64 protein-coding genes and 6 tRNA genes (1 of these 70 cut by a window edge) are annotated in these 51,409 nt (G+C 67.6%); 21 read left to right on the top strand and 49 right to left on the bottom strand.

Translation table 11 applies throughout. The features are described 5' to 3' along the window. Window positions 1-138 precede the first annotated feature (138 nt). The 4 genes from LXN00_RS11790 to LXN00_RS11805 all read right to left on the bottom strand — a co-directional run bounded on the left by LXN00_RS11790 (window position 139) and on the right by LXN00_RS11805 (window position 492). A tRNA-Thr gene (locus LXN00_RS11790) sits at window positions 139-214 on the bottom strand. Window positions 215-217: 3 nt separating this feature from the next. After that, window positions 218-293, bottom strand: a tRNA-Gly gene (locus tag LXN00_RS11795). A 26-nt stretch (window positions 294-319) separates the two neighbouring features. Next, a tRNA-Tyr gene (locus LXN00_RS11800) sits at window positions 320-405 on the bottom strand. Window positions 406-416: 11 nt separating this feature from the next. Next, window positions 417-492: transfer RNA gene (locus tag LXN00_RS11805), tRNA-Thr, on the bottom strand. Between the two features lie 70 nt (window positions 493-562). On the opposite strand from LXN00_RS11805, the gene LXN00_RS11810 reads away from it, so the two are divergent. Beyond that, window positions 563-1,858, top strand: coding sequence for an MBL fold metallo-hydrolase (locus LXN00_RS11810; RefSeq protein ID WP_234508467.1), 1,296 nt, complete (start codon window positions 563-565; stop codon window positions 1,856-1,858). Here LXN00_RS11810 and metF read toward each other — a convergent pair. Then, a complete protein-coding gene (metF, locus tag LXN00_RS11815) occupies window positions 1,855-2,736 on the bottom strand; it encodes a methylenetetrahydrofolate reductase [NAD(P)H] (RefSeq protein WP_234508469.1) in 882 nt (293 codons plus the stop codon). The two genes, LXN00_RS11810 and metF, sit on opposite strands and share 4 nt — an antisense overlap. A 55-nt stretch (window positions 2,737-2,791) precedes the next feature. Here metF and LXN00_RS11820 point away from each other — a divergent pair, with 55 nt between their 5' ends. The 4 genes from LXN00_RS11820 to LXN00_RS11835 are packed head-to-tail and all read left to right on the top strand — an operon-like array spanning window position 2,792 to window position 5,297. Continuing rightward, entirely contained in the window at window positions 2,792-3,382 is a 591-nt protein-coding gene (locus LXN00_RS11820; protein WP_234508471.1) for a nicotinamidase, read from the top strand. Further along, window positions 3,375-3,926, top strand: a complete 552-nt coding sequence (locus tag LXN00_RS11825) for a DNA-3-methyladenine glycosylase family protein (RefSeq protein WP_234508473.1) — start codon at window positions 3,375-3,377, stop codon at window positions 3,924-3,926. Before LXN00_RS11820 ends, LXN00_RS11825 begins: the two co-directional genes overlap by 8 nt. Further along, window positions 3,908-4,504 (top strand): hypothetical protein, encoded by a 597-nt coding sequence (locus tag LXN00_RS11830; RefSeq protein ID WP_234508585.1) that lies wholly within the window; start codon window positions 3,908-3,910, stop codon window positions 4,502-4,504. The genes LXN00_RS11825 and LXN00_RS11830 overlap by 19 nt, the downstream gene beginning before the upstream one ends. Then, window positions 4,494-5,297, top strand: a complete 804-nt coding sequence (locus LXN00_RS11835; protein WP_234508475.1) for a histidinol-phosphatase HisJ family protein — start codon at window positions 4,494-4,496, stop codon at window positions 5,295-5,297. The genes LXN00_RS11830 and LXN00_RS11835 overlap by 11 nt, the downstream gene beginning before the upstream one ends. Here the strand turns inward: LXN00_RS11835 and LXN00_RS11840 are convergent. From LXN00_RS11840 to LXN00_RS11880, 9 genes are all read right to left on the bottom strand, one after another. After that, window positions 5,273-5,539, bottom strand: a complete 267-nt coding sequence (locus LXN00_RS11840; RefSeq protein ID WP_234508477.1) for a hypothetical protein — start codon at window positions 5,537-5,539, stop codon at window positions 5,273-5,275. The two genes, LXN00_RS11835 and LXN00_RS11840, sit on opposite strands and share 25 nt — an antisense overlap. 26 nt (window positions 5,540-5,565) lie before the next feature. After that, window positions 5,566-6,168, bottom strand: coding sequence for a sulfite oxidase-like oxidoreductase (locus LXN00_RS11845; RefSeq protein ID WP_234508478.1), 603 nt, complete (start codon window positions 6,166-6,168; stop codon window positions 5,566-5,568). Between the two features lie 44 nt (window positions 6,169-6,212). Then, window positions 6,213-6,560, bottom strand: coding sequence for a DUF190 domain-containing protein (locus LXN00_RS11850; RefSeq protein WP_234508480.1), 348 nt, complete (start codon window positions 6,558-6,560; stop codon window positions 6,213-6,215). 157 nt (window positions 6,561-6,717) lie between these two features. Further along, window positions 6,718-7,719 (bottom strand): hypothetical protein, encoded by a 1,002-nt coding sequence (locus LXN00_RS11855; protein WP_234508482.1) that lies wholly within the window; start codon window positions 7,717-7,719, stop codon window positions 6,718-6,720. After that, window positions 7,703-8,215, bottom strand: coding sequence for a c-type cytochrome (locus tag LXN00_RS11860; protein ID WP_234508483.1), 513 nt, complete (start codon window positions 8,213-8,215; stop codon window positions 7,703-7,705). Before LXN00_RS11860 ends, LXN00_RS11855 begins: the two co-directional genes overlap by 17 nt. Next, on the bottom strand, window positions 8,208-8,726 hold the full coding sequence (locus tag LXN00_RS11865; protein WP_234508485.1) for a DUF3341 domain-containing protein: 519 nt from the start codon (window positions 8,724-8,726) through the stop codon (window positions 8,208-8,210). Before LXN00_RS11865 ends, LXN00_RS11860 begins: the two co-directional genes overlap by 8 nt. 9 nt (window positions 8,727-8,735) lie before the next feature. Then, window positions 8,736-10,085: an NrfD/PsrC family molybdoenzyme membrane anchor subunit gene (gene nrfD, locus LXN00_RS11870; RefSeq protein ID WP_234508488.1), complete on the bottom strand. Its 1,350-nt coding sequence runs from the start codon at window positions 10,083-10,085 to the stop codon at window positions 8,736-8,738. Then, on the bottom strand, window positions 10,078-12,711 hold the full coding sequence (locus LXN00_RS11875) for a 4Fe-4S dicluster domain-containing protein (RefSeq protein WP_234508490.1): 2,634 nt from the start codon (window positions 12,709-12,711) through the stop codon (window positions 10,078-10,080). The genes nrfD and LXN00_RS11875 overlap by 8 nt, the downstream gene beginning before the upstream one ends. Window positions 12,712-12,718: 7 nt before the next feature. Further along, window positions 12,719-13,354, bottom strand: coding sequence for a cytochrome c3 family protein (locus tag LXN00_RS11880; protein ID WP_234508491.1), 636 nt, complete (start codon window positions 13,352-13,354; stop codon window positions 12,719-12,721). A gap of 227 nt (window positions 13,355-13,581) precedes the next feature. Here LXN00_RS11880 and LXN00_RS11885 point away from each other — a divergent pair. Together LXN00_RS11885 and tsaE are read left to right on the top strand one after the other, a co-directional pair. Further along, a tRNA-Leu gene (locus LXN00_RS11885) sits at window positions 13,582-13,668 on the top strand. A gap of 29 nt (window positions 13,669-13,697) precedes the next feature. Next, window positions 13,698-14,141, top strand: coding sequence for a tRNA (adenosine(37)-N6)-threonylcarbamoyltransferase complex ATPase subunit type 1 TsaE (gene tsaE / locus LXN00_RS11890; RefSeq protein ID WP_234508493.1), 444 nt, complete (start codon window positions 13,698-13,700; stop codon window positions 14,139-14,141). Here tsaE and LXN00_RS11895 read toward each other — a convergent pair. From LXN00_RS11895 to LXN00_RS11905, 3 genes are read right to left on the bottom strand one after another with little or no spacing between them, the layout of a single operon-like run. Next, complete coding sequence (locus tag LXN00_RS11895; protein ID WP_234508495.1) at window positions 14,103-14,588, bottom strand: TlpA family protein disulfide reductase; 486 nt, start codon at window positions 14,586-14,588, stop codon at window positions 14,103-14,105. The genes tsaE and LXN00_RS11895 overlap by 39 nt on opposite strands. 43 nt (window positions 14,589-14,631) lie before the next feature. Continuing rightward, entirely contained in the window at window positions 14,632-15,132 is a 501-nt protein-coding gene (locus tag LXN00_RS11900; RefSeq protein WP_234508497.1) for a metal-binding protein, read from the bottom strand. A gap of 15 nt (window positions 15,133-15,147) precedes the next feature. Next, the gene (locus LXN00_RS11905; protein ID WP_234508498.1) at window positions 15,148-15,861 is read right to left on the bottom strand and encodes a cyanophycinase; all 714 of its coding nucleotides are present in this window, start codon (window positions 15,859-15,861) and stop codon (window positions 15,148-15,150) included. An 82-nt stretch (window positions 15,862-15,943) separates the two neighbouring features. Between LXN00_RS11905 and LXN00_RS11910 the strand changes: the two genes are divergently transcribed. Continuing rightward, window positions 15,944-16,504, top strand: coding sequence for a TetR/AcrR family transcriptional regulator (locus LXN00_RS11910; RefSeq protein ID WP_039457764.1), 561 nt, complete (start codon window positions 15,944-15,946; stop codon window positions 16,502-16,504). Continuing rightward, on the top strand, window positions 16,501-16,995 hold the full coding sequence (locus tag LXN00_RS11915) for a CarD family transcriptional regulator (RefSeq protein WP_234508502.1): 495 nt from the start codon (window positions 16,501-16,503) through the stop codon (window positions 16,993-16,995). Before LXN00_RS11910 ends, LXN00_RS11915 begins: the two co-directional genes overlap by 4 nt. On the opposite strand, the gene LXN00_RS11920 is transcribed toward LXN00_RS11915, so the two are convergent. The 3 genes from LXN00_RS11920 to ispD are packed head-to-tail and all read right to left on the bottom strand — an operon-like array spanning window position 16,992 to window position 18,995. After that, a complete protein-coding gene (locus tag LXN00_RS11920) occupies window positions 16,992-17,561 on the bottom strand; it encodes a hypothetical protein (protein WP_234508504.1) in 570 nt (189 codons plus the stop codon). The genes LXN00_RS11915 and LXN00_RS11920 overlap by 4 nt on opposite strands. Beyond that, window positions 17,527-18,366 carry a 4-(cytidine 5'-diphospho)-2-C-methyl-D-erythritol kinase gene (gene ispE, locus LXN00_RS11925; RefSeq protein WP_234508506.1) on the bottom strand — a complete coding sequence of 280 codons (840 nt, stop codon included), beginning with the start codon at window positions 18,364-18,366 and terminating at the stop codon, window positions 17,527-17,529. Before ispE ends, LXN00_RS11920 begins: the two co-directional genes overlap by 35 nt. Continuing rightward, window positions 18,354-18,995, bottom strand: coding sequence for a 2-C-methyl-D-erythritol 4-phosphate cytidylyltransferase (gene ispD / locus LXN00_RS11930; protein WP_234508507.1), 642 nt, complete (start codon window positions 18,993-18,995; stop codon window positions 18,354-18,356). The genes ispE and ispD overlap by 13 nt, the downstream gene beginning before the upstream one ends. A gap of 14 nt (window positions 18,996-19,009) precedes the next feature. Here ispD and LXN00_RS11935 point away from each other — a divergent pair, with 14 nt between their 5' ends. Beyond that, window positions 19,010-19,795: an undecaprenyl-diphosphate phosphatase gene (locus LXN00_RS11935; protein WP_234508509.1), complete on the top strand. Its 786-nt coding sequence runs from the start codon at window positions 19,010-19,012 to the stop codon at window positions 19,793-19,795. Here LXN00_RS11935 and LXN00_RS11940 read toward each other — a convergent pair. Further along, the gene (locus LXN00_RS11940; RefSeq protein ID WP_234508511.1) at window positions 19,787-20,848 is read right to left on the bottom strand and encodes an alanine--glyoxylate aminotransferase family protein; all 1,062 of its coding nucleotides are present in this window, start codon (window positions 20,846-20,848) and stop codon (window positions 19,787-19,789) included. The genes LXN00_RS11935 and LXN00_RS11940 overlap by 9 nt on opposite strands. 147 nt (window positions 20,849-20,995) lie before the next feature. Here LXN00_RS11940 and LXN00_RS11945 point away from each other — a divergent pair, with 147 nt between their 5' ends. The 3 genes from LXN00_RS11945 to LXN00_RS11955 all read left to right on the top strand — a co-directional run bounded on the left by LXN00_RS11945 (window position 20,996) and on the right by LXN00_RS11955 (window position 22,942). After that, window positions 20,996-22,045 carry a DnaJ C-terminal domain-containing protein gene (locus tag LXN00_RS11945; RefSeq protein WP_234508513.1) on the top strand — a complete coding sequence of 350 codons (1,050 nt, stop codon included), beginning with the start codon at window positions 20,996-20,998 and terminating at the stop codon, window positions 22,043-22,045. A gap of 116 nt (window positions 22,046-22,161) precedes the next feature. Beyond that, window positions 22,162-22,383 (top strand): cold-shock protein, encoded by a 222-nt coding sequence (locus LXN00_RS11950; protein WP_014516375.1) that lies wholly within the window; start codon window positions 22,162-22,164, stop codon window positions 22,381-22,383. A 73-nt stretch (window positions 22,384-22,456) separates the two neighbouring features. Further along, on the top strand, window positions 22,457-22,942 hold the full coding sequence (locus LXN00_RS11955) for a GNAT family N-acetyltransferase (protein WP_234508515.1): 486 nt from the start codon (window positions 22,457-22,459) through the stop codon (window positions 22,940-22,942). Window positions 22,943-22,949: 7 nt separating this feature from the next. Here LXN00_RS11955 and LXN00_RS11960 read toward each other — a convergent pair whose 3' ends face one another. The 3 genes from LXN00_RS11960 to LXN00_RS11970 are packed head-to-tail and all read right to left on the bottom strand — an operon-like array spanning window position 22,950 to window position 24,485. Then, a complete protein-coding gene (locus LXN00_RS11960) occupies window positions 22,950-23,189 on the bottom strand; it encodes a ferredoxin (RefSeq protein ID WP_003043460.1) in 240 nt (79 codons plus the stop codon). Window positions 23,190-23,242: 53 nt separating this feature from the next. Next, window positions 23,243-23,788 (bottom strand): hypothetical protein, encoded by a 546-nt coding sequence (locus LXN00_RS11965; RefSeq protein ID WP_234508517.1) that lies wholly within the window; start codon window positions 23,786-23,788, stop codon window positions 23,243-23,245. A 4-nt stretch (window positions 23,789-23,792) separates the two neighbouring features. Continuing rightward, window positions 23,793-24,485 (bottom strand): NTP transferase domain-containing protein, encoded by a 693-nt coding sequence (locus LXN00_RS11970; RefSeq protein WP_234508519.1) that lies wholly within the window; start codon window positions 24,483-24,485, stop codon window positions 23,793-23,795. Window positions 24,486-24,509: 24 nt separating this feature from the next. On the opposite strand from LXN00_RS11970, the gene LXN00_RS11975 reads away from it, so the two are divergent. Continuing rightward, entirely contained in the window at window positions 24,510-25,151 is a 642-nt protein-coding gene (locus LXN00_RS11975; RefSeq protein WP_234508521.1) for a DUF1648 domain-containing protein, read from the top strand. Window positions 25,152-25,168: 17 nt separating this feature from the next. Here LXN00_RS11975 and LXN00_RS11980 read toward each other — a convergent pair whose 3' ends face one another. From LXN00_RS11980 to panC, 9 genes are all read right to left on the bottom strand, one after another. Then, window positions 25,169-26,776 carry a PEGA domain-containing protein gene (locus LXN00_RS11980; protein WP_234508523.1) on the bottom strand — a complete coding sequence of 536 codons (1,608 nt, stop codon included), beginning with the start codon at window positions 26,774-26,776 and terminating at the stop codon, window positions 25,169-25,171. A 68-nt stretch (window positions 26,777-26,844) separates the two neighbouring features. Continuing rightward, window positions 26,845-27,795, bottom strand: coding sequence for an acetyl-CoA carboxylase carboxyltransferase subunit alpha (locus LXN00_RS11985; RefSeq protein WP_234508525.1), 951 nt, complete (start codon window positions 27,793-27,795; stop codon window positions 26,845-26,847). Next, entirely contained in the window at window positions 27,779-28,636 is an 858-nt protein-coding gene (gene accD / locus LXN00_RS11990; protein ID WP_234508527.1) for an acetyl-CoA carboxylase, carboxyltransferase subunit beta, read from the bottom strand. Before accD ends, LXN00_RS11985 begins: the two co-directional genes overlap by 17 nt. Before the next feature lies 1 nt (window position 28,637). After that, window positions 28,638-29,000: a bactofilin family protein gene (locus LXN00_RS11995; RefSeq protein ID WP_234508529.1), complete on the bottom strand. Its 363-nt coding sequence runs from the start codon at window positions 28,998-29,000 to the stop codon at window positions 28,638-28,640. A gap of 10 nt (window positions 29,001-29,010) precedes the next feature. After that, window positions 29,011-29,910: a M23 family metallopeptidase gene (locus LXN00_RS12000; protein WP_234508531.1), complete on the bottom strand. Its 900-nt coding sequence runs from the start codon at window positions 29,908-29,910 to the stop codon at window positions 29,011-29,013. Window positions 29,911-29,926: 16 nt separating this feature from the next. Then, window positions 29,927-31,201 (bottom strand): thymidine phosphorylase, encoded by a 1,275-nt coding sequence (locus tag LXN00_RS12005; protein WP_234508533.1) that lies wholly within the window; start codon window positions 31,199-31,201, stop codon window positions 29,927-29,929. 157 nt (window positions 31,202-31,358) lie between these two features. Then, window positions 31,359-32,276 carry a class II fructose-1,6-bisphosphate aldolase gene (fba, locus tag LXN00_RS12010; RefSeq protein ID WP_234508535.1) on the bottom strand — a complete coding sequence of 306 codons (918 nt, stop codon included), beginning with the start codon at window positions 32,274-32,276 and terminating at the stop codon, window positions 31,359-31,361. 52 nt (window positions 32,277-32,328) lie between these two features. After that, window positions 32,329-33,435: a type IV pilus twitching motility protein PilT gene (locus tag LXN00_RS12015; RefSeq protein WP_234508536.1), complete on the bottom strand. Its 1,107-nt coding sequence runs from the start codon at window positions 33,433-33,435 to the stop codon at window positions 32,329-32,331. Then, on the bottom strand, window positions 33,432-34,262 hold the full coding sequence (gene panC, locus LXN00_RS12020) for a pantoate--beta-alanine ligase (protein WP_234508538.1): 831 nt from the start codon (window positions 34,260-34,262) through the stop codon (window positions 33,432-33,434). Before panC ends, LXN00_RS12015 begins: the two co-directional genes overlap by 4 nt. A gap of 21 nt (window positions 34,263-34,283) precedes the next feature. On the opposite strand from panC, the gene LXN00_RS12025 reads away from it, so the two are divergent. Continuing rightward, a complete protein-coding gene (locus LXN00_RS12025) occupies window positions 34,284-34,565 on the top strand; it encodes a hypothetical protein (protein WP_234508540.1) in 282 nt (93 codons plus the stop codon). Here LXN00_RS12025 and rsfS read toward each other — a convergent pair whose 3' ends face one another. Genes rsfS through rplU form a run of 7 tightly spaced genes read right to left on the bottom strand, consistent with a single transcriptional unit; the run spans window position 34,566 to window position 38,913 of the window. After that, entirely contained in the window at window positions 34,566-34,907 is a 342-nt protein-coding gene (gene rsfS, locus LXN00_RS12030; RefSeq protein ID WP_234508542.1) for a ribosome silencing factor, read from the bottom strand. 6 nt (window positions 34,908-34,913) lie between these two features. Further along, entirely contained in the window at window positions 34,914-36,011 is a 1,098-nt protein-coding gene (locus LXN00_RS12035) for an LCP family protein (protein ID WP_234508544.1), read from the bottom strand. Next, complete coding sequence (yqeK, locus tag LXN00_RS12040) at window positions 36,001-36,558, bottom strand: bis(5'-nucleosyl)-tetraphosphatase (symmetrical) YqeK (RefSeq protein WP_234508546.1); 558 nt, start codon at window positions 36,556-36,558, stop codon at window positions 36,001-36,003. The genes LXN00_RS12035 and yqeK overlap by 11 nt, the downstream gene beginning before the upstream one ends. Next, on the bottom strand, window positions 36,533-37,093 hold the full coding sequence (gene nadD, locus LXN00_RS12045; RefSeq protein ID WP_234508548.1) for a nicotinate-nucleotide adenylyltransferase: 561 nt from the start codon (window positions 37,091-37,093) through the stop codon (window positions 36,533-36,535). Before nadD ends, yqeK begins: the two co-directional genes overlap by 26 nt. A gap of 1 nt (window position 37,094) precedes the next feature. Then, a complete protein-coding gene (gene obgE, locus LXN00_RS12050) occupies window positions 37,095-38,345 on the bottom strand; it encodes a GTPase ObgE (RefSeq protein ID WP_234508550.1) in 1,251 nt (416 codons plus the stop codon). A gap of 1 nt (window position 38,346) precedes the next feature. Further along, window positions 38,347-38,604 (bottom strand): 50S ribosomal protein L27, encoded by a 258-nt coding sequence (gene rpmA / locus LXN00_RS12055; RefSeq protein ID WP_126164836.1) that lies wholly within the window; start codon window positions 38,602-38,604, stop codon window positions 38,347-38,349. 3 nt (window positions 38,605-38,607) lie between these two features. Beyond that, complete coding sequence (gene rplU, locus LXN00_RS12060; RefSeq protein WP_234508552.1) at window positions 38,608-38,913, bottom strand: 50S ribosomal protein L21; 306 nt, start codon at window positions 38,911-38,913, stop codon at window positions 38,608-38,610. A 282-nt stretch (window positions 38,914-39,195) separates the two neighbouring features. Here rplU and LXN00_RS12065 point away from each other — a divergent pair, with 282 nt between their 5' ends. The 6 genes from LXN00_RS12065 (at window position 39,196) to LXN00_RS12090 (ending at window position 41,385) form a co-directional block, all read left to right on the top strand. After that, complete coding sequence (locus LXN00_RS12065; RefSeq protein ID WP_234508554.1) at window positions 39,196-39,549, top strand: hypothetical protein; 354 nt, start codon at window positions 39,196-39,198, stop codon at window positions 39,547-39,549. A 9-nt stretch (window positions 39,550-39,558) separates the two neighbouring features. Beyond that, window positions 39,559-39,635 (top strand) — tRNA-Met (locus LXN00_RS12070). Window positions 39,636-39,685: 50 nt separating this feature from the next. Beyond that, window positions 39,686-39,922, top strand: a complete 237-nt coding sequence (locus LXN00_RS12075) for a 4a-hydroxytetrahydrobiopterin dehydratase (protein ID WP_234508556.1) — start codon at window positions 39,686-39,688, stop codon at window positions 39,920-39,922. Between the two features lie 9 nt (window positions 39,923-39,931). After that, window positions 39,932-40,309, top strand: a complete 378-nt coding sequence (locus LXN00_RS12080; RefSeq protein WP_234508558.1) for an acyl-CoA thioesterase — start codon at window positions 39,932-39,934, stop codon at window positions 40,307-40,309. Next, window positions 40,293-40,598, top strand: coding sequence for a thiol-disulfide oxidoreductase DCC family protein (locus LXN00_RS12085; RefSeq protein WP_234508560.1), 306 nt, complete (start codon window positions 40,293-40,295; stop codon window positions 40,596-40,598). Before LXN00_RS12080 ends, LXN00_RS12085 begins: the two co-directional genes overlap by 17 nt. Beyond that, entirely contained in the window at window positions 40,591-41,385 is a 795-nt protein-coding gene (locus LXN00_RS12090) for a DNA-formamidopyrimidine glycosylase (RefSeq protein WP_234508562.1), read from the top strand. Before LXN00_RS12085 ends, LXN00_RS12090 begins: the two co-directional genes overlap by 8 nt. On the opposite strand, the gene LXN00_RS12095 is transcribed toward LXN00_RS12090, so the two are convergent. The 9 genes from LXN00_RS12095 to recA all read right to left on the bottom strand — a co-directional run. Continuing rightward, window positions 41,382-41,861 carry a flavin reductase family protein gene (locus tag LXN00_RS12095; protein ID WP_234508563.1) on the bottom strand — a complete coding sequence of 160 codons (480 nt, stop codon included), beginning with the start codon at window positions 41,859-41,861 and terminating at the stop codon, window positions 41,382-41,384. The genes LXN00_RS12090 and LXN00_RS12095 overlap by 4 nt on opposite strands. A gap of 9 nt (window positions 41,862-41,870) precedes the next feature. Further along, entirely contained in the window at window positions 41,871-42,626 is a 756-nt protein-coding gene (locus LXN00_RS12100; RefSeq protein ID WP_234508587.1) for an inositol monophosphatase family protein, read from the bottom strand. 26 nt (window positions 42,627-42,652) lie between these two features. Then, on the bottom strand, window positions 42,653-43,264 hold the full coding sequence (locus LXN00_RS12105) for a phosphoribosylanthranilate isomerase (protein WP_234508589.1): 612 nt from the start codon (window positions 43,262-43,264) through the stop codon (window positions 42,653-42,655). 7 nt (window positions 43,265-43,271) lie between these two features. After that, entirely contained in the window at window positions 43,272-47,351 is a 4,080-nt protein-coding gene (locus LXN00_RS12110) for an adenosylcobalamin-dependent ribonucleoside-diphosphate reductase (protein ID WP_234508566.1), read from the bottom strand. Window positions 47,352-47,439: 88 nt separating this feature from the next. Beyond that, entirely contained in the window at window positions 47,440-48,078 is a 639-nt protein-coding gene (locus LXN00_RS12115) for a S4 domain-containing protein (protein ID WP_234508568.1), read from the bottom strand. Further along, a complete protein-coding gene (fabZ, locus tag LXN00_RS12120; protein ID WP_234508569.1) occupies window positions 48,075-48,500 on the bottom strand; it encodes a 3-hydroxyacyl-ACP dehydratase FabZ in 426 nt (141 codons plus the stop codon). Before fabZ ends, LXN00_RS12115 begins: the two co-directional genes overlap by 4 nt. Before the next feature lie 3 nt (window positions 48,501-48,503). Beyond that, a complete protein-coding gene (locus tag LXN00_RS12125; protein WP_234508570.1) occupies window positions 48,504-49,535 on the bottom strand; it encodes a rod shape-determining protein in 1,032 nt (343 codons plus the stop codon). Between the two features lie 16 nt (window positions 49,536-49,551). Then, window positions 49,552-51,276: a ribonuclease Y gene (rny, locus tag LXN00_RS12130; RefSeq protein ID WP_234508571.1), complete on the bottom strand. Its 1,725-nt coding sequence runs from the start codon at window positions 51,274-51,276 to the stop codon at window positions 49,552-49,554. Then, window positions 51,273-51,409, bottom strand: the end of a protein-coding gene (gene recA / locus LXN00_RS12135) for a recombinase RecA (RefSeq protein WP_234508572.1). It continues 886 nt past the right edge of the window; the window shows 137 of its 1,023 coding nt (coding positions 887-1,023); the start codon falls outside the window, past its right edge — the gene reads right to left on this strand; it ends in the stop codon at window positions 51,273-51,275. The genes rny and recA overlap by 4 nt, the downstream gene beginning before the upstream one ends.

Below are 51,409 nucleotides of genomic sequence, written 5' to 3' on the forward strand. Positions count from 1 at the left end.
CCGTGGTCCACGTGCCCAATCGTCCCCACGTTCACGTGAGGCTTCGTCCGGATAAACTCGCCCTTGGCCATGGTTCCTCCTCTTTTCTTGCACGCAAAGGCCGCCCTGGGGGCCTAAGGCCCAGGGCAGACAAAAAAGTGGAGCTCGCGGCCGGGCTCGAACCGGCGACCTCACCCTTACCAAGGGTGTGCTCTACCTGCTGAGCTACGCGAGCTCGTGGAGCGGGAGACGGGACTCGAACCCGCGACCCTCGGCTTGGGAAGCCGATGCTCTACCAACTGAGCTACTCCCGCATGGGGGTGTGCTTAGGCACACCGTTTGGTGGGCAGGGCTGGATTCGAACCAGCGTAGGCGTGCGCCAACGGTTTTACAGACCGTCCCCTTTGGCCGCTCGGGCACCTGCCCACGCCCTCCTTTGGAGCCACCCAGGGGAGTTGAACCCCCAACCCCCCGATTACAAGTCGGGTGCTCTGCCTGTTGAGCTAGGGTGGCAGGACCGGGGATGGGACCCTGTCCGAGGGAATAGGCTAACACACCCCAGGGTGAGTGTCAAGATAAGGGCATGCGCATCGTACCTTTTGGCGCCGCCCGGGAGGTGACGGGAAGCTGCCACCTCCTTCTGGCCGAGGGGAGGCGGGTGCTTTTGGACTGCGGCATGTTCCAGGGCAAGGAGGAGGAAAAAAACCACGCCCCCTTCGGCTTTGACCCCAAGGAGGTGGAGGCGGTAATCCTCACCCACGCCCACCTAGACCACGTGGGCCGCCTCCCCCGGCTCTTCCGCGAGGGGTTTCGCGGACCCGTGTACGCCACCAAGGCCACCTTCCTCCTGATGCGCATCGTCCTGGAGGACGCCCTGAAGGTCATGGAAAGGCCCTTCTTTGAGGAGGAGGACGTGGAGGAGGTCTTCCGCCACGCCAAGCCCCTGGAGTACGGGGAGTGGCTCCGTCTAGGCGACCTCACCCTCTCCTTCTCCCAGGCGGGGCATCTGCCGGGGAGCGCCTTTGTGGTGGCCCAAGGGGAGGGGAAGACCTTCGTGTATAGCGGGGACCTGGGTAACCGCGAGAAGGTGGTGCTCCCCGACCCCTCCCTTCCCCCCAAGGCGGATTTGGTCCTCTGCGAAGGCACCTACGGCGATCGGCCTCACCGCCCTTTCGCCGCCACGGTGGTGGAGTTTTTGGAGATTTTGGAGCGGGTCCTGGGCCGGGGCGGGAAGGTCTTCATCCCCTCCTTCGCCGTGGAGCGGGCGCAGGAAATCCTTTTCCTCCTTTACGAGAACGGCCACCGCCTCCCCAAGGCCCCCATCCTCCTGGACTCCCCCATGGCGGAGCGGGTTTTGGAGCTCTACCCGAGGCTCGTGCGCTACCTTAGCGAGGAGGTGCAGGCCTACTTCCTCCAAGGGAAGAACCCTTTCCGTCCCCGGACGCTACGGGTGGTGGAAAGCGCGGAGGAGTCCCGGGCCTTGGCTCAAGAACCCGGGCCCATGGTGGTCATTGCGGGAAGCGGGATGCTTTCGGGGGGAAGGATCCTGCACCACCTGAAGCATGGGCTAGCCGATCCCCGAAACGCCTTGGTCTTCGTGGGGTACCAGCCTCGAGGGGGCCTGGGAGCGGAGATCATCGCCCGGCCCGAGCGGGTGCGCATCCTGGGGCAGGAGGTGCCCCTTAGGGCCGAGGTGCACACCCTGGGCGGTTTCTCCGGCCACGCGGGGCAGGACGAGCTTTTGGACTGGCTTGAAGGCCAACCCCGGGTGGTCCTGGTCCACGGGGAAGAGGAGAAGCTTTTAGCCCTGGGCAAGCTCCTCGCCCTCCGGGGGCAGGAGGTGGCGCTCGGGACCTTCAGCGAGGGGGTGGAGGTCTAGGCCACCGGGCGGAAGCCGAGCCTTTCCAGGACCATGCGGGTGGCGGGGCTTTTGTTCAGGGTGTAGAAGTGGACCCCCTCCACCCCGGCTTCTAGAAGCTCCGCCACCTGGCGGACGGCGTGGTCCACCCCGATCTCCAGGACGGCCTTGGGGTCGTCCTGGTGGCGCTCCAGTTGGGAAAGGAGGGGCCCAGGGATGCTGGCCCCGCAGACCTCGGTGAAGCGGCGGAGCTGGGCGTAGTTGGTGATGGGCATGATGCCGGGGAGGATGGGGATGTGGATGCCCATGCGCCGGGCCCGCTCCAGGAAGCCGAAGTAGTGGGCGTTGTTGAAGAAAAGCTGGGTGATGGCGAAGTCCAAGCCAGCCTCCACCTTGGCCTTGAAGTGGCGGAGGTCAGCCTGAAGGCTTTCGCTTTCCGGGTGGCCTTCCGGGTAGGCAGCCCCGCCCACGGAAACCCTCTCCCCGTAGCGCCCCCGAATGAGGGCTACGAGCTCGGCGGCGTAGCGGAAGCCTTTGGGATGGGGCCGGAAGACCCGCTCCCCCTGGGGCGGGTCCCCCCGGAGGGCAAGGAGGTTTTCCACCCCGCTTTCCACGAAGCGCCCTAGGACCTCCTCCACCTCTTCCCGGCTCTGCCCGGCCACGGTGAGGTGGGCCAGGGGGGTTAGGCCGAGCTCCAAAATCCTCCTCGCCCAGGCCACGCTCCTTTCCCGGGTGCTCCCCATGGCCCCGTAGGTGATGGACACGAAGGCGGGGCGGAAGGCCTTGAGCTCGGCCATGGTGCGGAAAAGCGCCTCCTCCCCCTCCGCCGTCTTGGGGGGGAAGAACTCAAAGGAGAAAAGGGGCCCCTGGCGGCTTTTGAGGAGGTCCCGTATTTTCATGCTATAGGAGTGTAGCCCCTCCCCCACCCCCGGTCAAGGGTGGCACAATGGGGGTATGGTGGAGGTTCCCGAGATCCCCAAAGTGGAAAGCCTAGATCTGCCCGCCAAGGAAACGGCCCTCATCGTGGTGGACATGCAGAACGATTTCGCCCACCCCCAAGGGGCCCTCTTCGTGCCCGACGCCCCGAAGAGCGTTCCCGCCATCCGGCTCCTTCTGGAGAGGGCCCGGGCGGCGGGGGCCAGGGTGGTCTACACCCAGGACTGGCACCGGGAGGACGACCCCGAGTTCCAGATCTGGCCCCGGCACGCCGTGGCCGGCACCTGGGGGGCGGAGATCCTGGAAGAGCTCCGCCCCGAGCCCGGGGACCTCATCGTCCAGAAGGTGCGCTACGATGCCTTCTACGGCACCCCCTTGGACCACTACCTGCACCTATGGGGGGTAAAGCACGTGGTGGTCACGGGCACCGTGGCCAACATCTGCGTTCTCCACACCGCCGGCTCCGCCGCCTTGCGCTGGTACCAGGTGGTCCTGCCCGAGGACGCCACCAGCGCCCTCACCCCCTTTGACCTCCAGGCGGCCCTCCGCCAAGTCACCTTCCTCTACCAGGGCAAGGTGACCCGGGCCGAAGGGGTACGGTTTGTTTGAGCACCCCCTCCTTCTGGCCTTCTTGGAGCGTTACGGGCCCGCCCCCTTCCACCCTCACCCTGTGCCCCAGCGGGACCCCTTCCGGGTCTTGGCGGAAAGCATCGTGGCCCAGCAACTTTCCACCCAGGCGGCGAAAACCATCGCCAAAAGGCTTTGGGAACAGGTGGAACCGAGGCCCGAGGCGGTGCTTCAGGTCCCCCTCGAGGCCCTACGCCAGGCGGGGCTTTCCCTGGCCAAGGCGATGGCGCTAAAGGACCTGGCGGCGAAGGCCCAAGAAGGCCTCCTGGAGGGCCTCGAGGCCCTGGAGGACGGGGCAGTGAAGGCGCGGCTTCAGGAGGTGCGGGGCGTGGGCCCTTGGACGGCGGAGATGTTCCTCATGTTCGGCCTAGGGCGCCCCGATGTCTGGCCCGTGGGGGACCTGGGCCTAAGGCGGGCGGCCAAGGCCCTCTTCGGGGTGGAGGGCGAGGCCCTAGCCGCCTTTGGCGCGCCCTTCCGCCCCTACCGGAGCCACCTGGCGTGGTACCTATGGCGGAGCCTGGACTAATCCCCCTGGAAAAGGCCGTAGGGGAAGGGGAAGTGGCCCTATTGCGGCGGGCCCAGGCCCTGGGCTTCCCCGTGGTCCCCACCTGGGTCGCGGGACTAGAGGAGGAGTTTTTCCGCCTAAATAACCTTCCGGAGCGCATAGAAAGGCTTTTTCAAGGGGTTTTCGGCGTGCGCATTGACGAGGAAAGGCTTGTCTGGGCCGCCGAAGAGGCCATGCGGGCGGTGAGGGAAAGCTACCTCCTGCCCGAGCGGGCCGAGGCGTTCCTGGCGGCGCTAAGGGGCCGAGGGCCTTTTCTCCTCCGCCGGGAAGGGAAAGGGGAGGCCCATCCCGCCCCCACCCCCCAGGAGGCCCTCTTCGCCCTGAAGCGGCTCTGGGCGGGCGCTTTCCGGGTGGAAAGCATCCTAGAACGCTACCCCGCCCTCCTTCCCCCCTTCACCCCTGTCTTGGTGCAGGAGGCGGGGCCTCCGGAGGAGGACCCCTTTTTGTCCTTGGACCTGGCCCAGGCCCTAGGCCAAGAGGTGGTGGCCTACGCCTGGCAGGGGCGCCTCGTCCGGATAGAATGGCCCCATGGTGGATAGCCACGTCCACACCCCCCTCTGCGGCCATGCGGAAGGGGCCCCGGGGGAGTACCTCTTCCAGGCCAGGAAGGTGGGGCTAAGGGGCCTCGTCTTCACCGACCATAGCCCCATGCCCGCCTGGTACGACCCCCATAGCCGCATGCGCCTCGCCGAGCTCCCCTTCTACCTCCTGGCCCTGGAGAGGGTGCGGGAGCTCCACCCGGACCTCTATGTGGGGATCGGCCTCGAGGCCGACTTCCACCCGGGCACGGAGGCCTTCGTGCGGACCCTACTCAAGAGCTACCCCTTTGACTACGTCATCGGAAGCGTCCACTACCTTGGGGCCTGGCCCCTGGACCACCCGGACCACCAGGAGGAGTACGCCTGGCGCGAGCTCAAGGAGGTCTTCCGCGCCTACTTCCAAGAGGTGGAAAGGGCGGCGCAAAGCGGCCTCTTCCACGCCATCGGCCACCTGGACCTGCCCAAGAAGTTCGGCCACCGCCTGCCCGAAGAGGCCCTTTTGGAGCTGGCCGAGCCCGCCCTAAAAGCCATGGCCGAAGGAGGGCTTTTCCTGGACGTGAACACCGCCGGGCTCCGCAACCCGGCCCAGGAAGTCTACCCCGCCTTTTCCCTCCTAAGGCGGGCCCGGGAGCTCGGCATCGGCGTGGTCCTGGGCTCGGACGCCCACCGGCCGGACCAGGTGGGCTTCGCCTTCCAAGAGGCGGTGGCGCTCCTCCAAAGGGCGGGCTACCGGGAGGCCTTCTACTTCCAGGAGGGAAGGCCCCGGGCCTACCCCCTGTCCAGGGCCTCGTAGACCTTTGCCTCCTGCCCCCTCAGGTCCAGGTCCTCCCGCTTACCCCCCGCCGCCTCGTAGGCCTGCACCGCCATTAGCAGACGGGAAAAGGCCTCGGCGCAGGGGTCGGGAGCGGGGGCCTCGTACTCCATGTACGTGACCCGCTCGTACTCCTCCCCGTACTCCAGAGCCTCCTGTTCCACACAAGCCTCGTAGGCCCGCAGGGCCTCCTCCACCCCAAGCCGGGCTTCTTTCAGGGTCATCCTCCCACCTCCTTAGCCGAATTATATCAGGTTTTCTTACTGCGGAACCTAAGGCTTGCGGCGGGAATGGGGCCCTCCTGGAAGCGTTCCTCCCGCCAGGGGTCCCCCCGCCAGTGGTAGCCCATCCTCTCCCAGAAGCCGAGCTCCAGGTGGTCCAAGAGCTCTATGCCCCGCACCCACTTGGCGCTCTTCCAGGCGTAGAGGTGGGGGACCAATAGGCGCACGGGGCCGCCCCGCTCCGGGGGGAGGGGTTTGCCGAAGAGGGTGTGGGCCAGGATCACGTCCTCCCGGAGGAGGTCCTCCAGGAGGAGGTTGGTGGTGTAGCCCCCGTAGGCATGGACCAAGGCGGCCACCGCCTCGGGCTTGGGGCGGGCCCTTTCCAGGAGGTCCTTGACCCGCACCCCCTTCCAGGCCACGTCCAAACGGCTCCAACGGGTGACGCAGTGGAAGTCCCGAACCACCTCCACCTGGGGCAGGGCCAGGAGGTCCTGGTAGGTGAGGGTAAAGGGGGCTTCCACCAGGCCCGTGATGCCAAAGCGCCACTCCTCCGGCGTAACCCTAGGCTCTTCCCCGTAGGTGAGGATGGGGAAGCGCTCGGTGACGATCTGGCCCGGGGGGATCCGCTCCATACCCCTAGGTTAGAGGGAAGCGCCCAAGGAAAAAGGAAGGCCGCTTACCGGCTTTGGTAGCGGAGGACCTGGACCCTTTCTAGCGTGATGAGCCCCTCCCTCACCATCCCCTCCAGGACGGGCAAAAAGGCCTGGACCTTTTCCTCGGTGTCCACGATCTCCACCACCACGGGCAGGTCCTCGGAAAGCTGGAGGACCTTGGCGGTGTGGATGCGGGAGTGGGCACCATAGCCCATGAAACCCTTGAGCACCGTGGCCCCCGCCAGGCCCCGCCGCTTCGCCTCCAGGACGATGGCCTCGTAAAGGGGGCGGCCCCCAAACCGGTCCGACTCCCCGAGGAAGATGCGGAGGAGCAACGCCTCGCCCGAAAGGCCGCCAGGGTTCTCAGGCATGGGAAAAGGCTACCACAAGGGACACGGGGCCTGGAAGCGTCCAGACCCCGTGGGGTGGGCTACTTCTGGACTATTTCCTCCTTTGGTACCTATACCCTGTACCCCTAAGCCCAGTTCCCCCTGGGCTCTTCGTGAAGGTAGGTGCAAATGCCCCGGCTTAGTCTTGGCGTAGCCTGGCGGCGAAGAGGAGGCCGAGGCCCAGGAAGCCCAGGACCTCCCCCACCCCCACCCCCCGGCCCAAGGCGGGGAGGAGGTACCAGGCCAGGTGGAGGAGGCGGAAGAAGGGGATCCAAAGGGCCACGGGGAGAAGGAAGCGGGCCTCCCGCTTGGGCGGATTTGTAAGGAGGTAAAGGAAGGGAAGGAAAAACCCTCCCACCGCCCAAAGGGCCGCCACCTCGTCCCAAGGGCCCTCCAGGCGCTTTAGGTAAAACTCCACCTCGTGGGGGAGGTCGCCCCCCCAGACGATGATGAGGGTGGTGGCCTCCACGTAGATCCAGATGATGGAAAAGGCCAGGAGGAGGTTGGTGTGGTTCTGGGCCTGGCCCAAAAGGGCCGCCGTTCCCCTCCTCGCCGCCAGGGCCACCGCCACGGACAGGGCCAGGAGGACGGCGGAAAGGAGGAGGATGGCCCCGTAGGAGGCGGAGTAGAAGTGGGCCTCGAGGCTCTTGAAGAGGTCATAGGTGAGGAAGGTGCCAGCGGCAAAGGTGAGGGGAAGCCCATAGGCCCCTACCTCCGCCCGGCGCTCCCCGGGGCGGAGCCGGGCCAGGATCAGGGCGAAGAGGGCGAAGAAAAGGACGTAGCGGAGGAGCATGAAGGGGGCGTTCAAGTAAGCCGAGCGGTGGCGCAGGATGGGGTCGGAAAGGGCCTCGGGCCTGGCCCAGGGGAAGAGCTCGGGCAGGAAGAGGAAAAAGGGCAGGCCCAAAAGGCCCATGAGGGGGAGGAGCCGGGCCAAGGGGTAGAGGTAGGGCTCCAAGGGAACCCCCCAGCGGCTCGTGAGGGCGTTGTGGAGGAGGAGAACGAGAAGCGCCCCCAAGGAGAGGAGGAGGAAGAAGGCGAAGGGGAAGTAGGCGGCCGGGGCCCCGAAGAGGAAGGAAAGGGCGTAAAGCCCAAGGCCCAAGGCCCAAGGCCACGCGCGGGGAGCCTCAATGGACCTCTGCATCCGTCACCTCCTTGGGACAGGCCGCATCCAGGAGGCAGCGCTTGATGTAGTGGGCGATGAGCCAGCGCTCCCTCTCGGGGATGCGGCTTTTGTAGGAAAGCATCCTGCCAAAGCCGTTGGTGGCGGCGAAGTAGAAGTAGCCTTCGGGCATTCCCCGCACGGCGGGGTCGTGGAAGGAGCGGGGCCTCGGAACCCCCAAGGGGATGACCCGGCCATCCCCTTCCCCCCTCATTCCGTGGCAGATGGCGCAGAAGCTTTGGTAAAGCGCCTTGCCCCGCACCAGGTCTTTCTCGGCGAAGGTGTAGGGGTTTTCCGCAAAGCCCCCTTCCGGCTTCACCCCAAGGCGCACCTCGGGGTTCAGGTTCTCCCCGAAGCGCACCCGCTCCTCGGGCACCTCCACCTGGAGGGGGGCAGGGCGGAAGGCTTTGGCCTTGGGCTGGTCCCACATCCAGCCGCAGGCGGAAAGGAGGGGGAGGAGGAGAAGGAGCCTAATCACGCCGCACCTCCTCCACCTCCGCCCCCAGGGCCTGGAGGAGGGCCCGGGTGGCCTCCGGGTCAAAGCGGGGGTCCGTGGCGTAGAGGAAGACCCCGTAGCGGTCTAGAAGCACCTCCACGTACCGGGGAGCCCGCACCGCCGGGTGGGCGGCCAGGGGCAGGCCGTTGATGTAGAGGAGGTACAGGAAGATGCCCACGGTGATGGTGAGGATGGTGAGCTCAAAGGTCACGGGGATGAAGGCGGGCCAGCCCAAAAGGGGCTTGCCCCCGGCGTTGTGGGGGTAGTCCAGGGTGGTGTAGACCTGGAGGAAAAGCCCAAGCCCCGCCCCCAGGACCCCCAGGAAGAAGGCCACCCAAGGAATGCGCCCATCCCCCCCCAGAACCTCCTCAATCCCCTCCACGGGGTTCGGGGTGAGGGCCTCGAGGCGGCGGTAACCCTCCTTCTTGAGCGCCCTTAGGGCCGACAGCAAGGCCTCTGGGGTATCAAAGTAGGCCATGTAGCCGTAGAGCATCCTGCCCTCCTAGTGCCCGCGCAGCTTGTGGAAGAGGTGGACCATCTCCGCCACGGCGATGGGGGGGAAAATCCGGATGAAAAGGGCCAGGCCAAAGAGGAAGAAGCCGATGGTCCCCAGGAAAAGCGTCCAGTCCACCCAAGTGGGGTAGTAGAGGTGGAAGTTGCCCGGCAAGAAGTCGTGGGAGAGGCTGATCACCACGATGACGAAGCGCTCCAGCCACATGCCCACGTTGGCCAGGATGGAAAAGAGGAAAAGCCAGGTGAGGTTTTTGCGGAAGCGGGGGAACCATAGGGTCTGGAGGAGGACCACGTTGATGAGCATCATGGCCCAGTAGTAGGGGGCGTAGGGCCCCGTCATGCGCCAAAGCTGCTGGGCCCACTCCGCCGGCTCCCCGCTATACCAGGCGATGAAGATTTCCAAAAGGTAGATGTAGGCCACCCCGAGCCCCGAGGCCAGGGTCACCTTGGCCATCCAGTCCAGGTGCCTGTCGGTGATGACCCCCTCCAGCCGGTACCACCGGCGCAAGGGGATGATGAGGGTGAGGGCCATGGCGAAGCCCGAGTAGATGGCCCCGGCGGCGAAGAAGGGGGGGAAGACGGTGAGGTGCCAGCCCGGCACCAGACCGTAGGCGAAGTCCATGCTCACCACGGAGTGCACGGAGATGACCACGGGGGTGGCGAGGCCCGCCAGGAGGACGTACACCGCCCGGTAGCGTTGCCAGTGGACGGCGTTCCCCGTCCAGCCTAAGGAAAGCCAGCCGTAGAGCTTCCTCCGCCAGCCCGTGCTCCTCTCCCGCAAAAGGGCCAGGTCGGGGATGAGCCCCAGGTAGAGGAAGAGGGTGGAGATGGTGAGGTAGGTCATGATGGCCAGCACGTCCCAGGAGAGGGGGCTCTTGTACTGGGGCCAGAGGGCCATGTGGGTGGGGTAGGGCATGACCCAGTAGAAGTGTTGTGGCCGGCCCATGTGGATGAGGGGGTAGGTGGCGGCGCAGAGCACGGCGAAGAGGGTCATGGCCTCGGTAACCCGGTTGAGGGAGTCCCGCCAGTTCTGCCGCATGAGAACCAGGATGGCGCTGATGAGGGTCCCAGCGTGGCCGATGCCGATCCACCAGACGAAGTGGACGATATCGTACCCCCAGGCCACGGGCTGGTTGATGCCCCAGGTGCCCAGGCCCTGGACGAAGGTCACGAAGATGGCGTAAAGCCAGGCCAGGGTGAGGGCGAAACCCACGGCCAAAACCACCTTCCAGGGCCTTGGCGGGGGCTTCTCCACGGGCTCCAAGAGCTTTTCCACCAAGCTCCTCTCCGTCCATTCCCCTTGGATGAGGTCGCGGTCCGGGTGGGGTTCCTTAGCCATGGGCCTCCTCCTTCCTTAGGCGCGGGTTCGGGTTTTTGAGGTGGGCCAGGTAGGTGGTGCGGGGCCAGGTGTTGGCCTCCTCCAAAAGGGTGTAGTGCCGCCCCTCCTTGCGGTGGGCCTGGATGGGGTCCTCGGGGTCCAGGAGGTCGCCGAAGTGGATGGCCTTCCCCGGGCAGACCTCCTGGCAGGCGGTCCTTACCTCCCCGGTGCGGATCTTGCGCCCCTCTTTGGCGGCCTCGGCCCGGGCGAGCTCTATCCGCTGGACGCAGTAGGTGCACTTCTCCATGACCCCCCGGCTCCGCACCGTCACCTCGGGGTTCATGAGGAGGGCGAGGGGGCTTTCCTTGGCCCGCCGGGGGTCCCCTTGGCCCACGAAACGCTCGGCGTAGGGGAAGAAGTTGAAGCGGCGGGCCTTATAGGGGCAGTTGGCGGAGCAGTACTTGGTGCCCACGCAGCGGTTGTAGACCATGAGGTTTAGCCCCTCATCGGAGTGCTCCGTGGCCGCCACCGGGCAGACCGCCTCGCAAGGGGCCTTCTCGCAGTGCTGGCACATCACGGGCTGGTGCAAAGCCCCTTCGGGGGTGAAGTAGCGGTCCAGGCGGATCCAGTGCATCTCCCGCCCCTTCTGCACCTCCTCCTTCCCCACCACGGGGATGTTGTTCTCCACCTGGCAGGCCAAGACGCAAAGCCCGCACCCCAGGCAGCGGCTTAGGTCCACGGTCATGGCCCAGGCGTGCTCCCCTTGGGGCCAAGGGGGGTAGAAGGAGAGGCGCTTTTCCGCCTTGGGCTCCTTCAAGGCCTCCTTCTCGGTCATGACGTGGACCGCCTCCACCTCTCCCAAATAGCCGTGGTACTGGGTGGAAACCAGGGGGTAGTCCCGCCCGGTGGGGCTGACCTCCGCCGGGAAGGCCACCCCTCCCGGGTGGAAGAAGTGCGCGAGGGAAGCCACCAAGCTCCCCTCCGGCAAAAGGGGCAAGGGCCAAAGGGGCAGGAGGGCCTCCTGCCCCCCCGCCCGCACCCGGAGGAGGGGCCTTCGGGGATCGGCCCGGCGCTCCCGGGCCTGCACCTCCTCCAAAAACCCCCAGGCCTCCGCCTGCCCCTCCCCCGCCAAGAGGGCCCCGTCCCAGACCAAGCGGGTGAGGGGCCGGGGGAGCTCTTGGAGGTAGGGGTTTTCCCGGTAGCGGCCGTCAAAAAGGCTGGCGTCCGGGCGCAGGGTGAGCTCCAGGGGGGCCTCCTCCCGCAAGGGGGGAAGCCGGTCCATAAGGCCTGGCCTTAGGGCCACCGCCAAGGCCTCCGCCTCCGCCAAGGGGCGGCCCTCCGCCAGGGCCCGCTTCTCCTCGGGGGAGAGGGCGGGAAGCTCCTCCCCTAGGAGGCCCGCCAGGACCTCCTCCAAGGACTTTCCCCCCCAAAGGGGCTTCACCAAGGCCTGGGCGGGCCAAAGCCGCCCCTGGGCGTCCCGGTACTGGCCGGAGGCCTCCAGGGGGTGGGCGAGGGGGAGGCTATGGGGTGCCTCCTTGGGGTAGAGGGAGAGCACGGCGGCGAAGGCCTTCCCCTGAAGGCTTGGTAGGGGGCCTTCCGCCGCCCAGACCAGGCGGCTTGCCCCTTCGGCTTCCCGGAAGGCCCTAGGGGTGGCCGCCTCCCCCTCGGGCGGGGGCACATAGGCCACGGGGGCCCTTAGGTGGGCGTTCACCGCCATGGCCAGGGCCTGGGCCCCTGGGGAGAGGTGGACCCCAGGGAGCACCACCCCGCCCCTACCCAGGTCCTCCACCAGGGCGGGGAGGAAGCCGCCGTAGTCCGAGGTAGGGCTTCCCGGAACCACCCCGAGGGCCCGGGCCAGGTCCAGGAGGAAGGCCTCCACCCCGCTCGGCTTCAGGGCCAGGCGGTGGTCCGCCAGGGTCCCGAGGAGGCTTGCCCCGCTTTCCACGGCGTAGATGCGGTTCATAGGGGGAAGGCGCCTTTGGGCCAGGGCGCTTCCCCAGAGGTAGCCTGCGGGGTGCTCGTGGAGGTCCACGTCCAAGAGGAGCACGGTTTCGGCGCGCTCGGGCCGGTAAACGGGCCAGGCCCTGCGCCCGAAGGCGAGCTCGGCCCCCAGGTAGACGTTTTCCAGGCTCCAGGCCTCAAACCGGGCCACCCGCAGGTTGGGGTAGCGCCTCAGGGCCTCCCGCACCAGGCCCTCGAGGCGGGGGGAGGTGGTCCGAGGGAGGACGAGGAGGGTCTCCCCTTCCCCAAGCGCCTTGCGCCAGGCGGCGAAAAAGCCCTCCCAGTCCGGCCCTTTCCCCTTGCGGGCGGGGTCGTAGAGGGCGTAGAGGGAGGCCAGGGGGTAAGGGCTCATGGCCGCCTCGAGGGGGGTGAGGAAGAGGGGCCGCTCCTGGTAGTGGCGCACCCGCACGGGCTCGGCGAAGCCGGCGTGGGGGAAGGCGGTGACGAACTCCGCCCTTCCCCCCTCCACCACCCACTCGGGCTGGCGCACGTAGGGCACCCCCTTGCGCCGCACCACCGGGGTGCAGGCGGCGAGGCTCAAGAGGCCCAAGGCCAAAACGCCCCTTCGGGTCACGGGGCCAAAGGGAAACTCTTCCCGGAAGAGCTCCTTTTCCAGGGCTTCGGAAAAACCGCGCGTCTCCTTCATACGCCTCCTAGCGGTGGCAGGTGTTGCAGCTCGTGAGGGCCTCGGGGGAACGGATCTGGTAAACCTCCTTGAGCTTCTTGCCGAGTTCGGGATCGGGGGTGTAGGCCATGTTGAAGACCTGCTCTTTTGGCCTCAAGTGGGCCTCGGGGTTCCGGTGGCAGGAGAGGCAGAACTTCATGGTGAAGGCCTGGGGCTGGTAGACCACCGCCATCTGGTCCACCCGGCCGTGACACTCGGCGCACCCCACCCCCTTGGCCACGTGGGCGGCGTGGTTGAAGTAGACGAAATCCGGCAGGTTGATGACCCGGTTCCACTCTATGGGCTTGCCCGTCTCCCAGCTTTCCCGCACCAGGGCCAGGTTGGGGCTATCGGGCTTCACGTAGGTGTGGCAGGTCATGCAGGTTTCCGTGGGGGGAAGCCCGGCGTAGGGAGCGTGCTCCACCGCCGCATGGCAGTAACGGCAGGAAAGGCCAAGCCCCCCGGCATGGAAGGCGTGGCTAAAGGGAATAGGTTGGGCCACGGGAAGGGTGCGCTGTTCAAAGGCCCCCACCGCCACCCCGGAGAAGATCACCCCCAAGAGGGCGAACACCCCGAAGACCGAGCCCCAAAAAAGGGTGCGTACCCAACGGTTGCGTCTCCGCATGCCACCTCCGGCCTTGGGGCCTTAGGCTAAGGGCACGCCGCCTCGGTTTCCATCAGGGGCCCTGGACCATTCCATAAGAAGCGCGGCCGTACCCGTACCTAACCCCTTCGCAAGGACTTGTCAGGGGTAATCTACCGAAAGGGTGTAGGGACAAATGTCCCAAGCCCGCCAACCTTGACAAAGAAGGGGCTTTTGCTAAACTAAGCCTTGCGCGTGAGGCGCGCCCTGCCGGGATGGTGGAACTGGTAGACACGCCATCTTGAGGGGGTGGTGCCCGCAAGGGCGTGCGGGTTCAAGTCCCGCTCCCGGCACCAAGAAAGGCCCTTCGGGGCCTTTTCTGCTTATGCGGAAGACCCTCCTGCTTGCCCGAACCCTGGGGAGCCTCGAGGACACCGAAGCCCTGGCCCAGGAGGTCCTCCCCCTCCTGCCCGAAGGGGCCCTCGTGGTCCTGGAAGGTCCCTTGGGGGCGGGAAAGACCACCTTTACCCGTTTCCTGGCAGAGGCCCTGGGCTTCGGGGGCCGGGTGACGAGCCCTACCTACACCCTGATCCACACCTACCCCACCCCCCAAGGCCCCCTGGTCCACGCCGACCTCTACCGCCTAAAGGACCCCCACCTCCTCCTACCCCAGTTGGAGGCGGCCCGGGAGGGGGCGAGGCTCCTTCTGGTGGAGTGGGGCGACCCGGAGGCCCTGGAAGCGGACTTCCTCCTGCGCCTTATCCCCCAGGGCGAGGTACGGCGAGCGGAGCTATGGCACCTCCACCCCGGCGAGGAGGAGGGCGTCTAGCAAGGCCTCCCGCCCGGCACGCCCGGCGAAGAGGGCCACCACCTTGCCCTCCCCGTCCACCACGAAGGTCCAGGGCTGCCCCAAGACCTTGAAGCGGTTCGCCACCTCGTGGGGCCTGTCCCGGTCCGAGGCCAGGAGGGGGATAAAACGAGGGTAGGCCTTCATATAGGCCAGGACCACCTCCTTGGTGTCCTTGGGCTCGCGGCTGATGACGTAGAAGGGCACCCCGGTTTCCTCCGCCACCTTGTGAAGGCCCGGGAACTCCGCCCGGCACACCGGGCACCAGTTTGCCCAAAAAACGAGGACCGCGGGTTTTTTCATGGTGGCGGGGGTGACGAGGTTCCCCTGGGGGTCCAAAAGGGCGAAGTCGGGGATGCGCTGCCCAGGCTGGACGGCAAAGGCCAAGCCCAATAGGACCCCTAACGCCCAAAGAACCCGCTTGCGCATGCCCTCATTCTCTACCCTGCCCCGGCTTGGTATGTAAACCGCCTCACCTTGGCCGCCGGAGTTGCCTGAGGTCGTGGTCCGGCCAAATGCCGTCCGCCACCAAGTGCAGCCACTGGGAGAGGTAGTAGCCCAAAAGCCCCCACCCCAAGGCTTCTTTGGGCCAAACGGGAAACCTAAGGTCCAGGTCCACCCCTAAGTAGGCCAAAATCCTCCCCAAGAGGAAGGCCAAAACCCCACCCACTCCCCCCAGGTAGGCGAGCCGGGTGAGGGGCCCGAGCACCCAGGTGTGGGAAAGGCCCCGGTGGCGGAAAAGCCAGCCATAGGGCCGCCAGAGGAGGCGCAAAACCCCCCAGCGCCGCCCGGGGCCTGACCCCTTTTCCGCCAAGTCCAGGTCCGGGGAAAGCAGATAGGTGCCGGCCAAATAGGCCAAGGCGAAAGCCAGGGCCCGGGGCTCCTCCGGAGAACCCCCTTGGGCCAGGTAGGCGAGGGCCCCAGCCCCCAGAACGGTCAGGTTAAGAGCCTCGTGCACGCGCCCCGAGGGCATGGGGCCATGGTAAGGCTAAAGGGCGGGCAGAGGGAAGCGCTCCCCCGCCGCAAGCACGTCCACCTTGAGCCCCTTCACCCCCCTGGCGGTGAACTCCGCCCCCCCTGCGTCCACCAGGGTCACCCCCCCGGCCCAGACCTCCCCCAGGCCCCTCAGGAGGCGCAAGGCGGTGTTCTCCAATAGCCCTAAGCCCACCAGGTCGGGGTTGTCCGCCACCAGGCGGGAAAGGGCCAAGAAGCGGCCCTTCTCCTCCACCCGGGGCAAGAGGGCGAGGCCCCGGAGAAGGGCTAGGCCCAAGGCGGCCCGCACCTCCCCCTCCAGGGTGTAAAAGGCCGCCTCGCCCAAGATCCCCGCCGCCTCTCCCAAGGCCACCACCCCCCCGCCCTGGCGGTGGACCTCCAGGAGGGCCTCGAGGAGGAGGCTTCCCCGTATGAGGTCCAAAAACTCCGGGAGGCCCTCGGCGGCCAAAAGCACCAGGGGGCTTTCCGCCACCTTCTGGGCCACCTCGGGGTCAAAGGCCTCTTCCCGGCGCCTCAGGTAGACCACCCTCCCCCGCTTGAGCCCCAGGTGGCGGTAGGCCAGGCGCCAGGCCTCCGCCACGTCCCGCAAGGGGTAGGGAACGAGGAAAAGGGCTTCCCCCCGGGCCTCCGCCAAGAGCCTTTCCTCCACGGGGCGCAAAGCCCCCCGCAAGGGGTCTGCGGTGAGCAAGGCGAAGAAGCCCTGACGCATACCCTGCCTCCTTGTCCCTTAGGGTAGCGCTTTCCTCATGAAAGGAAAAGGGCGGTGTGGTAGACTCAAGGACGTGGCCGCGATGGTATCCCCCCCGGGGGCGATTTCCAAGGACAAGAAGCGGGCCATCCTCGAGGCCACCTTGGAAATCCTCCGGGAGATGGGGCTTTCCGGGCTCAAGATGGAGGAGGTGGCCCGGAGAGCGGAGGTGGGCAAGGGCACCATCTACCTCTACTTCCGCGACAAGAAGGACCTCCTGCGCTCCTTGGTGGAGGAAAGGACCTGGGCCTTCTACCGGGAGGTGGAGGAGGTGGTGCGCCTGCGGGCGCCCTTTTTTGTGCGCCTGGAGGCCCTCTTGCGCAAGCGCCTGGCCTGGATAGAGGAGTGGCGGGGCCTTTGGGCCGCCGTGGCCCGGGAGGCCATGGAAGACCCCACCCCTTGGCTCAAGGGCTTGCACCAGCACTACCTGGACCTTCTGGAAGAACTGGTGCGAAGCGGCCAGGCGGAAGGGGCCGTGCGGCCCGAGCTTTCCCCGAAGGCCACCGCCGCCGTCCTTGCGGCCTTAGGGTGTACCCCCCAGCTAGAGGTGGAGGCCTACATGGAGCACCTCCTTTTGGTGCTCCGGAAAGGAGTCGCGCCGTGAAAGAGTTTCGTCCCGGCGACAAGGTGGTCCTACCCCCTTATGGGGTCGGTGTGGTGGCGGGCATAGCCCAAAGGAGCGTTAGCGGCGTAAGCCGGGCCTACTACCAGGTGGATTTCCCCGGCTCCCGCTCCAAGGCCTACGTACCCGTGGAAGCCCCCCATAGCGTGGGGATGCGCAAGGCCTTAAGCCCGGACGAGGTTCCCGTCATCCTGGACCTCCTAAAGAACGGGCGCATGCCCCTGCCCAAGCAGTGGGCGGCGAGGCACCGGAAGACGAGCGAGATCCTGGCGGACGGGAACCCCTACCGCATCGCCCAGATGGCGGGGCAGCTTCGGGCTTGGGAACTAGAGCGGGGCCTGGCCGACCTGGACCGCCAGGCCCTGAGGCGGGCCATCTACCTCCTGGCCGAAGAGGTTTCCCAGACCCTGGAGATTTCCGTCCAGGAGGCTAAGCGCCTCTTTGAGGAGGCCTGGGGCGAGGAGCTCAACTAAAGGAGCAGGCTCCAGGTCTTCTTCTCCATCTCCAGGATGCGGGCCAGGTAGGCCTGCAGGAGATGGGGGTTTAGCTCGGCCAACAGGCCCTGGGCGATGACCTCCAGGTCGTAGAGCACCGCCTGGAACTCCGGGGCCGACCAGTGTTCGGCGAGCTCCTGCCAGGGGCCTTCCCCTTCCACGTGGGCGTTCCAGGCCTCGAGGAAGAGGCGGTTGAGGAAGTAAAAGAGGACGAGGCGGTAAGGGTAGGCCAGGCCCCCCATCTCCCCCAGGAGGGCGGCGTATTCCTGGCGCACGGGGTGCACGGGCTCCTTGGGATCCGCCCCTTGCGAAAGGAGCCAGTCCAGCTCCTCCACCGTGGCCAAGAGGGCCTGGACCAAGGGGAAGCGGTGGGCCTGGGGCGCCTCCGCCAAAAGCCCCACCTGGAAGCGGTAAAGAGCCTCCACAAAGGGATAGTCCTGCCTGAGCCAGAAGAGAAACCGCTCCTGGTCCCAACGGATGGGCAGGGCCTTGAGCTCCGCCAAGGCCTCGCTATAGGGAAAAAGCGCCGTTTCCAAGGGGGACATGGGAACCTCCCAGGATACCCTTGCGGACAAAACCCTGGTGCCTTAGGGCCTTCACCACCTCCTCGGCGTGGTCCTCGCTTTCCGCTAGGCCAAAAAAGGCGCTCCCCGAACCCGACATGAGGACCCCTTTGAGCCCGAAAGCCTTGAGGCGGGCCTTCACCTCCTTGAGCTCGGGGTAGAGGCGGAAGGCGGGGCCCTCGAGGCTATTCCAATAGGGGGGCTCTTCCCCCCGGGCGAGGGCCGCCAGGATCTCCTCCACGGGGAGCTCGGGGGCGAAGTCGTGGGGCTTCACCTCCCCGTACACCCGGGGGGTGGGAAGGCGCAGGCCCGGGGCGAAGACCACCACGGGCAAGGGGGGAAGGGCCAAAGGGCGAAGCTTCTCCCCCACCCCTCGGGCCTCTGCCCCCCCGCCCTGGAGGAAAAAGGGCACGTCCGCCCCCAAGGAAAGGGCCAAGGCGAAGAGGTCCACCTCCGCCGGATAGAGCTCCTTCAGGCCCAAAAGCACCTGGGCGGCGTCCGAGCTCCCCCCGCCCAAGCCCGCTCCCTCGGGCAGGGCCTTCTCCAACACGATGCGCACCCCCCCCGGAAAGCCCGCCCTCTCCAGGTAAAGGGCCGCCGCCCGGTAGGCCAGGTTCCGCTTGCCGTAACGCCCCCTGAACTCAATCCCCTCGGGAATGGGCTCCAGATAGAGCCGGTCCCCGAAGGTGAGGGCGGCGAAGAGGGTGTGGAGCTCGTGGTACCCATCGGGCCGCCGCCCCAAGAGGGAAAGCCCCAGGTTCACCTTGGCCACCGCTAGCCGTTCCATACCTGCGCCAAAGCCTCCGCCAAGGCCAAGTCCTCTGGGTAGGTGACCTTGAACGCCGTGCGCTCCCCCGGCACCAGGGCCACGGGGTAGCCCAGGGCCCGCACCAGCTGGGCATCGTCCGTGGCGGAAAGGCCCCGTTTCCTGGCGTAGGCATGGGCCTCCCGCAAAAGGGCGGTGAAGAAGCCCTGGGGGGTCTGCACCAGGCGCAAGGCCTCCCGGGGCACCACCTCCCCGTAGCCCTCCCCTTCCGGCTGGACCAAGGTGTCCGGCACGGGCAAAACGGGCACCGCCGCCCCCGTGGCCTCTGTGGCCTTCAGGACCCTATCCAAAAGGCCCCGGCTCACGAAGGGCCGGGCCACATCGTGCACCAGGACCAAGGGGAGGCTTGCCGCCTCCAGAAGCCGGGCCACGGAGGCCTGGCGGGTTTCCCCGCCCGGCAGAAAGGTGGCCCTGAGGCCCTTGGGCGCCTCCATCCCGGGAGGAAGGGCCACCAGGACCTCCGCCGCCTGGGCAAAAGCGGCCAAGGCCCATTCCAAGAGGGTCTTTCCCCCCACCTTCAGGAAGGCCTTGGGCCCAAGGCCGAGCCGCTCCCCCCTCCCGGCGGCGGGGATGAGGACGGAAACCTCCACGCCCCCATGGTAGCATGGGCCGCATGAGCGCTTGGGAAGCCCTTCTCTTGGGGGTGGTGGAGGGGCTCACGGAGTTCCTGCCCGTCTCCTCCACCGGCCACCTGACGCTGCTTTTCCACCTTCTCGGCCTACCCGTGGAAAGCGATGCCTTTTTGAAAACTTTCCTCATCGCCATCCAGCTTGGGGCCATCCTGGCCATCCTCCTCCTTTACGGGAAGCGCTTCCTGGTGGACCGGGCCCTGTGGCTCCGCATCGGGGTGGCCTTCCTGCCCACGGCGGCCATGGGCTTCCTCCTCTACCCCTTCATCAAGGGGGTGGTCCTGGGGCGGGACGAGGTGGTGGTCTTCTTCCTCTTCTTCGTGGGCCTCGTCCTCCTCTTCGCCGACCGCCTGGCGGAAAGGGCCCGCTTCCGGGACGCCACCGAGCTCCCTTGGGAACGGGTGGCCCTCATCGGCGTCTTCCAGGGCCTAGCCGCCCTCTTCCCGGGCACGAGCCGGAGCGGGGCCACCATCCTGGGGGGGCTCTTGCTGGGGCTATCCCGGAAGGGCGCGGCGGAGTTTAGCTTCCTCCTCGCTCTCCCCACCATGCTGGCGGCGGTGGGCTACGACCTCCTCAAAAGCGCCCAAGCGGTGCCCGAGGGGGGGTATGGCCTCCTCCTCCTGGGCTTTTCCGCCGCCCTCCTCACCGCCCTCCTCACCGTGCGCTGGATGCTCGGCTTCGTGGAGCGCTATGGCTTCCGCCCCTTCGCCTACTACCGCATGGCCTTAGCCCTCCTCTACGCCTACTTCTTCCTACACTAGGGCCAAGGCCCGGTCCAAGGCCGCCAGGAAGACCTGGTAAAGCTCCTTCCGCGCCCCCTCCCCCATGAGGCCAAGCCGCAGAACCGCTCCCCGGGTGGGGCCGATCCCCCCGGCCACCGCCACCCCTTGGGCGTACAGGGCCTTGACCAGGCGGTCCGCCTCCACCCCCTCAGGGGGACGGACCACCAGGACCGTGGGCAGGGGGCTTTCCTTGGGGTAAGGGCTAAAGCCCCGGACCCTTAGCTCCTCAAGAAGCCAAGCGTAGACCTCCCGCGCCCTCTTTTCCCTCGCCTCCACGCCCTCCTCCAAGACCAGGTCCAGGGCCTCGAGGAGGGCGTAGTGCAGGAGGACGGGGGTGGTGTGGTGGTACCCCCCCCGCTCCCAGTGCTCCGCCACCCGGGCGAGGTCCAGGTACCAACCCCGCCTCCCGGAAAAGGCCTTCCTCGCCTCCGCCGAAACCGCCACCGGGGCCAGGCCCGGGGGGGCGGAGAGGCACTTCTGGCTCCCGGTGAAGGCGTAGTCCACCCCCATGGCCTGCATGGAGAAGGGGAGCATCCCCAAGGTGGTCACGGCGTCCAAGAAGAAAAGGGCCCCGGCCTCCTTGGCCAGGGCCCCGATGGCCTCCGCCGGGTTCAAAACCCCCGTGGAGGTCTCCCCGTGGACCAGGGCCACCATGCGGTAGCGGCGCTTCCTAAGGGCCTGGGCCACCCGCTCGGGGTCCACCGCCTCCCCCGGGGGGAATTCCAGGACGTCGGGGTCCAAGCCGTAGAGGGCAGCCATCTCCGCCACCCGGGCGGAGAAGGCCCCGTTGACCAACACGAGCACCGGGCCCCGGTCCAGGTTGGCCAGGCCCGCCTCCATGCCCAGGCTCCCCGAGCCAGCCAAGGCCGCCACCAGGGCCCCTTCCCCAGGGTCAAAGAGGCTTCGGAGCCTCTCCTGGATGGCCCGGTTCACCGCCAGGACCTCGGGGTCCAGGTGCCCCCGCATGGGGCGCATTAGGGCTTTCTGCACGCGTTCGGGGATGGGGGTGGGTCCGGGGGTCAGGAGCAACATGGGCTTCCTCCTAGATGAAGCGAGGCCCCCGCGGCCAAACCGGGGGGGCCCTTCCCGTAGGAAGGGGCCCCCTACCGGATAGCTCGCGAGGGCCTCATTGCCCGGCACTTTAGCAGAAGGCCCCCTTCCCTGTAAAGTGCTAGGTGGATGAAGGACTACTACGCCATCCTGGGGGTGGGCCGCGAGGCCACCCAGGAGGAAATCAAACGGGCCTACCGCAAGCTGGCCCTGCAGTACCACCCCGACCGCAACCCGGGGGACAAGGCGGCGGAGGAGCGCTTCAAGGAGATCAACGAGGCCTACGCCGTGCTCTCCGACCCGGAAAAGCGGGCCCAGTATGACCGGGGCCTTCTGGGGCAGGCGGAGTACCGCGCCGAGGACCTCTTTGACCTCTTCGCCCAGGTCTTCGGCTTCCGTTCCCCCCGGGCCGCCCCCAGGGGGGAGGACCTGGAGGCCGAGGTGGAGGTGGAGCTAAAGGACCTCCTGGAAGGCAAGGAGGCGGAGGTGGTCTACGCCCGGCTCGTGCCGTGCGAGGCCTGCGGGGGCCAGGGGGGTAAGCGGGTGGCCTGCCCCACCTGTGGGGGGCGCGGGGTGGTGGAAAGCTTTCGCCAAGGCCTTTTCGGCGGCTTCGTCACCCGCACCACCTGCCCCCACTGCAAGGGCCAGGGCCACCTTCTGGCGGAGGCCTGCCCCGCCTGCCACGGCCGGGGGCGCATCCCCCGGGAGGAAAGGATTACGGTGCGCATCCCCCCAGGGATGGACGAAGGCCACCTCCTGCGGGTGCCCGGTTACGGGAACCTGGGCCCAGGGGGGCCCGGCGATCTCTACATCCGCCTGCGGGTGCGCCCCCACCCTCACCTGGAGCGCCAGGGGGCGGACCTGGTCTTTCGCCTGCACCTGGGCCTGGCCCAGGCCGCCCTGGGCGCCCAGGTGGAGGTGCCGGGGCTTTCCGGCCCCATCCCCCTGGAGATCCCCCCGGGAACGGGGCACGGGGAGGTGTTTGAGCTTCCCGGGGAAGGCCTGCCCCACCCAGGGGGCCGGGGACGGGGGGCGCTAAGGGTGGTGGTGGAGCTTTCCGTGCCCAAGAAGCTCTCCCCTAGGGCCCGGGAGCTCCTCCGGGCCTATGCCGAGGAGGTGGGGGAAAGGGTAGCCCCCGAGGGCTTCTGGGAAAGGGTCAAGGGGTTCTTCCGCAAATAGGCCCCTCGTGGTAAAGTAAGGTATTCCGGGTCGCTATAGGGTGGCCCCATGGGTCTAAAGCAACCCCTAAGGCCCCGGATACGGGCCCCAAAAGGGCCTGGAAGCGAAGGAGCGGTATGCAGAAGGGTCGGGTCAAGTGGTTCAATGCGGAGAAGGGCTACGGCTTCATTGAGCGCGAGGGGGACACGGACGTCTTCGTCCACTTCAGCGCCATCAACGCCAAGGGGTTCCGCACCCTGAACGAGGGCGACATCGTCACCTTTGACGTGGAGCCGGGCAAGAACGGCAAGGGCCCCCAGGCGGTGAACGTCACCGTGGTGGAGCCGGCCCGCAGGTAAACGTGGCGGAGAGCCGCCCCGGGAAACCCGGGGCGGTTTTCTTTCACCCGCCTCTTAGAAGGGGCAGGGTAGCATGGGGGAGATGCGGACCCTAAGCCTCGCCTTCCGCCCGGCGGCCCCGGAGGACGCCCCCCTTCTCCACGCGGTCTACCAGGGAAGCCCCGGGTACTTCGCCCTCATCGGCATGGAGATGCCCACCCTCGAGGACGTGGCCCGCGACCTCGCCACCCTGGAAAAGGACCATCGGCGCCGCGCCTTCCTGATCTTCCAGGAAGGGGAGGCCGTGGGCTATCTGGACTACAAGCTCCACTACCCCGAGGCCAAAGACGCCACCCTAAGCCTCCTCCTCATCCGGGAAGACCGCCAGGGCCAGGGCTTGGGCCAGCGGGCCCTCGCCCACCTGGTGGAGCACCTGGCCGGGGTAGAGCGGCTTTACGCCGTGGTCTACGGCAACAACGCCCGCGCCATCGCCTTCTTCCTGGCCCAGGGCTTCCGCCACGTGAAAGACGGGGGGCCAGCCCTTAGCTGGTACGTGCGCGAGCTTAGGGCTGGCCCCTAGCGGGGGTTTACTCTAGCCCCGCCAGCTTGCGGTTCTTCTCAATGTAGGACTTCCACTGCTCGGGAACGTCCTCCTCGGGGAAGATGGCGTTCACCGGGCAAGCGGGCACGCAGGCCCCGCAGTCAATGCACTCCTCGGGGTGGATGTAGAACTGGTCCCCCCCGTCGTAGATGCACTCCACGGGGCACACCTCCACGCAGGACTGGTCCTTGACTCCGATGCAGGGCTCACAGATCACGTGCGGCATCCTTCACCTCCCGAGCGACCGCTCCCCCCTATTTTAGGGCAGGAACCCACTTGTCAAGCGTCAAAGCCCATGTGGCGGAAGAAGGCCTCCCGGGGAATGGCCCCGAGGACCTCCTCCCCCCGGAAGACCAGCACCAAAGGCTGGCGGAGGAAAAGGGGGGCGAGCTCGCCCACCGCCACCTCCTCCTCCACGCCCGCCACCTCCTCCAAGGGCAGGATGTGGTCGGCAAGGCCCAGGACGCCCACGGGCCTCCCCTCCTGCACCAAGAGGGCCACCCCCCGGCCCTCGTAGGCCTCGAGGCCCTCCACCCGGGGCAGGGGCTTGGCCAGGCGGCGGGCGGGGGCGGGTCCCAGAAGCCCGGCGGTGAGCAGGGTGGTGCAGGGCACCCGCACCGCCTTCTTGGCCAGATAAAGGGCGAAGGTAAAGGCGAGCACGAACCCAAGCCCCTCCAGAAGCCCAGCCAGGTTGAAGCTTCCCCACCCAAGCCGCCCGCCGCCCCCCAAGAGGACGTGGAGGAGGTAGGAAAATAAAAGCCCCAACACCAAGGCCGCCAGGTAGGCGAAAAGCCCCGCCAGGCGTAGCTCTTTCACCGTGCGCATGGGTCTAGCTTACCAATTCCTCCTCCCGGTCCACGTCCACCCCCACCTCGGGGTAAGGGGTGAGGAGGGCCCTGGCCTCCACCCCCAGGATCCGGCTCGCCCTGGCCTCCACCTCGGCCAGGGAGAGCTTCCCCAGAAGGAGCTTGAGGAGGATATCCAGGCCCACCAGCCGGGCCAGGGCCAAGGGCCTCTTGCGCAGGGCCACCACCCGTTTGGCCAGGGGCAGGGCCTGGAAGAAGAGGGCCTTGTCCAAAAGGAGGAGGTTCCCCCCGGTGAAGGTCCCCTCCTTGAGCCGGGCGTAGGTGCGCCGGGTCTTGGGAAAGCGGGCCTCCACCTTCTCCTTGGGCACGATGGGGTAGACCAAGGCCGCTTCCGGCGCCCTCTCCAAGACGAAGCGCACCGCCTCCGGGGTGAGGTGGGGAATGTCGGCGGTGGCCACCAGGACCCGGCCCTCCACATGGGCCAAGGCCGCCTCCAGGTTGGCGAGGAGACTCCCTTGGTCCGGCAGGGTGAGGCGGGGAGGGGGGGTAAGCCCAGGGTTTTCCCCCACGTAGAGGGCGGAAAGCCCCGCCTCGGCCAAGGCGGAAAGCACCCACTCCGCCAAAGGCCTTCCCCGGTAGGGCACCAAAGCCTTGCTCCGCACCCCGTATTTCCTGGCCCAAGCCTCCTCGCCGCCCCCTAGAACGATGGCCTCCATGCCCCCATGGTATAGGCTTTAGGGATGAAGCGCCTCCTTGCGCCTTTGGGGCTCCTTTTCACCTGGGGCATCACCCTCTACGCCTACGCCTTGCTCCCGGAAAGGATCCCCGCCCACTTCAACGCCCAAGGGGAGGTGGACCGGTACGGGAGCCGCCTGGAGATCTTCCTCCTGCCCCTGGTCCTCACCTTCCTCCTTTACCCCCTCCTCGCCTTGGCCCCCCGTTTAGACCCCAAGCTCAAGGGGCAAGCGCCTTGGGTCTGGCCCTGGCTGGTGGCCGGGGTGGTCTGGGCCTTCTTCTTCCTGCAGGGGACCCTGCTCTATGCCCTCTGGCGGGCGGTACAGGGAAACCCTTTTCCCGTAGGGCAGGCCATCCTGATCGGGGTGGGGCTCGTCTTCCTGGTCCTTGGGCCCCTCCTCCCCCGGCTTCCCCAAAACTACCTGGCGGGGGTGCGCACCCCCTGGACCCTGGAAAACCCTGAGGTGTGGCGAAAGACCCATAGGCGGGCGGGCCTCGTCTTCGCCCTCCTCGGGCTTCTCGCCTGGGCCGCCGCCTTCCTGGGAGCGTGGGGAATCTGGCTATGGCTTTTAGGGCTCCTTTTGGGCGCCCTCTACCTGGTGGTCTTCTCCTACCTGGCTTGGCGGAAAAAGCGCCCCGGCCCTTAAGGGCCGGGGCCGGCCTTCTAAAGCGGTCTAAGCTCTAGCCTGAGCACCTGGTTGCCGCTTAGGCGCACCGTCTGCACCAGGGTGCGGTAGCCCTTGGCCACCAGGGTGAGCTCGTACTCCCCCGGGGGCGCCTCCAGGCGGAGGTAGCCACCCCGGGCGAGCCCCACCTCTTCGCCGTTCAGGAAGACCCGGGCCTCCACGTTGAGGTAGAGCTCCAAGACAGCCCGCAGGGGCACAAGCTCCACAAAAAGCCGCAGGCTTTCCCCGGGGCGCACCTCCACCTGGGCCCGGTACTCGGTGTAGCCGGGGGCCACCACCCGCACCTCGTGCAGGCCGGCCTCGAGGCTAAGCCGCACGGAACCCCGCCCCACCAAGCGGCCGTCCACGTAGACCTCGGCCCCTTGGGGCCTCACCTCCAAGGAGAGCTCCCCGGTGCGGATGGGGGTAAGCCTGGCGGAAAGCCGCGTCTCCCGGCCCCGCTCCACCCGGACGCTGGCGGTGTAGGGCTCGTAGCCGGGAAGCCTAAGCTCCACCCGGTAGGTCCCCTCGTCCAGGGTGAGCCGCAAGGGGGTGCGTCCCCTAAGCTGCCCGTTCAGGTAGACCTCGGCCCCCGAGGGGCTGGACTCCAGGAGGAGGGTGCCGGTGCGGATGGGGCTTAGGCGCACGTCCAACCGCGTGGTCTCCCCCCGGCGCACCTCAATGCGGGTACGGTAGGGCTCGTAACCGGAAAGCCTAAGCTCCACCTCGTACCGCCCCTCGGGCAGGGCGAGGCTTAGGGGGGTGCGGCCCCGCAAGGCGCCATTCAGGTAGACCTCCGCCCCGCCGGGCGTGGAGGCCACCGCCAAGGTGCCCTGCCGGAGCTCGGGAACGAGCTGGGCGAAGATTTGCACCCGTTCCCCAGGCCTCGGGTTCACCGCCACCCGGTAGGGCTGGTAACCGGGAAGCCGCACCTCCACTTCCTGCCGCCCCGGGTTCACGGAGAGGGAAAGGGGCGTGCGCCCTTGGAAGCGGCCGTCCAGGTAGACCTCGGCCCCTTGGGGCCTCGAGTCCACCGCCAAGGTGGCGGTGGAAGGGGGCGGCGCGGTTACCCGGCCCACGTAGTAGCGGGCCACGTCCGTGACCCAGTCCCGGGCCGGAATGGGCTCAATGACGATGGAAAGCGCCCTCGCAAGCCCCTCCGCCCCCTCTACCCGCACCCGGTTCCCCTCCAGGTCCAAAATCTCCAGGAGGGAAAGGGGCCTCCGGCTCGCCACCGCCAGGATGCGGTCTTCCCCCTCAGGGCCGGTCACGGTGTAGCGGTAACGGGCCCATTCCGGGGGAAACCGCCGCGTCTCCCCCGCCCTTAGGAAGTTATCCCGCTCGTAGGCGTTGGGCAGGATGGGGTCTATCTTCCCGTCGGCGTTGATATTGAAGAGATAGACGTAGGCGTCTTGGTTCACGTTCACGTAGATGTGGATGGGCTCCCCCACCTGGTAAAGGGCCGTACCCCGCTTGCCGGGGTCCTTGTCCACCCAGACCTTGACCTGCAAATCCGTGGGCACCGGGTTGATGAGGATGCCCTGGGGGCTTAGCTGCTGGGCCAAAACTGCCCCCAATCCCAACACCGCTAGGAGGAACCTCCGCATATTCCTCACCTCCGCCCTCAGGCTAAAGGGTTCCTGTGAAAATCCTGAGGGAAGGAGGCCAAGGCCCCTTAAGACTCGGCGTAGGCCCCCAGGGCGCGGAAGCGGCGGTAGCGGTCCTGGTAAAGGGTTTCCGGGGTGAGGGCCTTGAGTTCCTCCAGGGTCCGCAGAAGGGCTTCCTTCACGTTCTGGATGGCCCGGTCCGGGTCCTTGTGGGCCCCGCCCTCGGGCTCGGGGATGACGGCGTCCACCACCCCAAGGGCCAGGAGGTCGTGGGCCGTGAGCTTAAGGGCCTCCGCCGCCTTGGGAGCCTCCTTAGCGTCCCGCCAGAGGATGGCGGCGCAGGACTCGGGGCTAATGACGGAGTACCAGGCGTTTTCCAGGATCAGGACCCGGTTGGCCACCCCGATGGCCAAGGCCCCCCCGCTTCCCCCCTCCCCCAGGATCACGGCAATGGCGGGCACCCTTAGGCGCCCCATGCGCTGGATGCTCTGGGCGATGACCCAGGCCTGGCCCCGCTCCTCGGCGGAAACCCCGGGGTAGGCCCCCGGGGTGTCAATGAAGCTGATGAAGGGGTAGCCGAAGCGGTCCGCCAGGTCCATGAGGCGCATGGCCTTGCGGTACCCCTCGGGGTGGGGCATGCCGAAGTTGCGCTGGAGGTTCTCCTTGGTGTCCCGCCCCTTCTGGTGGCCCACCACCACCACCTTCTGCCCCTCCAGGTAGGCGAGCCCCCCCACGATGGCGGGGTCGTCGGCGAAGGCCCGGTCCCCGTGGAGCTCCAGGAAGTCCTGGAAGGCCTTGGCCAACACGTCCAAGGTGGTGGGCCGCCCTGGGGCCCGGGCGAGCTGCACCCGCTGCCAGGGGGTGAGGTTGCCATAGATCTCCTGCTTGAGCCGCGCCAAGCGCTCCTCCAGAAGGCGGATCTCCGCCTCCAGGTCCACGCCCGTGGTGCGGGCAGTTTCCTTGAGCTCCTGGATGCGCTTTTCCAGTTCCAGGATGGGCTTTTCAAACTCCAGGGGCATAGGGGACTCCGGGGTGTAGGTGGCGCAGGGCCTGGACCACCTCCGCCTTGAGCCTACGGCGGTCCGTGACCCGGTCCACCATGCCGTGCTTTAAGAGAAACTCCGCGCGCTGGAAGCCCTCGGGGAGCTCCTGGCGGATGGTCTGGCGGATCACCCGAGGACCGGCGAAGCCGATGAGGGCCCCGGGCTCGGCGAAGATGACGTCCGCCAAGGCGGCGAAGCTGGCCGTGACCCCCCCCGTGGTGGGGTCGGTGAGGACGGAAACGTAGGGAAGGCGCTTGGCCCAAAGGAGGTCCAGGCTCATCACCGTCTTGGCCATCTGCATGAGGGAAAGGGCCGCCTCCTGCATCCTCGCGCCCCCCGAGGCGGCCACGATGACGAGGGCCCTGCCCTCTTCCGCCGCCCGCTCCACCCCCCGGGCGATCTCCTCCCCCACCACGCTCCCCATGGACCCCCCGGCAAAGGCGTAGTCCATGACCAAAAGGACGCTCGGGACCCCCCCGATGGCGCAGGTGCCGCCCACGATGGCGTCCTTGCGCCCCGTTTCCTTCTGGTAGGCCTCGAGGCGCTCCCTATAGGGCTTGGTGTCCACGAAGCCCAAGGGGTCCAGGGGGGCGAGGCGGGTGGTTTCCTGGAAGGTGCCGGGGTCGGCCAGCATGGCCACCCGCTCGGCGGCGGGCATGCGGTGGTGGTGGCCGCACTTGGGGCAGACGTAGAGGTTTTCCTTGAACTCCTTTTTGTAGAGCTGGGCCCCGCAGGCCTCGCACTTGGTCCAAAGCTCGGGGACGTCCCGGTTCTCCCCGCTCGGGCGCTTGCGGCGGAAAAGCCTCTCTAAGGCCACGCTACGCCTCCTTGGGAGCCTCGAGGGCCCGGCTCTCCCCAGCCAGGCTCTGGCCGATGAAGACCGCCCCCGCCTCCACGTCCAGGGCCTGGGCCCGCACGCTCCCCGTGAAGCGGGCCGTTTTGGAAAGGGCCACCTTCCCGGCCACGATATCGGCCTTGACCTCCCCGTGGATCTGCACCGCCTGGGCCTCTATGCGCTCCCCTTCTATGCGGCCCGTGCGCCCCACCTCCAGCTCCCCTTCCACGTAGACCGAACCCCGGACCAGGCCGTCTATGCGCACCTGGCCCTTGGCCTTGAGGTCGCCCAGGACCTCGGTTTCCGGGGCCAGGTAGGTGAGGGGGTTCTGCCTCCTTGCGAGCATCCGCCCCATTTTACCGGCCCGCCCAGGCGGGGGAAAGGTAGGGCCTGGGGTCCAGGGGGACGCCGTGGCGGTAGACGCCGTAGTGCAGGTGGGGCCCCGTGGAGCGGCCCGTGGAGCCCACGTAGCCCAGAACCTGCCCCCGCTCCACCCGTTCCCCAGGCCGCACCAGGATGCGGGAGAGGTGGCCGTAAAGGGTCTGGTAGCCCTCGGCGTGGTCCAAGAGGACGGCGAGGCCATAGGGCCCCATCCAGCCCACCCGGGCCACCACCCCGCCGCCCGTGGCGTGGACCGGCGCCCCGTAGGGGGCGGAGAAATCCAGCCCATCGTGGAACTCCAGGCCGGGGCCAAAGGGGTTTTTGCGGGTACCGAAGGAGGAGGTGATGCCCCCATGGCCCCGGAGGGGAAGCCCCCGGGGGAGGCTCGCCTCCACCTCCAACGTGCGCTCCAAGGCCGGAACAAGCTCCCGCACCTGGTTTTGCAGGTCCAGCACCGTGGCCCGCACCTCCGCCCACCCCGCCATGGCCCCCCCGCCCTGTCCCCCCTCTTGGTAGCGCACGGGCAGGGCGTTGAGGGGGGAAAGCCCGGCGCGGCGGCGGAGCTCGTCAATGGCCTTTTTCAAGGCTTCCAGTTCCCTTTTGGTACGCTCCGCCTCCTGGGAAAGCGCCCCGTTTTTGGCCTTTTCCGCCTCGAGGGCCAGGGAAAGCCTGCGGGCCTCCTGGGCCAAGGCGCGCATTCTGGCCTCCAAATCCCGGGCCTCCTGGGCCCGGTGCCAAAAGTAAAGGTTGGCCCCGCTCCACAAGGCCAAAAGGGCCAGGAGGAGGAGGGCCGCCCACCCGGGGAGGCTTAGGGCATGGCTCCCCCCGCCGCTTCGGGCGAGAAGGAGGGTGTAGCGCACGGGCCGCCTTTTCATCCCGCTAGAGTTTACCCTATCCCACCGCCTCCAGAACGAGGGGCAAGGGGCTTGCCGTTTCCCCCAAAAGGAAGGCCTCCCGCAGGTGGTCCAAGGCCTCCTCCACCCCCCGCCCCCGGTGGTAGAGGAGGGCCAGGGCCTCCCCCCTTTCCACCCGGTCCCCGGGCTTTTTCATGAGGTAAACCCCCACCCCGTGGTCAATGGCCTCGCCCTTCCTGCGCCGCCCACCCCCCAGGGCCAAAACCGCCAGGCCCACCCGGTAGGCGTCCACCTCCCGCACCACCCCGGCCTCCCGGCTCAGAAGGGGCAACTCTTCCCCAAGGGGCAGGAGGGAGAAGTCCTCCACCACCTTCGGGTTTCCTCCTTGGGCCTCGAGGAAGGCCCTAAACTTCTCCAAAGCGGCCCCGCTTTCCAGGGCCTTCTGGGCGAGGCCTGGGTCCAGGCCCTCGAGGCGCAAGGCTTCCTCCGCCAGACGCAAGGCCACCGCCACCAGGTCCTCGGGGCCCTCCCCCTTAAGGGCCAAAAGGGCCTCCCGCACCTCTATGGCGTTCCCCACCGCCCGGCCCAAGGGAGCCTCCATGCTGGTGAGGAGGGCCTTCACCCGCCTGCCCGCCCCTTGGCCGATCTCCACCATGGTCTTTGCCAGGAGGCGGGCCTCCTCCAGGGTCTTCATGAAGGCCCCCTTGCCCACCTTCACGTCCAGGACGATGCTCCGCGCCCCAGCGGCGAGCTTTTTGCTCATGATGGAGCTGGCGATGAGGGGGATGCTCTCCACGGTGGCGGTCACGTCGCGAAGGGCGTAAAGCTTCCCGTCCAGGGGAGCGAGGTCGGGGCTTTGGGCGGCGATGACGAGGCCCACCCGCCTAGCCCTTTCCAGAAACTCCGCCTCCGTCATCTCCCCCCGCCAGCCGGGCACGGACTCCAGCTTGTCAATGGTCCCCCCGGTGTGGGCCAGGCCCCGGCCGGACATCTTGGCGAAGGTGCAACCGCTTGCGGCCAGGATGGGCCCCACCACCAGGCTCACCTTGTCCCCCACCCCGCCCGAGGAGTGCTTGTCCACGGGATGGGGCAGGCCGGAAAGGTCCAGGACCTTCCCGGAATAGGCCATGGTCTCCGTGAGCCAAAGGGTTTCCTCCCGGTCCAGGCCCCGGAGGAAGGCGGCCATGAGCCAGGCGGCCACCTGGTAGTCGGGGACCTCCTCCTTCAGGTAGCCCAGGAGGAAGGCCTTTAGGTCTTCCTGCCGGTGCTTGCCTCCCTCCCGCTTCTCGCGGATGAAAAGCACGGGGTTCATGGGCCCATGCTACGCCAAAGCCGGGCCCTCCCGGTAAACCGCCCCCTCCAGGATGGGAGGAGCGGTTTACCGGATGCGCCCCATAGGACCCAGGCCCGCCTCGGCCGGGGCGTAGGCGGAACCCCCGACCGTTCGGAAAGAGGGAGCGCCCCTGGCCCTAGGCCTTACCCACGGAGCCAAAGAGCTCCATGCGGCTTTTCACCACCTCCTTCACCGCCTGCCGGGCCGGGCCCAGGTACTTCCTGGGGTCAAACTCCTTGGGGCTCTTCCCCAGGGTTTCCCGGATGAGGGCGGTAAAGGCCAGGCGCAGGTCGGTGTCGGTGTTGATCTTGGCCACGCCCAGGGCGATGGCCTTCCTGATGTCCTCGGGGTGGATGCCCGCCGCCTCCCCAATCTCCCCCCCGGCGGCGCGGAAGCGCTCCACGAGCTCGGGCGGCACGGCGCTCGCCCCGTGGAGGACGAGGGGAGCGGGGACAAGCTGGGCGATGCGCTCCAGGCGGGGGTGGTCAATGAAGGGACGGCCCTTCCCCTTGTAGGCCCCGTGGCTGGTGCCGATGGCCACCGCCAGGTAGTCGGCCCCCGTGCGCTCCATGAAGAGGCGGGCCTCCTCGGGGTTGGTGAGGAGGGCGTCCTTCTCGTCCACCGCCACGTGCTCCTCAATCCCCGCCAGGCGGCCCAGTTCCGCCTCCACCGTGACCCCCACGGCGTGGGCCGCCTCCACCACCCGCTTGGTTTCCCGGACGTTCGTCTCAAAGTCCTCGTGGGACTTGTCAATCATGACGCTGGTGAAGCCCTCCCTGAGGGCCTTGAGGACGCTTTCGTAGCTGGAGCCGTGGTCCAGGTGGATGGCCACGGGCACCCGGGCCTCCTTGGCCAGGGCCACCGCCATCTGGGTGAGGGCCCGGCCCCCGTACTTCATGGCCCCTTCGGATAGGGCCAGGATCACCGGGCTCCTAAGCTCCTCGGCGGCCTCGAGGATGGCCTGGGTGAACTCCATGTTGTTGGTGTTGAAGGCCCCCACCCCGTAGCCCTCGGCCCGCGCCTTCTTGAGGATTTCCAGTCCGGTCACCAGCATAAACGCCTCCGCCCGGGATTATACCCCGGGCGTGGAAGCGTGGAAACCAGGCCTAGTAGGCCTGTCCCGTGGCCTTGGTGAGGAGGAGGCGGAACTCGTGGGGGCTGGTGGCGGCGGAGAGGGCGTCCTCCAGGGAGATGAGCCCCTGGGTGTAGAGCTCCACCAGGTGTTGGTCAAAGGTGCGCATGCCGTGGATGCTCCCCTCCATCATGGCCTCCTTAATCTGGGGCGTCTTGTCCTCATCCTTGATGAGCTCCCGCACGTACGGGGTGGCGATGAGGACCTCGAGGGCCAACACCCGCCCCTGCCCATCCGCCCGGGGCAGGAGGCGCTGGGAAAGGATGCCGAGGAGGGATTCCGCCAGGAGGATGCGCACCTGCTGGTGCTCGTGCAAGGGGAAGAACTCAATGATGCGGTTGATGGTGCGCCAAGCGTCCAGGGTGTGGAGGGTGGAAAGGACCAGGTGCCCGGTCTGGGCGGCCATGAGGGCGGCCTCCACCGTCTCCTTGTCCCGCATCTCCCCGATGAGGATCACGTCGGGGTCCTGGCGCATGGCGTACTTGACCCCGGAGTAGAAGCTATCCGTGTCTAGCCCCACCTCCCGCTGCACCACCAGGCTCTTCTTGTGCCGGTGCAAAAACTCTATGGGGTCCTCAATGGTGATGATGTTCTTGGCGTAGTGCAGGTTGATGTGGTCAATGAGGGCCGCCAGGGTGGTGCTCTTGCCGCTCCCCGTGGGCCCGGTGACCAGGATGAGGCCCCGCTCCTTGGCCGCTAGGTTTTCCATAACCTCCCGGGGCAGGCCCAGGGCCTCAAAACTGGGGATGACCTCCGCCACCACCCGCATCACCAGGCCAAAGCTGCCCCGTTGCCTGAGGAGGTTACAGCGGAAACGGGCCACCCCGGGGATGGTGTAGGCGAAGTCCATCTCCTTCCGGTACTCCAGCTCCTCTTGTTGCTCCGGGGTGAGGAGGGCCCGCGCGATGGCCTCTGTATCCTTCGGGGTGAGGGGCCGGTTGCCAAAGGGCCTAAGCTTTCCGTCCACCCGGACCATCGGAGGGGCTCCCGCCTGCAGGTGGATATCCGAAGCCCGGGCCTGGACCATGGCCTTCAGCATCTCCAAAAGGCTTTGCTTTCCCTCGGAAGGGGCCTCGCTCATGGGTAGACCTCCAGGTTATCAATAAGCCGCACCTCGGGAAAGCGCCCGGCCACGATGCCCCTAGCCCCCTTCACCCAGTCGGAAAGGGGAAGGAGGGTCTCGGGGTCCACCAGGGCCAGGTAGTCCTTCCTAAACTCGGGCACCTCCGCCAAAACCGCCTCCCCAGCCCGCAGGGCCTCGGCCACGCTTCCGCCCTCCTTCGCCACCTCCCGCATGGCGGAAAGGGCCCTATAGAGCACGGTGGCCTTCTTGCGCCTTTCGGGGGAAAGGTAGACGTTGCGGCTGGAAAGGGCTAGGCCGTCCTCCTCCCGCACCGTGGGCACCCCCACCACCTCCAGGGGAAAGCCCAGGTCCCGCACCATCTTGCGGATCACAAGGAGTTGCTGGTAGTCCTTCTCCCCGAAGTAGGCCCGCCTCGGCCCCACCAGGAGGAAGAGGCGGGCCACCACCGTGGCCACTCCTTGGAAATGGCCGGGGCGCACCTCCCCTTCCCATAGGGCGGTGAGGGGGCCTTCCACCTGGACCCGGGTGGCAAAGCCCTTGGGGTACATCTCCTCCACGCTGGGGGCGAAGAGGAGGTCCACCCCCGCCGCCTCCAGAAGGGCCTGGTCCCGCTCCAGGTCCCGGGGGTAGCGGTGGTAATCCTCCCCAGGCCCGAACTGCAAGGGGTTCACGAAGATGGACACCACCACGAAGGGGTTTTCTGCCCGGGCCCTTTCCACCAAGGCCAGGTGGCCGGCGTGGAGGTAGCCCATGGTGGGCACGAAGCCCACCCCTTCCCGGGGCAACGCCGCCCGGAGTTCCGCCACGGTGCGGACCACGTTCACGGGGCCCAGTATACTTTCCCTGTGGGGAAGAGGAAACGGGAGGAAAAGCTCAAGAGAAAGGCCCTGAAGGAATGGGAGGCGCGCCGGCCCAAGACCTTCCGCGAGGCCTTAAAGTACTTCCCCGGGGTGTTTTTCCGCACCACCTTGGTGATGATGGGAGCGGTGAGCCTCATCCTGCTGGCGGCGGCCTTGGGGCTTAAGGTGGCGGCAAGCTTTTGGTTCCAGCTCCTCGTCTACCTGGGCTTCTACCTGGCCTTCCAGCGCTTCATCATGGGGCCTTTGGCCCCGCCCCGCATCAAGTAGTTAAAGCCTTTCGGCGTCGGCCCAGAAGCCCTCGAGGTCGTAGTACTCCCGGGCCTCGGGGGTCATGAGGTGGACCACCACCTCCCCGTAGTCCAGGACCACCCAGCGGGGGCTTTGCCCCTCCGTGGGCCTAGGGCGCAACCCCTCCTCCTCTAGCTTCTCCTGCACGTGCCGCTCCAGGGCCTGGAGGTGCGGGGTGCTGGTGGCGCTCGCCACCACGAAGTAGTCCAGGCTTTCGGAAACGGCCCTGAGGTCCAGGGCCACCACGTTCTCCGCCTTTTTTTCCCAAAGAAGTTCCTTAATGCGCCCGACGAGCTCTACCGCCTCCTTGGTCTTCACCATCTAGCCTCATTGTAGCAGGTCCTTCCCAAGCTCCACCACCACGCCCGAAAGGGGCCTATGGGGGGCGAGGAGGGGCAGGTGGAAAAGCTCGGCGTAGTAGGCCCCGGCCACGGGGTCTTGGGTGTAGACGGCGCTCCTCTCTACCCCCGCCTCCTCCAAAACGGGCCTTACCCCTTCCCTTTGCAAAAGCGCCTGCCCCCAGCGCAAAAGCGCCCCTTCTCCTCGCAACACCACCGGCACGTCCGGGGGTGCCAAAGGGGGGTTTTCGCCGAAGAAAGCGGCGAGGAAGCGGGCCCGGGCCTCCTCGTCCACGTAGAGGAAGGTGCCGGGGCCCTCCCGGGTGGGCAGGGTGGCCAGGGAAACCTTAAGCCCCTGGACGGCGGGTAGATAGCCCAGGACCTCCTCGAGGGTGAGGTCCGTGTCCAACTGGGCCCAGACCTCCCGCAGGGCCAGGGCCAAGGCGGGCCAGGTGCGGGGGTCTTGGGCTTTCCGCAAGACTTGGACCAACACCTCCTTGATGCGGTCCAGCCGGGCGTAGTCCCCCAGGGCATCGTGGCGGAAGCGCATGTACTTCACCGCCTCCTCCCCGTTTAGGTGGAGGCGGCCTGCGGGGAAGTCTATGAAGAGCCTGGCCGCCCGGTCGGTGTAGCGCATGGGCCTTTCCAGATAGACCTCCACCCCCCCCACGGCGTCCACCACCCGGGCCACGCTCTCCAGGGTGAGGATGAGGTGCCTTTCCACCACCATCCCCGTGGCCTCGGCCACCGCCCGCTTTAGAAGCTCCGCCCCACCCCGGCCGTAGGCGGCGTTCACCTTGCCCCCCACCAGGGGGCTATAGAGGTCGCGGGGGATGGCCACCCCCTTGGCCTCCTGGCCCCTTAGGCGCAGGTAAAAGATGGTGTCCGTGCGGGAACCGGGGCCGCAGGGGGTGTGGTAGCCGCAGTACTCTATGTCCCGGGCCGCCACCACCACCCCCATCTCCGGCAAGGCCCCCGCCCGCACGGGGCGCACCTCCCCCTCCTCCTTCGGACGGGGCAGGGAAAGAACGCCCCCAAGGGCGAAAAGCGCCAAGGCCAAGAGGAGGAAGGAAACCCTAGGGCGCATGTTGGAGGCTCTCGTACACCTCCAGGGTCCTGGGGTGGACGGGAATGCCCTTGCCCTGGAGGTAGTGCACCTTGTTGACCACCGCCTCCCGGTAGGCCTCCCGAAGCCTCCCCGAAAGGGCGAGGTCGCGGATCTCCCCGTTCACCCCCCTCCCGGGCTCGGAAACGTCGGCCACGTAGAGGGCCATGCCCAGCCCGTTCTCGGGGGAAACCCCGTAGACGTGCCCCTCTATGGCCTCCAGGACCTCCGGGTCCTCCACCCCCCAAGCCTCCGCCAGCCTGCGGGCCGCCCGGCCGTGGAGGGCCAAGGGGTGGGCCCTCTCCACCTCGTTCTCCGGGGAGGCTAGGCGCAAAAGCTCCTCCAAAGGCAGGTCCCGCGCCGCATCGTGCAGAAGCCCCGCCAAGTAGGCCCGTTCGGGGTCTAGGCCGTTCCTCTCGGCGATGGTGCGGGCAAGCTCGGCCACCCGCAGGATGTGCGCCCACCTTTCCGGGGTCACCAAAGGCCTCACCTTTTCCAAAAGCTCAGCGGTAGAGGGCGTGCTTTTCAAGGTACACCTCCACGGCCCGGGGCACCCAGTAGCGCACGGAAAGCCCTTCCCGGATGCGCCGCCTGATCTCGGTGCTAGAGATGCCCACCTCCGGCACCCAAAGGGGCACCACGGGCACGGGCATCGCCTCCAAAGGATACCCCGGGCGGGCCACGGCCACCAGGGTGGCGAGCTCGTGGAGCCGGTGCCCTTCCTTCCAGGTGAGGACGTCCCGGTAGGCGTCGGCCCCGGTGATGAAAAAGAGCTCGTCCTCGGGGAAAAGCTTGCGGGCTTCCTCCAGGGTATCCACGGTGTAGCTGGGCCCGGGGCGGTCTAGCTCCAGCCTCGAGGCCCCAAACCTCCGGTCCTCCGCCGTGGCCAAGAGGACCATCTCGTACCGGGCCTCCGGGGGGGCCACGGGGGTCTTGTGGGGCGGACGGGCGGCCACCACGAAGAGGACCTGGTCCAGGCCCAGGGCGCTGGCCGCCTCGCTGGCGGCGATGAGGTGCCCCAGGTGGATGGGGTCAAAGGAGCCGCCAAAAAGGCCAATCCGCACCCTAGCCCTCCGGGATGTACTCAAACTCCAGCCCCCCCAGGCGCACCACGTCCCCCGCCCGCACCCCCTTGGCCCGAAGGGCCGCCTCCACCCCGTGACGCTTGAAGACCTCCTGCAGGTACCCCGCCGCCTCGGAAAGGTCGCCCTTTAGCCGCTTGAGGTAGCGCTCCACCTCCGGGGCCCGCACCTCGTAGACCCCCTCAGCCACGGGCACCACCTCCACCCCTGCCCGCACCTCGGTCTTGGGGATGGGCTTGGGCAACTCGGGAGCCGGGGTGGCCTGGACCAGGCTCCAGAGGGCCTCCTTTAGCGCATCCAGGCCTTCCCCGGTAAGGGCGCTCACCGGAAGGACGGGAAGGCCCTCCGGGAGGAGCTCCGCCACCCTGACCTCCACCTCCTTGGGGGCGAGGAGGTCCACCTTGTTGAGGGCGATGAGGGCCGGGCGGCGGAGGAGGGCGGGGTCGTAGGCCCCCACTTCCTGGCGCAAGGTGGCGAGGACCTCCTTGGGGTTTTCCGTGGCGTCCAGCACGTAGAGGAGAACCCGGGTCCGGGCGATGTGGCGCAGGAACTCCAGGCCAAGCCCCTTCCCCTGGCTCGCCCCCTCAATGATCCCCGGGATGTCCGCCAGGGTGAAGCGGGCCTCCTCGGAAAGCTCCACCACCCCCAGGTTGGGGCTCAGGGTGGTGAAGGGGTAAGGGGCGATCTTGGGGTGGGCGCGGGTGGTGGCGGCGAGGAGGCTGGACTTGCCGGCGTTGGGATAGCCCACGAGGCCTACGTCGGCGATGAGCATGAGCTCCAGGCGGAGTCTGCGCCTCTCCCCCTCCTCCCCCGCCTCGGCGAAGCGGGGAGCCTGGCGGGTGGGGGTGACGAAATGGGTGTTCCCCCGCCCCCCCTCCCCGCCCCGGGCCACCAGGAGCACCTCCCCTTCCTGGGTCAGGTCCCCCAAAAGCTCTCCCGTGTCCGCATCGTAAACCCGGGTCCCCCGGGGCACCTCTATGTAAAGGTCCCGCCCGGCGCGGCCGTGCTGGCCGCTTCCCTTGCCGTGCTCCCCGTCTTCCGCCTTATAGGTGCGCTTGGAAAGCTCGGAAAGGGAGTCCACGCTCCCCCGGGCCCGGAGGTAGACGCTCCCCCCCCGCCCCCCGTCCCCCCCGTCCGGCCCTCCTTTGGGCACGAACTTTTCCCGGCGGAAGGAAACGGCGCCGTCGCCACCCTTGCCGGCGGCGACGGTGATGAGGAGAACGTCTTGGAACACCTTACGCCAAGGGGCGCACGTGCACGTACCGGCCTAGACGCCCCTTGTCCTGGAACTCCACCACCCCGTCCACCAGGGCGAAGAGGGTGAAGTCCCGGCCCATGCCCACGTTCTTGCCCGGCTTGAACTTGGTGCCCCGCTGGCGGACCAGGATGTTACCCGCCCGCACCACCTGGCCGCCGTAACGCTTCACGCCCAAGCGCTTGGCCTGGGAGTCGCGGCCGTTTTTGGTAGAACCTAGACCCTTTTTATGCGCCATGGCTCACCCCTGGATTTCCTTGATGAGGATCTCGGTGTAGGGCTGGCGGTGCCCCTTCTTGCGCCGGTACTGAACCTTGGCCTTGAACTTGGAGATGGTGATCTTCTTGCCCCGGCCGTGGGCCAGCACCTCGGCCACCACCTTGGCCCCCTCCACGAAGGGGGTCCCTACCCGTATTCCCTCGCCCCCCAAGAGCAGGACGGGGAGCTCCACCTGGCTGCCGGGCTCGGCGGCCAGCTTCTCCACCCTGAGCTTAAGCCCGGGCTCCACCCGGTACTGCTTTCCACCCGTCTTGACGATTGCGTACATGGCCTTCCCCTTCCCAAAGCCCCAGAGGGCCTACCGGTCTTCCACTATACCCAAGCGGGGGGCTTCCCGCAAGCGCCTCTGCTGCTGCGTTCTCCTCCTTTTTTCCGTAGGGGCTTGACCAAGGGAAAACAAAGAGGGGGTTGGGTAAGGTATGCGAATGCTCCTCCTCCTTTAGACCACCACATGGGCCCCCACGGTCTTCCGGCTCCCCAGAAAACCCGCGCCCACCCACCCCTCCCCCTTTCCCTGCCCGAACCGAGTTAGGGGTCCAGGCCCTGGGGTATGTCCCCCTTTTCCTCCCTAGACCGGGGCTTTGACCGGGTCTCCCGGATGGGGCAGGAGGAATGGGACATGGGGTTCCTCATCCGGTCCCTACGCCAACGGGAGGTGGAGATGGAGGAGGGGGAGCGCTACCCGGAGGTGCGGGAGGCGGAGGGCAAGGGGGCTTGGCTTTCTGGGTACGACGGGAGGAGGGTGGAGGTGAAGCTCTTTCTGGCCCAAGGTCCTCCTTCCCTGCGGGGCGTGGCGGTGCGGGTGCTTGGGGGTTTTTCCCAGCAACCGGCACGGGGTGGGGGAAGGGATGCGAGCTCAGCTCCGCCTGCACTTGACAAAGGTGCCAAGCTTCACTATAGTTAAGGATGGCGACGCGGGGTGGAGCAGCCTGGTAGCTCGTCGGGCTCATAACCCGAAGGTCGCGGGTTCAAATCCCGCCCCCGCAACCAAACCGCCCCCGGGCACAATGGGCCCGGGGGTTTTGCCTTACCCTTAGGGCATGGACTGGGAGGTGCGCCAAGACCCCGAGCGCCTCTACAAGCGCTTCCGCTTCAAGGACTTCCGGGAGGCCCTGGCCTTCGCCAACCGGGTGGGGGAACTGGCCGAGGCCCAGGGCCACCACCCCCGCCTCACCGTGGCCTGGGGCCAAGTGGAGGTGGAGTGGTGGACCCACAGCGCCGGGGGCATCACGGAGAAGGACCGGGAGATGGCCCGCCTCACGGATAGCCTCCTGTAGGCTAAGGGCATGGAGGCGCGGACCCTCGAGCTCGTCTTCCCCGAGCACACCAACCCCTTGGGGGCGGCCTTTGGCGGCTTCGTCCTGGGCCTTATGGACAAGGTGGGCTCCTACGCCGCCGCCCGCTACGCCAAAAAGCCCGTGGTCACCGTGGCGGTGGGGAGCGTGGAGTTCAAGGTGCCCATCCGCACCGGGGACCTCCTGGAGGTGGTGGCCCGGGTGGTGCGGGTGGGGCGCACCTCCTTGACCGTGGAGGTGGAGGTGTACAAGGAACGCTTCGGCCACGAAAACGGCCGCACCCTCGCCACCAAGGGCACCCTCACCTACGTGGCGGTGAACGAGAAGGGGGAGCCCGTCCCCGTGGAGGCCCATGCGGGTGCTGATTGACGCCCAGTGCCCCTACTGCCGGGCCTTGGGAGAGGCCCTAAAGGCCCTGGACCTGGGGAAGGCCCTTCGGGTGGAGCCCCTACAAGGGGCCACGGACCTGGAAAAGGAGGCCCTTCTCCGGGAGCTCCACGTCCTGGAGGGGGAAAGGGTCTACCGGGGCTATGGGGCACTCCTCCACCTGGCCCGCCGCCTCCCCCTCCTTTGGCCCCTTTTCCCCTTCCTCTACCTCCTAAGCCCTTTGGGGAAGCCCCTTTACCGCCTCCTGGCGGCGCGGAGGCCCCGTGCCTGAGCTGCCCGAGGTGGAAACCACGAGGCGCCGCCTCCTCCCCCTCCTAAAGGGGAAACCCCTCCTAAGGGTGCGCCACCAGGACCCCCTGCGCTACCGCCACACGGAACGGGCGGAAGGAAAGCGCATCCTGGACATCGGGCGCCGGGGGAAGTTCCTCCTCTTCGCCCTTTCCGGGGGGCTGGAGATGGTGGTCCACCTGGGGATGACGGGGGGCTTCCGCCTCGAGGCCACCCCCCACACCCGGGCCACCCTGGAGTTCCCCTCCTTCCCCCTCCACTTCCACGACCCCCGGCGCTTCGGCCGCATCTGGGTGGTGGAAGGGGGAAACTACCAGGAAATTCCCCTCCTAAGCCGCCTCGGCCCCGAGCCCCTTTCGGAAGATTTCCGACTGGAAGGCTTCCTCCAAGGGCTTCGCCGAAGCGCCAAGCCCCTCAAGGCCCTCCTCCTGGACCAGACCCTGGCGGCGGGGGTGGGGAACATCTACGCCGACGAGGCCCTCTTTCGGGCCCGCCTCCACCCCTTGCGCCGGGCCAAGGAACTCCGCCCCGAGGAGGGGGAAAGGCTTTTCAGGGCCCTAAAGGAGGTCCTGGCCGAGGCCCTCGCCCTTGGGGGAAGCACGCTTTCCGACCAAAGCTACCGGCAGCCCGACGGCCTCCCCGGAAGCTTCCAGGAGCGCCACGCCGTCTACGGGCGGGAAGGCCTCCCCTGCCCCGCCTGCGGCGCGCCCATCCGGCGGCAGGTGGTGGCGGGGCGGAGCGCCCACTTCTGCCCCCGGTGCCAGGGCTAGCCCCCGTAGAACCAGCCCGTGTCCCACATGACGAGGGGCTTGGCCTCGTACCGCACCCCCGCCCCCACCACCTCCGCCACCACCACGCTGTGGTCCCCGCCGGGGTAGAGGTGGCGCACCTCGGCCTCGAGCCAGTAGGGGAGTTCGGTGAGGAGGGGGAGGCCCAGGGTGGGGGAAGGCGCAAAGGGGTGGCCGTTTAGGGTGTTCCCCTCCCTCTGCGTGGGCTTGAAGAAGTCCTGGGCGATGGCCTTCTGGTCGGCGGCGAGGGTCATGAGGGCGAGTTTCCCCGTGCGCTCTATGAGGGCGTGGAGGTGGCTATCCCGCTTCACCCCCAGGGCAATGAGGGGCGGGGTGAAGGAGGCTTGGGTCACCCAGTTCACCGTGCCGGCAGCGTAGTCCTCGCCGTCTTTGGCCGTGAGGATGTAAAGGCCGTAGGTGAAGCTCCTTAGGACCTTCTTCTTGGCCTCCAGGTCCATGTCCCCATTCTAGTCTTCCCGGAGGGTCCGGAGCAAAGCCTCGTGGATGCGGCCGTTGGTGGCCACGATGTAGCGGTGGCCCAGGCGGTAGGGCCTCCCCTCCAGGTCCGTGACCTTCCCCCCCGCCTCCTCCACCAAAAGCCACCCCGCCGCCACGTCCCAGGGGTTGAGCTTCACTTCCCAGAAGCCCTCGAGGCGGCCCGCCGCCACGTAGGCCAGGTCCAAGGCGGCCGCCCCCGGCCGCCGCACGAGAAGCCCCCGCCTCAGGGCCCGGGCGAAGTAGGTGAGGTTCTCCGGGTCCTGGGCCACGTCGTAGGGGAAGCCCGTGGCGAGGAGGCTTCCCAGCAACTCCGCCCGCTCCGTGACCCGGATGGGCCGCCCGTCCAGGTACGCCCCCCCGCCCCTCAGGGCGTAGAAGACCTCCCCCCGGGCGGTGTCCATCACCACCCCCGCCTGGACCACCCCCTCCACCTCCAGGGCCAGGGAAACCCCGTAGAAGGGGAAGCCGTGGGCGTAGTTCACCGTGCCGTCCAAGGGGTCCACGATGAAGCGGAGGGCCTTTCCCCCCTCGCTTCCCCCCTCCTCCCCCAAGAACCCCGCCTCGGGGAAGCGGGCGAGGAGGAGTTCCCGGATGGCCGCCTCCGCCTCCCGGTCCGCCTGGGTCACCAGGTCCGTGGGGCCCGACTTGGTCCCCTGGGTGAAGCCCTTGGCCAGGTAGTAGGCGTGGATGCCCCGGGCGAGGTCCGCCGCCTCCAGCATGGCCATGAGATGGGGAAAGAAGGGATGACCCTTCACGCCCCCATCATAAAGGCCCGCACCCGGGCGAAAAGGGCCTTAAGCTTCTCCGGGCTCTTCACCCCCGCCGCCGCCTCCACCCCGCTCGCCAGGTCAATGGCGTAGGGCCGGAGGGCCAGGGCCTCGAGGGCGTTCTCCGGGGTGATCCCCCCGGCGAGGATCACCCGCTTGCCCGTGGCGAGGAGGGGCTTGGCCCACTCCCTGGGGTAGGGCTCGCCGCTTCCCGGGAGGCGGCTATCCAGGAGGAAGGCCCAGGCAGGGTAGTGGGCCCACTCCGGCCTGGCGGGGCCCTCCAGGGGGAAGGCCTTGATGACGGGGAAGAAGCGGCCGATGGCCTCCGCCCACTCCGGGGGCTCCTCCCCGTGGAGCTGGGCCACCTGGAGCCGGGCCTCCTCCATGAGCCTCAAAACCTCCCCGGGGGGCTGGTCCCGGAAGACCCCCACCCGCACCACCAAAGGCCCCAGGGCCCGGGAGATCTCCCGGGCCGCTTCCGGGGCCAGGCGCCTTTTGGACCCGGGGGCCAGGACGAAGCCCAGGGCGTGGGCCCCGAGCGCCTCAGCGAGGAGGGCGTCCTCGAGGCGGGTGAGACCGCAGATCTTCACCCGCACCATCCGCCTAGCCGCACTTGGAGTAGCCGCAGGCCTGGCACTTGTAGCAGGCCTCTTCCCGCACCAACGCCTTCTCCCCGCACACCGGGCAGGTCAAAGCCCCAGGGAGGGCGAGGCCTCCCCCGGAAAGCGGCAGGGGGGCTTCCGCCTCCTCGGGGGGAAGGCCCCGTTTGAAGGCCTGGGGAATGGTCTCCAGGGCCACGGCGATGAGGTCCGCCTTGCTGGACACGAGCCTCCCCTGGTAGCTCCCGTAAAGCCCCCCGTTGATGCCCCTAAGGGTCCGGATGATGGCCTCGGGGGGCACCCCGTACTGGAGGGCGATGGACACCACCCGGCCCAGGGCTTCGCTATCGGCGTTGGCCTCGTCCCCCGCCTTCCCCGAGGTGAGGATGACCTCAATGGGCCTATCCCCGAGGAGGTTCACCGTGACGAGGAAGCTCCGCTTGGCCCCCTCGGGGGTAAGGAGCTTCACCATGTCCGTAAAGCCCATGAGGCGCCCCGGGCGCTCGTAGACGGGACCTTCTGGCCTCTCCTCCCGCTTTGGCGCGCTTGCTGGGGCCGCCTGGGGCTCCCCTTCGGGCGCCTTTTTCTCCTTGCCCTTCTCTTCTTTCTTCACCGTGAGCACCTGGAACTCCCGGGAGCCATCCCGGTAGACGGTAATCCCCTTGCACCCCGTGCGGTAGGCCTCGGCGTAGGCCGCCTCCACGTCCGCCACCGTGGCCTCATGGGGCAGGTTGATGGTGTTGTGGGAGAGGACGCCGTTCACCACATAGCGGTGGACCTCCTCCACCTCTATGTCGTACATTTCCACCTCGCCCACATCCTCCACCTCCACCACCCTAAAGGCCAACACCTCCGTGGGCCAACCCAGACGGTCCGCGGTGCAGTTGTAAACGTGGGAAACCCCCCTGCTCCGCACCGACCTTAGGTTTGTGTACCCAGGATGGTGCACCCCCACGCGGGTGGCCTCCACAACCTCCTCCGGAACGAACACCCTGTACTGCCTGTCCACCCGGGGAATGCGTTTATGGACCTCAATAGGCTCCACCAGTTCCTGCAGGGGACCCGAAACGACCACCGAATGGACGAAGTATGTCTCCTTAGGTGCTTCTACTTTCTTGCGCCCCTGGTACACCTGGGGCAACCCGAAGCTCCGGGCCACCTCCGCAGCCTCGTAAGCAAGCCGGGCACTCTTGCCCTCGTAGACCACGAGGCCCAAGTCCGGACGAGCATAGCCATCCAAGGTCAGCCCCTTAAGGAAAGCGAGCTTCTCCTCGGCGTTTCCCTGAAGGATCTGGCGCGGCACCCGCTTTTCAGCGGCCCCCTTGCCGATTAAAGCCTCCACGTAACGGACCAGGCGCCTGGAGGTAAGGTACAGGTTGCGCACCCCCGTGCGTTTGTCCACCGTTACCTTGGGTTCCGTGCCGAAGAGCCGTTGGACCACCTCTCGGAAGGTCGCTTCCACCTCCGGGCTCTTGGTGGCTATGCCCACAAAACCGGTGCTCTCCACCGTGGAACCGTCCGCGGCCAACATGCCCAGAAAGAGGGCCAGTTCGGGGCTCATCCTTTCGGGCAGAGGAAGGGCCTTGGCGTTGGTGCGCAGGGGAAACTCTAGCGAAATAGGGGCTCCCCCAGGACCATGGGCGGGAACCAGCTTGCCCAAAACGAGGTCTCCGGGCTTAAGCTCCCGCATCAGGCGCCAACCCTGGGGAGTGAGGACGCGGTGGCTCTCCCACGCACCCACCAACTCCGCCCCATTGTCTAGGCGCACCCGAACCCCCCTCTTCTTGCCAGCGAAGTAGTGGGCGGTGATGCGGTATCCCTCCGCCGTGTACAAGCCGTCCACCGGGGCAAAGGTGTCCTCGGGATGGGGTGGGGCGATCTCCTCAACGGGGATGAGCCCTTTGGAGGTAGGAATCAGGGTGCCCTTGGCGATGCACTTAGATAGGGAGTTGGCGGCGTACCCCTCGGCGTCAAAGGCCCGTTGCACCACTCCCTGCATGCGCACGTGGTCCAAGGGGTGGATGTCGTGGGCGCACCGGAAGACCCTGCGGATGGGCTCGGGCACGAAGGAGAGGTTCTGCACGGAGCCGTGGCCGTCCCGTTGGATCTCCTCAACGATCTTGTCCCAGTCCCACTTCCCGTCCTTCTCGTAGCCGGGGGCGGGCGGGTAGGCCTCCATGAGCTCCACGAAGAGGGGGTGGAGGAGGGGCTTGTACTCCCCGCCGATCCTCCGCCAGACGAAGGGACTAAAGACGGGCTCAATCCCGCTGCTAACCCCCATGAGCATGCTGGTGGTGCCCGTGGGGGCCACGGTGAGGACGGCCACGTTGCGCCGGGGGCGGATGCCGAGCTCCTGGAAGTACTCCCGGTGCGCCTCGTAGAGGGGGAAGGGGCCCCTTTCCTCGGCGAGGGCCTCCGAGGCCTTGATGGCCTCCTCCCGCATGGCGGAGATGATCTCGTAGACCTTCTCCCGGGCCGCCTCGGAGTCGTAGGGGAGGCCCATCTTGATGAGGGCGTCCGCCAGGCCCATGACCCCAAGACCCAGGCGCCTCAGGCTTTTCGCCGCCTCCTCGTTGTCCTTGAGGGCGAAGCGGTTCACGTCCAGGACGTTGTCCAGGAAGCGGATGGCGGTATGCACGTCCCGGCGGAAGGTTTCCATCTGGAACTCCCCGTCCTTCACGTAGGCGGCGAGGTTCAAAGCCCCGAGGTCGCAGGGCTCGCCCACGGTGAGTGGGATTTCACCGCACGGGTTAGTGGAACGAATCCAAAAACGCTCCCCCAACCCCTTCAGCGCCGAAAGGGCGTTGATGCGGTCCACGAAGATGAGCCCCGGCTCCCCCGTGGCCCAGGCGTGCCAGGCGATCTCGTGCCAAAGCCAACGGGCAGGGACCTTGCCCCCAAAGAGCGGGATGGGCTTGGCCCCGTCCTCCCGCTCGGGAAGCTCGGGGAGCTTCCCGGTGTAGGGGCCTTCCAGGGGGTATGGGTAGTACTTGCCGGGAACCTCAATGGGGGTCACGGGCCAAAGGGCATCCTCCTCCAGGGCCCGCATGAAGGCGTCGCTCACCAGGACGGAGATGTTGAAGGTGGAGATGTCCCCTTCCGCCTTCTCCCGGTCCAGGTCCTTGGCGGTGAGGAAGTCCAAGAGGTCCGGGTGCTCAATGGAGAGGGTGGCCATCCCCGCTCCACGGCGGGTACCTCCCTGCCGCACCACCCGGAGCACAGGGGCATAGACGTAGCGCAAGGTGGCCACGGGACCCGCCTCTTCCGCCCCCAAGGCCGCCCACTCCAAGAAGTTGTCAAAGATCTCAAAGAGGAAGCTCACCGGGCCCGAGCTCGTCCCCCCGCTACCCCGGATGGGGGCCCCTTCGGGCCGAAGGAGGGAGAAGTCCACGTGGGCGACAAGCCCCCGCCTCGCCCGGTCCGCCGCCTCCTTGGCGGCGTCCACGATGCCCCCCATGTCATCGGGAACCCGGATAACGTCCTCCGGGGGTTCCTGGGCCAGGGCCACCCCGTAGCGCTCCGCCAAGGCCTTTAGCTCGGGAGAAACCTCCCCGTAGACTACCCGGGCAAAGTTCTTCAGGGCGATTTCCTCTTTCGGTCCATCGGGGTTGATGGGGGGACGCATGAGGCCGCGGATGAAGTCCTCCACATCGGGGTGGCTTGCGGCCAGGTAAGCCACCCCCTGCACGGGCCGCCGCTTCCTCCCGCCCTTGGAGCGGTAGGGGTCCAGGTTCACCCCGTTCCCCCCGCCCACCTTGGTGACCAGGGCGAGCTTTCTGGCCACCTCCATGATGCCGGCAAAGCTTTCCGGAGGGTTTTCCGTGGCCCCTTGGACGAAGCAGTTGAGGAGGTTGCCGTGGGCGGTACCGGCCCCCGCCAGGATGCGCCCGCCCGGGGAGAAGCGCTTGGTGGCCATGAGCTCGTAGAACTTCTCCTCCCAGTAGGCCCGCGCCTCCGGGCGCTCCACCTTGGCCATTTCCCGGGCCACCCGGCGGAACATGCCCAGGATGTCCCCGTCTTCGGGCTGGAGATACTGCCGCTTGGCAATGGCTTGGGCGTGCTCGTCAAAGAAATAGGGCTCCATAATGCCTCCCACATCCCCCATATCTTGGGGCCTACGGCGGGAATACTACTACTCCTTGGGTTTTCACGGCAAGTGGGGGGGCGCACATTTAGCCCCGCTCCACCTCCACCCGCACCTTGTAGTTGCCCCTTCGGGTGGCGCCCAGGACCTCGAGGAGCCGGAGGCTTCCCAACCCCTCGGCCAGGAGGGTATCCCCAGGCCGCACCTCGTCCTTGGGGGAAGCGGGCCTTCCCCTCAGGCGCACCTTCCCCGCCTTCACCCCCTGCACGAAGTAGCTCCGGGAAACGCCGAAGCCCTTGGCCCCGAGGGCGTCCACCCTTAGGGAGGGCACCACCAGGGTGCGCACCCCCTTGCTGGCCTTGAAGGCGGCCTCGGGGGCGGGGTGGAGGGTATAGCCCGCCTCCAGAAGGGCCTTTTTCCCCTCGGGAAGGAGGGCCACCACATAGCCCTCCTCCCAGGCCTCCACGTCCCCCAGGGCCTCTCCCAGGTCCGGGGGCTCCTTCTCCAGGAGGTAGACCTCCACGGGGTCCTGGACGCTCGGGACCTCCTCGGGGTAGAGGATGGCCACCTTGCGCTCGGCCAAGGGGAAGCCCCCAAAGAAGGAAACCTTCAACCCTTCCGCCCGGGCCTTTTCCTCCAAGAGGGCTTGGTCCTCGGGCTCCAGAAAGCCCGTGCGCACCACCCGCCCGCCCCGGGCCCGTTTCAGGTAGGCGGAAAGGTCCATCACCCCTCCCGCACGGCGAAGCTGAGGGTGGCGCTCGCCCGCTCCTCCCCCTCCACCAAAGCCTTCACCGCCACCTTGCCGAGGCCGCGGCGGAAGAGGAGGAGTTCCCCTTCCAGGATGAGGGTGTCCCCCGGCACCACGGGCTTTTTAAACCGGGCCTCCTCCACCCCCACCAGGAAGACGAGCCCCCCCGGCTTGAAGCCGGGCTGCTTGGCGATGGTCCCCACCGCCGCCTGGGCCATGGCCTCGAGGATAAGCACCCCCGGCATGATGGGGTAGCCGGGGAAGTGCCCCTGGAAGTGGGGCTCGTTGAAGGTCACGTTCTTCAGGGCGCGGAAGCCCTTCTCGTCGGCTTGGAGTACCCGGTCAACGAGGAGGAAGGGGTAGCGGTGGGGGAGGAGTTTCAGGATCTCCTGGATGTCCAAGCCTCACCTCCTTAGGACATCGTCGGAGGAGAGGATGGTGTCCTCGAGGACGTGGAGCATCTCCAAGGCCTTGCCCGTGCCCAGGGCCACGGCCTCAATGGGGTTTTCCGCCACCACCACGGGCACCCCGGTGGCCTCCTGCAAGGCCACGTCCAGGTTCTTGAGAAGCGCCCCACCCCCGGTGAGGAGGATGCCCCGTTCGTAGATGTCGGAGGCCAGTTCGGGCGGGGTGGTTTCCAACACGCCCTTCACCCCCTGGAAAATCTTCTCCAAGGGCTCCTTGAGGGCCTCGGCCACGTCCTCCGCCGGGATCTCCGCCGTGCGGGGAAGGCCGGTGACGAGGTCCCGCCCCCGGACCTCCGCCACCTCCTTCTCCTCCCCCGGCAGGAGCTTGGCCCGGCCCAGCTGGATCTTGAGCTCCTCGGCGGTGCGCTCCCCGATGAGGAGGCTGTACTTCTGCCGGACGTAGCGGATGATGGCCTGGTCCATCTCGTTCCCGGCGATGCGGAGGCTTTCCGAGCGGACGATGCCCCCTAAGGAGATGACGGCGATGTCCGTGGAGCCGCCCCCGATGTCCACCACCATGCTCCCCGTGGGTTCGGCCACGTTGATGCCGGCCCCGATGGCGGCGGCCAAGGGCTCCTCAATGAGGTAGACCTTCTGGGCCAGGGCGGAAACCGCCTGGACCACGGCCCGCCGCTCCACGTCCGTGACCCCGGAGGGCACCCCCACCATCACCCGGGGCTTGAAGAAGCGGCTTAAGGGGGAGAGCACCTTCTGCAGGAAGAGGAGGAGCATGCGCTCGGTGAGGGCGTAGTCGGCGATGACCCCGTCCTTTAAGGGGCGCACGGCCACGATGTTGCCGGGGGTGCGCCCCAGCATCCGGTAGGCCTCGGCCCCCACCGCCTTCACCTCCCGCTTCCCCTGCACCACGGCGATCACCGAGGGCTCGCGGAGGACGATCCCCTTCCCCCGCACGTAGATGAGGACGCTGGCCGTCCCCAGGTCAATCCCGATGTCCTCGCCCCGAAGCATATCGCCCCATTTTAGCCTATCGGGCGTACTCCACCGCCCGGCTTTCCCGCACCACCGTCACCTGGACCTGCCCCGGGTAGTTCATCTCCCGCTCAATGCGGCTTGCGATCTCCCGGGCCAGGAGCACCGCCTTGGCGTCGGTAATCTTGTCCGGCTTGACGATCACCCGCACCTCCCTCCCCGCCTGGACGGCGAAGGCGGTTTCCACCCCGGGGAAGGAGAGGGCGATGCGTTCCAGGGCCTCGAGGCGCTGGAGGTACTCCTCCAGGCTCTCCCGCCTGGCCCCAGGACGGGCGGCGGAAAGGGCGTCGGCGGCGGCCACCAAGACGGCGTAGACCGTCTCGGCGTTCTCGGGGTCGTGGTGGTGGGCGATGCCGTCAATGACCTCCTTGGGCTCCCCGAAGCGCCGGGCCAAGGCGATGCCGATCTCCACGTGGCTCCCCTCCACCTCCCGGTCCACGCTCTTGCCGATGTCGTGAAGGAGCCCAGCCCGCTTGGCCAAGGCGGCGTCCAGGCCCAGCTCCGCCGCCATAATCCCCGCCAGGTGGGCCACCTGCACGGAGTGCTTGAGGACGTTTTGGCCGTAGCTGGAGCGGAAGTGGAGCCGGCCCAAAAGCTGGATGAGGCCGGGCTTTAGCCCCACCACCCCGGCCTCCAAGGCCGCCTCCTCTCCCCTCTCGTAGATGAAGGTCTTCATCTCCTGCTTGGCCTTCTCCACCACCTCCTCAATGCGGCTTGGGTGGATGCGGCCGTCTTTTAAGAGCTCCTCCAGGGCCATGCGGGCGATCTCCCGGCGGATGGGGTTGAAGGAGGAGAGGAGGACCGCCTCGGGGGTGTCGTCAATGATCAGGTCCACCCCCGTGAGGGCCTCAAAGGTGCGGATGTTCCGCCCCTCCCGGCCGATGATGCGCCCCTTCATGGCGTCCGAGGGGATGGGGACCACGGAAACGGCGAGCTGGGCGGCGGTTTCCGAGGCCTGGCGTTGGATGGCCTGGGCCAGGATTTTCTGCGCCTCCCGCCGGGCCTCGAGGCGGACCTTCTCCAGGGCCGCCCGCACCCTTTGGGCCTTCTCCTCCTCCAGCTCCTGGTCTAGCTTTTCCAGGATGAGCCTGCGCGCCTCCTCCGGGGAGAGGCCCGCCACCTCGTAAAGCTTCTTTTCTATCTCCCTTTCCCGCTCCAGAAGCCCCGCCTCCCGCGCCTTCAGGGCCTCCTCCTTCTGGGCAAGGGCCTCCTCCAGGGCGTCCAGCTTTAGGGCCCGGGCGTCCAGGGCCTCGCCCCGCTTGGAAAGCCTTTCCGCCTCCCGGCGAAGCTCCTCCCTTTCCTCCTTCAGGCGCTCCCTTTCCGCCTTTAGCTCCTCCTGAAGGCCCCTAAGCCGATCCCTTTCCGCCCTTAGCTCTTCCCGCTCGGCCTTGAGGCGCTCCTCCAGCTGGGCCAGGCGGGCCTTGGCCTCGGCCTCCGCCGCCTCCGCCCGCCGCTTGAGCTCGGCCTCCAGCTCCCCCCTGAGGGCCTTGGCCCGGGCCTCCGCCTCCTCCCTTAGGGCCTTGGCCTCGTGCCGGGCCGTTTCCAGGATCTCCTTGGCCTCCTTCCGGGCGGCCTCCAGGGCCGCCTTCGCCTCCTCCTTGGCGGCCTCGAGGAGGCGCTTCGCCTCCTCCCCCGTGCGGTCCTCGCCCTTACGCCTTAGGAAAAGGGCCGCCAAGAGAAGGAGGACCAGGGCCAAAAGGACCAGGTCCAGAAGGCTCATTCCTCCCCCTCTTCGCTGGCGGCGAGGACCACCTGGTCGGCCCGCTCCAGGACCTTGGCCCGGATCTCCTCTAAGAGTTCAGGCCGCTCCTTGAGGAAGTCCGCCGCCTTCTCCTTGCCCTGGCCCAGGCGGT

This window comes from Thermus brockianus (assembly GCF_021462505.1).
Lineage (GTDB): Bacteria > Deinococcota > Deinococci > Deinococcales > Thermaceae > Thermus > Thermus hydrothermalis.

Coding starts and splice junctions, on each gene's coding strand:
- LXN00_RS11840 (WP_234508477.1), bottom strand. CDS start 5,539: ATGACCCTGAAAGAAGCCCGGCTTGGGGTGGAGGAGGCCCTGCGGGCC.
- LXN00_RS11810 (WP_234508467.1), top strand. CDS start 563: ATGCGCATCGTACCTTTTGGCGCCGCCCGGGAGGTGACGGGAAGCTGC.
- LXN00_RS11995 (WP_234508529.1), bottom strand. CDS start 29,000: ATGCTCGCAAGGAGGCAGAACCCCCTCACCTACCTGGCCCCGGAAACC.
- LXN00_RS11905 (WP_234508498.1), bottom strand. CDS start 15,861: ATGCGTCAGGGCTTCTTCGCCTTGCTCACCGCAGACCCCTTGCGGGGG.
- LXN00_RS11880 (WP_234508491.1), bottom strand. CDS start 13,354: ATGCGGAGACGCAACCGTTGGGTACGCACCCTTTTTTGGGGCTCGGTC.
- LXN00_RS12000 (WP_234508531.1), bottom strand. CDS start 29,910: ATGAAAAGGCGGCCCGTGCGCTACACCCTCCTTCTCGCCCGAAGCGGC.
- LXN00_RS12110 (WP_234508566.1), bottom strand. CDS start 47,351: ATGGAGCCCTATTTCTTTGACGAGCACGCCCAAGCCATTGCCAAGCGG.
- LXN00_RS12125 (WP_234508570.1), bottom strand. CDS start 49,535: ATGCTTCGGGGCGAGGACATCGGGATTGACCTGGGGACGGCCAGCGTC.
- metF (WP_234508469.1), bottom strand. CDS start 2,736: ATGAAAATACGGGACCTCCTCAAAAGCCGCCAGGGGCCCCTTTTCTCC.
- LXN00_RS11910 (WP_039457764.1), top strand. CDS start 15,944: ATGGTATCCCCCCCGGGGGCGATTTCCAAGGACAAGAAGCGGGCCATC.
- LXN00_RS11940 (WP_234508511.1), bottom strand. CDS start 20,848: ATGTTGCTCCTGACCCCCGGACCCACCCCCATCCCCGAACGCGTGCAG.
- LXN00_RS11955 (WP_234508515.1), top strand. CDS start 22,457: ATGGGGGAGATGCGGACCCTAAGCCTCGCCTTCCGCCCGGCGGCCCCG.
- LXN00_RS11850 (WP_234508480.1), bottom strand. CDS start 6,560: ATGCCTGAGAACCCTGGCGGCCTTTCGGGCGAGGCGTTGCTCCTCCGC.
- LXN00_RS12095 (WP_234508563.1), bottom strand. CDS start 41,861: ATGGACCTGGAGGCCAAGAAGAAGGTCCTAAGGAGCTTCACCTACGGC.
- LXN00_RS12080 (WP_234508558.1), top strand. CDS start 39,932: ATGGAGGCGCGGACCCTCGAGCTCGTCTTCCCCGAGCACACCAACCCC.
- LXN00_RS11865 (WP_234508485.1), bottom strand. CDS start 8,726: ATGCTCTACGGCTACATGGCCTACTTTGATACCCCAGAGGCCTTGCTG.
- fba (WP_234508535.1), bottom strand. CDS start 32,276: ATGCTGGTGACCGGACTGGAAATCCTCAAGAAGGCGCGGGCCGAGGGC.
- LXN00_RS11845 (WP_234508478.1), bottom strand. CDS start 6,168: ATGGAGCGGATCCCCCCGGGCCAGATCGTCACCGAGCGCTTCCCCATC.
- LXN00_RS12100 (WP_234508587.1), bottom strand. CDS start 42,626: ATGGCCATGCTGGAGGCGGCGGACCTCGCCCGGGGCATCCACGCCTAC.
- nrfD (WP_234508488.1), bottom strand. CDS start 10,085: ATGGCTAAGGAACCCCACCCGGACCGCGACCTCATCCAAGGGGAATGG.
- LXN00_RS11875 (WP_234508490.1), bottom strand. CDS start 12,711: ATGAAGGAGACGCGCGGTTTTTCCGAAGCCCTGGAAAAGGAGCTCTTC.
- LXN00_RS12015 (WP_234508536.1), bottom strand. CDS start 33,435: ATGAGCGAGGCCCCTTCCGAGGGAAAGCAAAGCCTTTTGGAGATGCTG.
- LXN00_RS11935 (WP_234508509.1), top strand. CDS start 19,010: ATGGGCCGCATGAGCGCTTGGGAAGCCCTTCTCTTGGGGGTGGTGGAG.
- LXN00_RS11945 (WP_234508513.1), top strand. CDS start 20,996: ATGAAGGACTACTACGCCATCCTGGGGGTGGGCCGCGAGGCCACCCAG.
- LXN00_RS11900 (WP_234508497.1), bottom strand. CDS start 15,132: ATGCCCTCGGGGCGCGTGCACGAGGCTCTTAACCTGACCGTTCTGGGG.
- LXN00_RS12005 (WP_234508533.1), bottom strand. CDS start 31,201: ATGAACCCCGTGCTTTTCATCCGCGAGAAGCGGGAGGGAGGCAAGCAC.
- LXN00_RS11980 (WP_234508523.1), bottom strand. CDS start 26,776: ATGCGGAGGTTCCTCCTAGCGGTGTTGGGATTGGGGGCAGTTTTGGCC.
- LXN00_RS11960 (WP_003043460.1), bottom strand. CDS start 23,189: ATGCCGCACGTGATCTGTGAGCCCTGCATCGGAGTCAAGGACCAGTCC.
- LXN00_RS11820 (WP_234508471.1), top strand. CDS start 2,792: ATGGTGGAGGTTCCCGAGATCCCCAAAGTGGAAAGCCTAGATCTGCCC.
- tsaE (WP_234508493.1), top strand. CDS start 13,698: ATGCGGAAGACCCTCCTGCTTGCCCGAACCCTGGGGAGCCTCGAGGAC.
- rplU (WP_234508552.1), bottom strand. CDS start 38,913: ATGTACGCAATCGTCAAGACGGGTGGAAAGCAGTACCGGGTGGAGCCC.
- LXN00_RS11965 (WP_234508517.1), bottom strand. CDS start 23,788: ATGCGCACGGTGAAAGAGCTACGCCTGGCGGGGCTTTTCGCCTACCTG.
- LXN00_RS12065 (WP_234508554.1), top strand. CDS start 39,196: ATGTCCCCCTTTTCCTCCCTAGACCGGGGCTTTGACCGGGTCTCCCGG.
- LXN00_RS11920 (WP_234508504.1), bottom strand. CDS start 17,561: ATGTCCCCCTTGGAAACGGCGCTTTTTCCCTATAGCGAGGCCTTGGCG.
- LXN00_RS11830 (WP_234508585.1), top strand. CDS start 3,908: ATGGCGGAGCCTGGACTAATCCCCCTGGAAAAGGCCGTAGGGGAAGGG.
- LXN00_RS11855 (WP_234508482.1), bottom strand. CDS start 7,719: ATGCAGAGGTCCATTGAGGCTCCCCGCGCGTGGCCTTGGGCCTTGGGC.
- rpmA (WP_126164836.1), bottom strand. CDS start 38,604: ATGGCGCATAAAAAGGGTCTAGGTTCTACCAAAAACGGCCGCGACTCC.
- LXN00_RS12075 (WP_234508556.1), top strand. CDS start 39,686: ATGGACTGGGAGGTGCGCCAAGACCCCGAGCGCCTCTACAAGCGCTTC.
- LXN00_RS11970 (WP_234508519.1), bottom strand. CDS start 24,485: ATGGAGGCCATCGTTCTAGGGGGCGGCGAGGAGGCTTGGGCCAGGAAA.
- LXN00_RS12035 (WP_234508544.1), bottom strand. CDS start 36,011: ATGCGCCCTAGGGTTTCCTTCCTCCTCTTGGCCTTGGCGCTTTTCGCC.
- LXN00_RS12085 (WP_234508560.1), top strand. CDS start 40,293: ATGCGGGTGCTGATTGACGCCCAGTGCCCCTACTGCCGGGCCTTGGGA.
- ispE (WP_234508506.1), bottom strand. CDS start 18,366: ATGGAACGGCTAGCGGTGGCCAAGGTGAACCTGGGGCTTTCCCTCTTG.
- rny (WP_234508571.1), bottom strand. CDS start 51,276: ATGAGCCTTCTGGACCTGGTCCTTTTGGCCCTGGTCCTCCTTCTCTTG.
- LXN00_RS11985 (WP_234508525.1), bottom strand. CDS start 27,795: ATGCCCCTGGAGTTTGAAAAGCCCATCCTGGAACTGGAAAAGCGCATC.
- LXN00_RS11835 (WP_234508475.1), top strand. CDS start 4,494: ATGGTGGATAGCCACGTCCACACCCCCCTCTGCGGCCATGCGGAAGGG.
- LXN00_RS11950 (WP_014516375.1), top strand. CDS start 22,162: ATGCAGAAGGGTCGGGTCAAGTGGTTCAATGCGGAGAAGGGCTACGGC.
- LXN00_RS11975 (WP_234508521.1), top strand. CDS start 24,510: ATGAAGCGCCTCCTTGCGCCTTTGGGGCTCCTTTTCACCTGGGGCATC.
- LXN00_RS11895 (WP_234508495.1), bottom strand. CDS start 14,588: ATGCGCAAGCGGGTTCTTTGGGCGTTAGGGGTCCTATTGGGCTTGGCC.
- rsfS (WP_234508542.1), bottom strand. CDS start 34,907: ATGGTGAAGACCAAGGAGGCGGTAGAGCTCGTCGGGCGCATTAAGGAA.